Raw genomic sequence first — 57671 nt, 5'->3', positions numbered from 1 at the left:
GTGATGCGCTTTATTTCTTTATTTACAGACATTGATAAATGTTTTATCGGCAGTGCAAAGGTATGATATTTTGATTTCGGATGTGGGATGTTCGATTTCGGATTTTTTTATTTGGGAGAATTAAGATCAGTACGCTTAAAAGTGCATTAACGTAGGGTTAATAATATCATAAATTCGAAATCATACATCCGAAATCCGAAATAAAAAAATAAATCCGAAATCGAACATTCGAAATCCGAAATAAAACAGTACTTTTGCGCCGTGAATCCGGAAGTTCCTTACTTCATTTTTTCAATCAGTTTTCACGGGGCTTTGAACCAGGCGATCCGATCATTTTACCCTTTCAATTTTTTTAAGCGATGAACTATTTCACCAAACTACCGGCTGTACTGCTGCTTGCTGATGGCACCGTTTTCCACGGAAAATCTGCAGGTAAAATGGGTACTACCACCGGCGAAATCTGCTTTAACACCGGCATGACCGGCTACCAGGAAATTTTTACCGACCCATCATACTTTGGGCAAATAATGGTAACCACCAACGCGCATATTGGTAACTACGGTATCGCCAACGAAGAAGTTGAATCGGGCCGAATCCAGATTGCCGGTTTGGTTTGCAAAAACTACAACATTGCCTACAGCCGTAAACAGGCCGATGAATCGATCCAGGATTATTTCCAGGAGCAAAACATTGTAGGTATCTCTGATATCGATACCCGCCAGCTTGTTCGCCATATCCGCGATAAAGGAGCCATGAATGCAATTATCTCTTCAGAGATCCTTGATCTGGATGAGTTGAAAGCTATGCTGGATAAAGTACCATCAATGGATGGCCTCGAGCTTTCATCACAGGTATCAACTACCGAAACTTATACTTACGGTAACGAAGATGCTCCTTATCGTGTAGCCGTGCTTGACCTTGGTGTTAAGAAAAACATCCTGCGCAACTTCGATTCGCGCGAGGTTTACGCTAAAGTATTCCCAGCTAAAACCACTTATGCCGAAATGGAAAAAGATTTCGCACCTACAGGATACTTTATCTCAAACGGCCCTGGCGATCCTTCGGCTATGCCATACGCGGTTGAAACTGTAAAAGAAATTTTGGCTAATGATAAACCAATGTTCGGGATCTGCCTTGGTCACCAATTGTTAGCTCTGGCTAATGATATCCCGACTAAAAAAATGTTTAACGGTCACCGTGGTTTAAACCACCCGGTAAAAAATATTATTAAAGATCACTGCGAGGTTACTTCACAAAACCATGGTTTTGGTGTGGTACCAGAGGCGGTTCGCGCTTCAGAAAAAGTAGAGATCACTCACGTTAACCTGAATGATCAATCTATCGAAGGGATCCGTGTTAAAGGTAAAAAGGCATTCTCGGTACAATATCACCCTGAATCATCACCTGGTCCGCACGATTCAAGGTACCTGTTTGATGATTTTATCAGTTCGATGAAATAAGATTCGATCACAGATGTGCAGATTATAGATGCGCGGACGAAATATGGAAAGCCTTTCTGAACGGAAAGGCTTTTTTATTTAATAAAAATCCTGTTTAACTTAGTTTGAAATTCTGCCAGCCTATGAAAAAATCAGTGAACCTGTTGCTCTCCGACGATGAAAAATTAATGCTGAGAGAGCAGAAGATCAAAATATCCGAACTTCCGCGGTTTGCCCCTGATGAAATAGCATCAATAGTAAGTGCGTCGGCCGAGCGTGCCAGGGAGATCAATGCGCTTATTGAGTTTCAGGAGATCCCGTCATTGGGTATCAATTTCGCCACCGAGCTGATAGGGCAGGGCTATTATTCGCTGGAGCAACTGGCCGGTAAAGATCCGGTTGATTTATATAATGCCTTCGAAAAACATGTGGGTGCCTGGGCCGATCCCTGTGTGGAAGATTCGTACCGGTTACTATCGCATTATATTAAGCACGGCGATACCGGGAAGAAATGGTGGGATTTTACGGCCGAGCGAAAAGCTTACCGGGCTAAATATGGCTTTCCGGCTGATAGGCCGGCAAAGGCATGGTATGAGTTGCCGCAGTATAAGAAGTAAGTAAATAACCGGCAACTAAGCAGAAGGCAATGGCCTTGTGCGATTCCCTCCCTTGGGAGGGTGTAGGGAGGGGTTTCTGCATCAAGGGCATAAATATGCATAGCGTATAAACCCCTCCCTGCCACCGCGCTTTCCTATCGCACCTCTCCCGAGAGTAATAGCCCATGAATTGACAAACGGCAAAAAATGGCTGGATAGCATGCCGAATAATTACTCACCCGGTCTACGCTACGCTGGACCACCCTCTCTTCGGCAAGCCGCAAAGAGGGTAGGGAAAATAAAAACAAGAAATCCCCTCTTTACGCGCAGCGTAGAGAGGGGTGGCGAGCGTAGCGAAGTCGGGGTGAGTTAATATGCAGGCGATAATCTTGCAAATTGTCTAATGATGGGCTATTACTCTCCCGAGGGAAGGAATCAAAGACATAGACGCCAAGCTATCCTCAAATGATAAATACATAATTTTAAGGAAACTTAATTATGCCAATTATTTTTCTCATATTGCGTAGCTGATATCAACCTGCAAAATATCAGCTGTTTAGCTTAAAAACCAATTATAACAAAATATGACGATCAGGAACTTTTACCTAATTGTGGCCGGCTTGCTATTAGCCGGATTTACTTCATGCAAGAAGAAAGACGTTTTGCCGGGCAATACCGGGAACGTTCCCGGAGATACAACAGTGACTGGCGGAAAAGCTTTACCGGCAGGAGCGAAGGACGGTGTAACGTTTATCAACTCGGGCAAATCCGTAATTTTTAACTTATATGCTCCCGGCAAAAAATCAGTATCCGTTATCGGCGATTTTAATGGCTGGGATGTAAACAATACCAGCGCGGTGATGAATAATACACCCGATGGACAACGCTGGTGGGTACAGATAGATAACATTGATCCGGCAACCGAATATGGTTATCAATACTACATCGATAAATCATTAAAAGTGGCCGATCCATACACCGAAAAGGTACTTGACCCCAACAATGATTCTTACATTTCGGCAGATACTTATCCCGGCCTTAAGGCATATCCCACAGGTAAAACTACTGGCAACGTGAGTGTGTTACAAGCCAACCAGCCAACTTACAGCTGGAAAACTGGCAGCTTTACCCGCCCCGATAAAAAGAACCTGGTAGTGTATGAATTATTGGTACGCGATTTTATCGATGCCCATAACTATCAAACCCTTAAAGACACGCTTAAATACCTCTCGAACCTCGGCGTGAACGCTATCGAGCTGATGCCCATCAACGAATTTGAAGGCAACCTTTCGTGGGGATATAATCCATCGTTTTATTTTGCGCCCGATAAATATTATGGCACTAAAAACGCTTTGAAGGCTTTTATTGATGAATGTCACTCGCGCGGTATGGCGGTGATCCAGGATATTGTTTTGAACCACTCGTTCGGTCAATCGCCTATGGTGCAGATGTATTTTAACTCGGCAACAAGTAAACCTACGGCCGATAATCCCTGGTACAATGTTGATCCTACGCACCCATACAACGTAGGCTACCAGTTTAACCACGAAAGCGCGGCCACCAAATATTTTGTGAAGAACGTGCTTAAATTCTGGATGACGGAGTATAAAATAGATGGTTTCCGTTTCGACTTATCAAAAGGTTTTACGCAAGTTAACTATGGCACATCAGATGCCGCTGTTGGGCCATGGGGACAGTACGATGCCAGCCGCGTGGCCATCTGGAAAGATTATAACAACTACATCAAAAGTATCGATAACAATAATTTCTACGTGATATTGGAGCATTTCGCCGCAAACCAGGAGGAGAAGGAACTGGCCGGCGAAGGTATGATGCTTTGGAACAACCTTAATTATAACGCCAACGAAGCTACCATGGGTTGGTTAACTAATTCCAATTTCCAGGGCCTATTTTATGATCAGCATACCTTTACGCAGCCTTATAACCTGGTTAGCTACTTTGAGAGCCACGACGAAGAGCGCCTGCAATTTAAGAATGAAAATTATGGTAACAGCTATAATGGCTATAATGTAAAAGATAAAAATACCGGTTTGGCCCGCGAAGAAATGGCCGCGGCTTTCCTGTTCTCAGTTCCCGGTCCTAAAATGCTGTGGCAGTTTGGTGAGTTAGGTTATGATGTAAGTATCGATCAAAATGGCCGTACCGGTAACAAACCTATTTATTGGAATTACAATACCGATCCTAACCGCAAGCAGCTATATAAGGTGTATGCCAAAATGATCAAGATGAAGGAGAAAAACGCGGTGTTCGCCAGTACCAACTATAGCTATGACCTTGGTAGCGCTATTAAAACCATCCAACTTAAAGATGCGAGTGCTAACGTTGAGGTGATAGGTAACTTTGATGTTGCACAGCAAACCGGCAGTATCAGCTTCCCATCAACAGGTACCTGGTATGATAACATTAGTGGCACAAGTATCAATGTCACTTCAATCCCATTTTCAATGACCCTGGCACCCGGCGAATTTCATGTTTATAGCAGCGTAGCATTGGCGCAGTAATTATATAATTGCTTAGTTATAAGGCCTCTTAATGTATTTTAGGAGGCTTTTTTACAATTTGTTTTTTAGGTTATTTGCAGTTGTAATAAAATTAAATTGTGTAAATGCCTTATTTTTAAATAATTGTTAATTATTAACCGTACCTTCGCCCTAATTAAATAAAAATATAATGCAAGGAACAGTAAAATTCTTCAATGAAACAAAAGGCTTCGGATTCATTACACCTTCAAATGGTGGTGCTGAAGTTTTTGTACACGTATCAGGTCTGATTGACACAGTTCGTGAAAACGACAGTGTTACTTATGACGTTGAGCAAGGCAAAAAAGGCCTTAACGCGGTAAATGTAAAAGTAGCTTAACACTATTATATAAAAATCGTACAAGCATCTGTTCAGCAATGGGCAGATGCTTTTTTTATGGGCTGATTTTTTTTCGGCGGATATCGGACTGCGTAAGGAAGGCGGCAACAGGTGTAAATGTTATTTATTTACAGTACATTTGTCGCCAATAAAATTAAAATATAATGCAAGGAACAGTAAAATTCTTCAATGAAACCAAAGGCTTCGGCTTTATTGTACCAACAGATGGCGGTGCTGAGGTTTTTGTACACGTATCAGGTTTGGTAGATACTATCCGTGAAAACGATAGCGTTACCTTTGATATTGAGCAGGGCAGAAAAGGCCCTAACGCGGTAAATGTAAAAGTAGCATAACTTATTATATAGAAATCGTATGGAAGCATCTGTTCAGTAAATGGGCAGATGTTTTTTTGTTTTTGGGGATTACACCGATTATGGTTTGATTACACCGATTTTTCTAATCTACCGCGGGTTTAGCGAAAGCGTAACCCGTGGGAATAACGGGTTAAGTCTCCGACTTAACCCCAACGATCCAATACACTATCTGCCACTGACTTAGCGATAACTTAGCCTTTGGCGAACAGCTCATCCAATCTGGTGTTGTTTTTGTGACTTAAGTCGGAGACTTAAGTGATTATACACCACGGGTTACGCTATCGCTAAACCCGCGGCAGATTAGTAAGGCGGAAGGTTAACAAAAAAACGCGAATGATCATCTCATTCGCGTTTCTGGTATGTAAACTCAGGCGGATATATCCTGGACTTAGTTTAAATATGATTGTAACAGATTTGATTTAGAGTTGTGGCGTAAACGCATCAACGCTTTATCTTTTAACTGGCGAACACGCTCGCGGGTAAGGTCGAATTTTTCGCCAATTTCCTCTAACGAGTGTGGGGCATTACCGCCTAAACCGAAAAATAACATTAACACTTCACGGTCGCGCTCGGCAAGGATGCCTAACGAACGTTTGATCTCTTGTGATAATGAATCAGCCATTACTTCGGTATCAGTTGCTGCATCGCTGCTGGCCAATACGTCAAGTAAAGTATTTTCTTCACCTTGAATGAATGGAGCGTCCATCGAAATTTGACGACCGGCATTATTCATCGAATCGGCAATTTTATCAACCGAAATTTCAAGGTTATCAGCAAGCTCTTCAGGAGTTGGCTGACGCTCGTATTCCTGCTCCAATTTTGAAGCAGCTTTGTGAATTTTGCTTAATGAACCTATCTGGTTCAAAGGCAAACGCACGATACGCGATTGCTCAGCAATAGCCGATAGGATAGATTGACGGATCCACCATACGGCATATGAGATAAATTTAAAGCCTTTAGTTTCGTCAAAACGTTTAGCTGCTTTGATCAAACCTAAGTTACCTTCGTTTATTAAGTCGCCAAGGGTTAAGCCTTGGTTTTGGTATTGCTTAGCAACCGATACCACAAAACGCAAGTTTGTTTTTGTCAAACGCTCTAACGCTACCTGGTCGCCCTCACGGATTTTTTGTGCCAGGATCACCTCTTCCTCAGCCGAGATCAAATCTACCTTGCCAATATCATGCAGGTATTTTTCGAGCGAAGCTGATTCACGGTTGGTGATTGATTGGGATATTTTTAGTTGTCTCATTTTTTTTAATACAGATTTTATTCAAGCTACACAGATCGTTCAAAAAGATATTTTGCCTGGTTAAACAACCGGGTACATACAGATTAGATAAACTTTGCTTCCTTCTTTTTTCTTAACCCGGGATAGTAATTAAACGAGGGTTGTTTGTTGATATTATTGCTGTAAGGAACGAGCGGTTTAAAAGTTTTAAATAATGTGCTAACCAATAAATATTTAATCAACATATTATCCCTAATGAACGATACAAAGGTAAACATTTAATTGCTATTATAGTGTCATTTAAACACCATGAACAACGGTTAGGGTGAAGATATTGTGAATTTATATATCTTTACCGATTGACGTTGTCTGTACCACCGCTGGTTTGCTGCTGTTCTTCCGCTTTTTTATCATTGTCATCCTCCTTTTTATCACTATCACTTCCATCGGTTTTTTTATGGTTTTTGTTCCATTTTATTTTGATTTTGCCGTCATCGCCGTCGGTAGCTAAAATATGAAGCACTATGCCCCTCATACGTTTTTTCTGGCGTTCGGTTTCATCAGTTATTTTGGCATCGTTCTTCGGATTACGCAACGGGATGTCCAACGCGATGTTTGTTCCGCGGGATAAGGAATAAACGCCCTCTACATCCATATTCAATACGCTCGAATTGATCTGCATTGGCGCTATGTTGATCTTATCTCCGTTAATGTCAAACCGCGCTTTAAGATCGCCAAAGGTGATATTATCCAGATCCCGGAACGGAAATGCGAATTTACCCACGCTTTTAATCGGTGCGAATTTAATGAGCGCACCTTCAGTAAAATCAACCTGGGCAAAGCCCTTTATTGATTTCGGCACCAGATCGCCGGTGTTTTTTAGTCCGCCTTTTATATCAACCCTTGCCGAAAGGAAACCCTGCAGGTTATTACTCGTAAAATCCTTCAATCCAAAATTATCAAACGACGCGAAAAACGCGCTTGTATTTACATGGTTAACGTTGGTGCTCACCGCAAAATTGTTCACCGGTCCCTGTAAAATTAATCCGCTTAAATTTAATGAGCCGCCTGCGCTTTTCAGGCTTACATTACGCACCTTCATCGCGTTATCGGCCAGCAGAATATCAGCCGTAGCATCGGTAGCTAAAAACTTTTTGTAATATAATTTGGCCACCCGCAGGTGCAGTTCGGCCTGGCCTTTATCAAAAGCAGTATTAAGCTGACTGGTAATCTTTTTACTTGACATTTTTTTCCCCGAGCCGCTACTGCCACCACTGCTTTCTCCGCCACCCCGGCTGTTCAGGAAGCCCAAAAACTCGCCCAAGTGTATCTCCGGACTGGTGATCTGCCATACGATCAGGATCTTCTCCGGATCGGTATAATACAAATTCAAAAAGTTGCTCACTTTACCCTGCATGTTAACCACGCTACTGCCGTTTTGTAAGCGGATATTATTGATGTACAGATCCTTTTCGGTAAATTTTAAGGCGATAGAATTGTTTTTAAATACCAGGTTACGGGGCAGGTAATTCACATCGGCATTTTTGATATCTACATTACCGGTTACATAAGGTTTCGCGAATTTGAAGTTCACAATATCCGCTTTGTAGGCCAATTTTAAATCGACAATGCCCTTGCTAAATTTCAGGCTTTCATCGCCAATAACCGGGTTAAGTTTGGTAACCGGGAACCGCGAACGGAAAATACCGGTAGCTATCGGCGTATTGAGGTTGTTGATCAGCGCTGTATCGATGGTGAAAGGAATATCCTTGTAAGTACCATTAAAGTGGTACAGTTTGATCACCGAGTTCTCGTCAGTCAAACCCTTGCCGTTAATGTAGTTATTGCTAAACACACCGTTAAAACTACAATTTTCAATGATGCCGCCCTGGGTAGTTAGGGTATTATCTTTAACCTTAGCGGTGACATAAATAGATGGATCGCCGCCACCGCCAAAAGCACCTTTCAAGTCACAGGTAACATCAATAGGCTTTTTAATGTCGAACATTTTTAAGCTTTTGGTGATGTTGGCCGCAAGCAGGTTAGCGGCGCTGGTCCACAAAATGTCGTTAACCTTCAGGTTGATAGTAAAAGGTGTTGTGGGGGCTTTAAGGTTAAATTGCGCTGCTACATTAAAGTCGTCGTCGCCAATGCTAAGCTTGTTTGGCGCCACATTGATCACCTGCGAATTATAATCGTAGCTCACATCAAAATGCCCGTTAAGCAAACGGTTTTTCATGAAGCTGCCCTTTTTTGTATTGAAGGAAAAGCTGTTCACCATCGTATTCAGGTCGATATCAGCATTCCATCCTTTGTTGGGATATTCCATCCGGCCGGATACATTGTTAATGGCAAACTTGAAGAGTTTGTAGGCATGCCTGTCATCTACCTTAAAGTTTACTTTACTCAGGGTGAAACGTTTAATTTGGGTTGATGAGCTGGTTTCTTTTTCCTTCGGATCTTTTTCAACCTTGGGTTTGGCTTTAAATATAGATGTATTGCTGTAACCGGTGCTATCGGTAAAAAGGTCGATATCGGCATTGCTGATGTCAATTTTATTGATGACTACTTCGCCTTTCATCAGCGCGGATGCGTTTACCGACACCTCAAATTCTTTAGCGGTAAGTAAAGTATGGTGATGCTCGGCCCATTTGCTATCCTTCATGGTCACATCTTTCAATTCCACCGAAACACCGGGGAAGCCTTTAAACAAAGTTGGATCGATAGAGCCTATGGTAAGTGTGCCGTTCAGGTTTTTGTTCAGTTCGGCCGTGATCATAGCAAGCACCTTCTGTTTATTGTAGTTTACATAAACAGTGAGGGCGATAAATAAAATTATAATGATACCTATCAGCGCTCCGGCAACTTTCAAGGTTATTTTTAACCATCTCGGCATTTTAACTATTTTACAGTTAAAGCGTTGTGTATATGTAATTGTTTGTTTTGTAACATATAATTAACACTCGATAAAGGAATATACGCGATAAAAATGCCACGGTGTACAATATTTAAAGCTGATGATCGACTACATCAATAACATATGGAAACAACTAACAAAGTAAGGGCTATTATAACCGGCACTACTGGCATGGTAGGCGAGGGCGTGCTGCACCAATGCCTTCTAAGCGATAAGGTAGATCAGGTACTGATCATTAACCGTAAACCCAGCGGTTTTACCCATCCCAAACTAAAGGAAATTATTCATGCCGATTTTTTTAACCTCGCACCTATTGAAGACCAACTTGATGGCTACAATGCCTGTTTTTTTTGCGCAGGTGTATCATCGGTAGGGATGAGCGAAGAAGCTTACTATAAAGTAACCTACCTGTTAACTATGCACGTAGCTGAAATATTAAGTCGCATAAATCCGGATATGACCTTTTGCTATATATCCGGAGCCGGTACCGATAGCAGCGAGACCGGCCGCAGCATGTGGGCGCGCGTAAAAGGTAAAACCGAAAACGATTTAATGAAGCTGCCTTTTAAACAGGTGTTCAACTTTCGCCCCGGCTTTATGAAAAGTTTTAAAGGCGCTAAAAACACCTTGTCGTTTTATAAATACATCAGCTGGATGTACCCGATAGGCAGGCTCATTTATCCTAAAGGTTTTATCACATTGGCCGAAGTTGGCAAAGCCATGATCAATACCGTAAACCGAGGTACGGGGCGGTGGACTTTGGATGGAAATGATATTGTTGCCTTATCGAAAGAATAAAGTACTTGTGATATACGGATAGTGCTATCGCCAGTTTCCGATATATCGTTTTTTGAAGTTTTTGTATTTGTTTTCAAGTGTTTGTTTATTAGGTGATTGTGTTTTTGGAATGGCCTTTGGATGGTGCGTTAAATAAGTTAATAACATCATTCTTGAAAACCAAACTCCAAAACAAAATGAAAACTTCATTACTCCGTTCCCGCTTAAACCAGTATTTACTGGCGGCGGTTATTTTATTGGGTAGCCTGTTTGCCTTTACTAACAAGGCCGGTGCCCAGGTTAAAAACATTGTATTGGTTCACGGTGCTTTTGCCGATGGATCGGGTTTTAAAGCCCTGTATAATATCCTTACCAAAAAAGGGTATAACGTTACCGTGGTGCAAAATCCGCTCACTTCGTTAAAAGATGATGTGGATGCTACTAACCGCATTTTGGATAAACAGGATGGCCCAACTGTGCTTGTTGGACACTCGTACGGTGGCACGGTAATTACCGAAGCAGGTGTTAACTCAAAAGTAGTGGCGTTGGTTTACATAGCCGCTTTTGCGCCGGATAAAGGTGAAAATACGTTGAAGTGGGTAATGTCTGCCCCACCAGCTCCCGAAAACGGCATTTTGCCACCAGATGATAAAGGTTTTGTTTACTACGATAAAGCTAAATTTCATGCAGGTTTTGCTGCCGACCTGAGCAAAGACGAAGCCGACTTTATGTTTGCCTCACAAGGCCCAACCGCAGCCCAATGTTTTGGCACCCCTTTAACAGAAGCCGCATGGAACACCAAACCAAGCTATGGTATTGTTGCCACCGAAGATAAAAGTATTGTACCCGATGTTGAACGCGCTATGTACAAACGCGCCAATGCCAAAGTAACCGAAGTTAAGGGCAGCCACGTAATATTCATTTCACATCCCGATGCCGTTGCCAAAGTAATTATTGATGCCGCGAACGGCGTTAAATAAAAGATAGTTTTGGTTATAAGTTTTAAGCGGAATTGGTTGATTGAACCGTTCCGCTTTTTTATTGGATAATGATTAGTTTTACCACTACCCATGGAAGCCATCACCGTACCTCAAGCCGTTAAAGATAAACCGCAAATTAAAGCCGGCGATATCTCTTTTGTGTACTACCGTGAACGGGGCGATATATTCAGAAACCAGGTAGTATTTAACCAATGCGCCATCAGCTTTGTGCTTAACGGGCAAAAGGAAATTTACCGCCATGCCGATTGCACCATTATCCGGCCGGGGCAGGGAATGGTAATACCACAAGGAAACACGCTTATTGCCGAACACGTGGTGAAGGATACTTCGGCAGATGAGTTGTACAGCAGTTTTATTGTTTTTTTTCCGGAGAGATTGGTTGCTGATTTTTTTGTTAAACATGTTATCGATATAAAAAATAGGATAGAAGATGTGCCGCCATACATCTTGTTTGCAAACACGGTTTACCTCAATGAATACCTGAAAGGAGTGAGGGCATTAGTTGATGATGGACATAAACTATCGTACCCCTTAGTATTACATAAACTGGAAGAGTTGTTGCTGATCATTTATGAACTCTATCCAACACAATTAATAGCCTTATTTGCCCCGGATAAAACGGATGCGGATTTATCCTTACAAAAGCTGATTGAAAATAACCTGTTCAACAACCTCACGCTGGATGAGCTGGCTTTTTTAGCCAACCGAAGCCTTTCATCCTTCAAACGTGATTTTGAGCGGACTTACGGCCTATCACCACAAAAATATATCCGCGACCGAAAACTCGAGGCCGCTTGTGCCGAACTTAAAAAAGGCCGTAAAGCCAGCGAACTTTACGATACTTACGGCTACGAAAACCTCTCTAATTTTAACACCGCGTTTAAGAAACGGTTCGGCGTAACCCCTGCGTCTTACGGTCAGCAGGTTGCTGTTTGAGCTGTGTGCACTACTATTTGAACCGTTTGCAATAACAGTATAAATGGCTGCAAAGCCAACTTTGTGGTAATTAAATACTGTTGTTATGAAAATGATTTTCTCCTTATTTATCGACTTGTTTATAGCCGGTACCGCATGGTCACAAACTTTTACTTTGAAAAGCGCCGATCTGGGCGGGCAGTTCAGCAACGAATTTGTTGCCGGTAATTTTGGCTGCAACGGTGCCAATAAATCGCCTCAACTAAGTTGGGTTAACGCACCGGAGGGTACCCAAAGCTTCGCCATCACCATGTACGATGCCGATGCTCCAACTGGAAGCGGTTTTTGGCATTGGGTTGTGGTAGATATTCCGGCCAATGTTCATGAGCTGAAACAAGGTGCCGGTGATGTTAAAAGTAGCATTGCCCCACAAGGCAGCCTGCAAACTATTAATGATGTTGGCGTGCCCGGTTACCAGGGCCCATGCCCCGGCGTTGGTGAAGGCGATCATCGCTACCTGATCACCGTGTATGCTTTGAAAACAGCTCACTTGGGTACAACGCAGGCTTCAACTGCGGCGCTAACCGGTTTTATGCTGGGTAAGCAATTGTTAGCCAAAGCATCGTTAATGGTTTATTATAAAAGATAATGAACTGGCAGGGTGTTGAACCTACCGGATCTCAACACCAAGTTTCAGCACCCTGTTATTTTCGGCAGCAAAACTTGCTCCATTATCGTTACTGATCGAAGCGATATTTTTTGCCTCCATTAACAGATCGCTATAAGCGAAACCATAGCAGCCTTTTGTTGCGGCCGATTTTATAATTACAACATATTGCTTCCCCCCGGTTACCGCTACGTTGGGTTTAACTACAGCATTCCGGGCCGACCATGAAATGGAATCAGCAGGTAAAGTAATTGAAGCCAGCGCTACGCCGGTAGGTTTGCCATTATCTCCGCTCTCAAAAACCTCAACTGAAAGCCCGGCGTCCGGGTAACCTGTTTGAAAGGTGGTAAAGCTGATAGATTTTAAAGTGCCTGTTTTTGAAGCTGTGAAGCTTTGCACACGTTGAATGTTTTTGCCTATATCACAGCCGGTAATAAATTCTTCAGTTGGTTTAACGGGGCTTTTGCTTTTAGTAAAGCTCGCCGTTTGCATGCATTCCATAGGCTTGATCGAACCATCATCATTAAAATTTAACGGTGCCCAGTAAAAATTAGCCAATGCTTCGTTCTTGGCTGCATTATTCCACAGATCGCTGCCGAAGAGATAAATTGTTTCTGAGTTTACCTTTATAGTTGATACAAAGGATGGCTGCCCGCCACAAGAGTTATCACTAATTTTTACCCCTGCCGACCATGGCCCCAATGGTGAAGAAGCCATCCGGTACGAAGCACCGGTGCCTGAGCAATAACCGCAGTTGGGGTCGGAGTAAACCACGTAATATTTGCCTTTGCGTTTAAACAGGCCGGGAGCTTCAGTCTCGCCGGTTGTAACTGATTTTACGTATTGACCGCTGCCTGTAAGGTAATCATCGCTAAGCTTTTCAATTACAATGCTGCCTTTGGTGCGCCAGTCGGTATAGGCTAAGTAGGCGGTGCCGTCGTCATCAACAAAAGTATCATGATCGCCGTTATTGAGGCCGGCAACGGGCATATCGCTGTTTACGGCGAGGGTTGGCTCTTTAACTTCGGCAAATGGCCCTACTGGAGTTTTGCTGGTGAAAACCCGGTAGCCTACCCGGTTATCATAAACGTTGATCCACAGCACATAGCGCTTTGTTTTTTTATTGTAGATAACATGTGGGCGGAAGCATCCGTAAGTTTTGCCATCGCAGCGAGTTTGCCAAACGGGTGTTTTAGCATCGAACATAAAGCCTCTGTCTGTCCAATGTTCCAGATCTGTAGATGAGTAGGTTTTGAACCCGCAAAAGGGGGCCGTTTTGTTTCCCCATTCAAAGCCACAATCGTAGCTGGTACCGTATAGATAGTAAACGCCATTAAATAAAGCGATCTCGCCATCGTGAGCATCTACAGCATTGCCCAGGTTATCGAACTTGGTGATCTGCTTGTTGTTTTTATTAAAGTTTTTAATGCTTTGGGCTGAGGCGAGGCTGGCGGTAAAGAAAACAATAAGCAGGATGAGAAATGCGCGTTTGGTGGTCATGCTGGATGGGGTGGGTATATCAAATCAAATTTATCTAAAATATGAAATGAATATTTGTAGTTTTTGATAATTGATTTGTTGTTTATGATAACGAAAAGGAGCGTCGGCCAGCGTTAGGGATTGCAGTGGAAAACCCACAGCGCGGGAGGAATTGAGCGCAGGATAGGCGAGGACTTGCAACGGAAAGCCCGGGCCGTTGGCTAACGGGAACGCCAATATTCGGAGAGTAGTGATTGGAGGTTAGAGATTAGTTGGTTAACAACAAATAAAAAGGCGTCATTGCGAGTAAGTAAAAGCCGAGGCATCTGAAGGAGGTATGACATTTGCGAGCGGGCCAGTCACTCTGAGCTTGTCGAAGAGTCGCGCGCAGAGGCCCTGCCCACCATGCTTCGACAGGCTCAGCATGACACCCATTTTAAACTTGTCATGGGTAGGTACGAAGCAATCGCACGGAAGCCAAGGGGCTATGCAAATTCGCCCTGTATTGTTCGAGATTGCTTCGTCCCTCGCAATGACGTGTTGGATTAGTTATTTAAATTGTTAAAATAACACTAATTATTAACTTTATTATTCTCTCTTCTCGTTGCCCATTCTAACAACCTCTCAATTATGTAATAACTTTTTTACCCTATCCTTAACCTAACTCAATCGTTAACCTCATTTTTCCTCAATAAAATTTTAAATAAAATTTTTCTTTTTCAAAAATTAAGTGTTATTTCGACAATAATTATAAATCTTTATATGAGCAATAACCAATTAGTGATCGGTGTCGATTACGGTTCTGATTCCGTGCGCTCCGTGATCGTGAACGCTGCCAACGGCGAAGAAATAGCGTCATCAGTATTTAATTATCCCCGCTGGCGCGATGGCAAATATTGCGTGCCTGCCGAAAACCAGTTCCGCCAGCACCCGCAGGATTACATCGACGGGTTAAAAGCTACCATTAAAGATTGCATTGCGCAGGCCGGCGGCGAGGCCATCGCTAAAAATATAAAAGGTATCTCTGTTGATACCACCGGCTCAACCCCCGTTGCGGTTGATGTTACGGGTACACCTCTTGCCCTAACTCCCGGTTTTGAAACCAACCCGAACGCCATGTTTGTGCTTTGGAAAGATCATACCTCGGTTAAAGAGGCCGCACAGATCAATGAGCATGCTACAAAATTTGATACCAATTATTTAAAATATGTGGGCGGTATCTATTCGTCCGAGTGGTTTTGGGCCAAGCTGCTGCACGTGTTGAGAGTGGACGCGCAGGTGCGTGATGCCGCTGCCTCATGGGTGGAGCATTGCGACTGGATCCCGTTCCTGTTAACCGGCGGTAATGATGTTAAGGCTATTAAACGAGGCCGCTGCTCGGCAGGGCACAAAGCCCTTTGGGCCGAGGAGTTTGACGGCCTGCCTCCTGAAGAATTTTTTGTTTCCCTCGATCCTGTTTTGGCGGGCTTCAGGGATAAACTATATCAAGATACTTACACTGCGGACGAAGCAGCCGGCAACCTCAGCGCGGAGTGGGCGGAGATATTGGGACTCTCAACCGATGTGATTGTAGGTACCGGCGCTTTTGACGCGCACATGGGCGCGGTAGGCGGCCAGATTGAGCCTTATCACCTGAGCAAGGTAATGGGCACTTCAACCTGCGATATTTTGGTTGCCCCAACTGCCGAGATGGAAGGCAAATTGGTACGCGGTATTTGCGGACAGGTGAATGGTTCGGTGATTCCGGGAATGGCCGGTTTAGAGGCCGGTCAGTCTGCCTTTGGCGATACTTATGCCTGGTTTAAAAATATCCTGGCTTGGCCATTGAACAACCTGCTGTCGCAATCGCAGGTAATTGATGCCGCCACTGCCGAGGCGCTGAAAGAAGAAATTTCAGAAATGATCATCCCCGAACTGAGCAGGCAGGCCGCTTTATTGCCGATTGATGAAAGTAATGAGCTGGCAATCGACTGGTTTAACGGTCGTCGTACGCCGGATGCCAACCAGGAGTTAAAAGGCGCTATCAGTGGTTTAGGTTTGGGCAGCGATGCGCCAAGGGTTTTCCGCGCCTTGGCCGAAGCTACCTGCTTCGGTGCTAAAAGTATTGTTGATAGGTTCATCAGCGAGGGCATCCCGGTTAAAGGCATTATTGGTATTGGCGGCGTGGCAAAAAAATCGCCGTTTGTAATGCAGATGATGGCCGATGTTTTGGGTATGCCTATCCGCATTCACCAGTTTAAACATACCTGCGCGTTGGGCGCGGCCATGTTCGCGGCGGTGGTTGCGGGCATCTATCCAACCATTGAAGAAGCGATGGCCGCCATGGGCCGTGGTTTCGACCAGGTTTATGAGCCAAACATCGCGCTTAACGAGGTTTATCAGCAACGCTATAATCAGTATAATAAGTTAGGACAGTTTGTAGCTGCCGAAGTTGCCCTGAAAAATAATCTCGAACTGCAAAACGCATAATACAGCAATGAGTAAATATGATCATATCAGGCTGAGTGCCTATAATGCCAATATGCAGCTGCCCAAACTGGGCCTGGTGCTGTTCACCTTCGGCAACGTAAGCGCGGCCGACAGGGAGCTGGGCGTATTCGCCATTAAACCAAGCGGTGTTCCTTATGAAGACCTGTCGCCCGAAAAAATGGTGATAGTTGATTTCGACGGCAATACTATCGAAGGCGACCTCCGCCCGTCAAGCGATACCAAAACCCACGCGGTGCTTTATAAACATTGGAAGGGCATCAACGGTATTGTGCACACGCACTCTACCTACGCCACCGCCTGGGCGCAATCGCAACGTTGCATTCCCATTTTTGGTACTACCCATGCCGATCATTTAACCTGCGATGTGCCCTGCGCCGAGCCGATGAATGATGAAATGATCAAGGGGAACTACGAGTACCAAACCGGTTTCCAGATCATGGAGTGCTTTGAGCAAAAAGGCCTGGATTATAAAGAAGTAGAAATGGTATTGGTAGGTAACCACGCTCCATTTACCTGGGGTAAAACCGCCGAGAAAGCGGTTTACAACAGCGCCGTACTGGAAACAGTAGCCCAAATGGCCTTGCTTACTGAGCAAATAAACAATAACGCACCCCGCTTGAAAGATGCTTTGATCAAAAAACATTTCGAGCGTAAACACGGCCCCGATTCATATTACGGACAATAACTATGAAAAGAATATCGATATTTTTCCTGCTGATCTGCTTATTTTCAATCAATCGCTCATCAGCGCAACAAATAGCGGCAACCCCGCCAATGGGCTGGAACAGTTACAACTGCTTCGGCTCGGCAGTGCATGAGGATGAGGTGAAAGCCAATGCCGATTACATGGCCGAGCATCTGAAACAATACGGCTGGGAGTATGTGGTGGTTGATTTTTTATGGTCGTACGATAACCCGCCGGGCAGTAACATCGGTAACCCATTTCAATTGCGTTTGCAGGATGGATCATACGTGCCATGGCTTACTATGGATAAATGGGGCAGGTTAACGCCTCAGCCAACTAAATTTCCGTCTGCTTTTGGAGGCAATGGTTTTAAACCGCTGGGCGATTATATCCATAGCAAAGGTTTAAAGTTTGGCATCCATGTAATGCGCGGGATCCCGAGACAGGCCGTTTGGTCTAAGTCGCCGGTTAAGGGTACCAATGGTATTACTGCTGATATGGTGGCCGACACCAATTCAAAATGCCCATGGATGAACCACATGTACGGCCTGGATATGAAAAAGCCTGGCGCGCAGGAATACCTGAACTCGCTGTTGGAGCTATATGCCTCGTGGGGTGTTGATTTTATTAAGGTTGATGACCTTTCGCGCCCTTACAGCAATGCCGAGGTGGAAGGTTATCAAAAAGCCATTCAACAATGTGGCAGGCCGGTGGTATTAAGTTTATCGCCCGGCGAAACCCCTGTTGCACAGGCTGCCCATGCTACCAAATATGCCAATATGTGGCGCATGGCCGATGATTTTTGGGATAATTGGAAAGAGATACTGCACATGTTTGATTATGCCAAAAGCTGGGAAGGTGTAGGCGGTCCGGGCCATTGGCCGGATTGTGATATGATCCAGATCGGTAAGCTGAGCAAACGCGGTCCGGTGGGTGAGGAACGTTTCAGTCGTTTTACCGAAGATGAAGAATATACCCATATAACTTTCTGGAGCATCTTCCAATCGCCCCTGATGCTGGGTGGTAATCTGCCCGAAAACCGGGATTTTGAACTGAAGCTTTTTACCAATGATGAAGTAATAGCCGTAAACCAAAAAGGTGCTAACCCTAAGCAACTGTATAAAAAGGACGGCGCGATGATCTGGTATTCGCAGATTCCCGGAAGCAAGGATATCTATGCTGCCTTCTTCAACATCGGCGATGATGACAAAGCCGTAGCCTTAAACTTTAAAGACCTCGGCCTGAAAGGCAAAGTAACCGTACGCGACCTGTGGAAGAAACAAAATGTTGGTCAATACAACGGAAGCTACAAACAAAAAATAAACAAACATGGTGCGGCGCTATTTAAGCTCTCGCCCAAAAACTAAATCAATAACTCGATAATTCATTAACTGACATATATGATTGACTTAAAAACATTTGAAGTATGGTTCATTACCGGGAGCCAGAATTTATACGGAGAAGAAACGCTGAAAAAAGTTGCCGAGCACTCGCAAGAGATTGCCAAAGGTGTTGATGCCGCTGCAAACATCCCTGTGCGTGTAGTTTACAAACCGGTTGTAAAATCGACCGATGAAATTTACAACACCCTGCAACAGGCCAATGTTGCCGAAAACTGTATCGGTGTTATTGCCTGGATGCATACGTTTTCGCCTGCCAAAATGTGGATCCGTGGTTTAAGCATCCTGAAAAAACCGATGCTGCACCTGCATACGCAATACAACCGCGATATTCCATGGAGTTCGATAGATATGGATTTCATGAACCTGAACCAAAGCGCCCACGGCGACAGGGAGTTTGGTTTTATGGTATCGCGCATGCGCATTAACCGCAAGGTGGTTGTTGGCCACTGGCAGGATCCTGAAGCATTAAAAGATATTGAAAACTGGACCCGCGCCGCCGCAGGTTGGTACGACTGGCAAGGCGCGAAATTTGCCCGCTTTGGCGATAACATGCGCTTTGTTGCCGTAACCGATGGCGATAAAGTTGAGGCCGAACTGAAATTTGGCTTCTCGGTAAATACTTACGGTATCGGCGACTTGGTTGCGGTTATCGATAGTATAACTGATGCCGAGGTTAACACCCTGATAGACGAATACGAAACTACCTACAACGTTGCCGACGACCTGAAAAAAGGCGGGACACGCCACGCATCGGTTTATGATGCGGCTAAAATTGAACTTGGTTTACGTAAGTTTTTGCAGGATGGCGGCTTTAAAGGTTTCAGCGATACGTTTGAAGATCTGCACGGCATGATCCAACTGCCGGGCATCGCCTCGCAACGCTTAATGGCCGATGGCTATGGCTTTGCCGGCGAAGGCGACTGGAAAACGGCCGCTTTGGTACGTGCGTTTAAAGTAATGGGCGCAGGTTTGCCAGGCGGCAACGCGTTTATGGAAGATTACACTTATCATTTTGACCCAAACAATGCGCTGGTTTTAGGATCGCACATGTTGGAGGTAGATAGCAGTTTAGCTAATGGTAAAGCATCGTTAGAGGTTCATCCGTTGGGTATTGGCGGCAAAGCTGATCCTGCACGTTTGGTATTTAATGTGGCCGGTGGTGCTGCGCTGAATGCTTCGATTGTGGATATGGGCAACCGTTTCCGTTTAATCGTGAACGAGGTTGAAGCTATTGAGCCGGTTGAAGATTTACCAAACCTACCGGTTGCAAGGGTATTATGGAAACCACTGCCTGACATGAAAACCGGTTGTGCAGCCTGGATCTATGCCGGTGGCGCGCACCATACAGCCTACAGCCAAAACTTATCGGCCGAGCTGATCAATGATTTTGCTGATATGGCAGGTATTGAGTTTTTGCGCATTGGCAAGGATACCAGGCTTGATCAGTTCAGGAATGAGATCAGGTGGAACGATGCGGCTTACAAGCTGTAAATATAAAAATAGCACAGCCGAGCAGCTGCGCGAGAAAATATAAAAGTCGTTATTGCGAGGTACGAAGCAATCCCAAACTATACAGATGGGCTTTGCAGGTCGGGGATTGCTTCGTGCCTCGCAATGACGTTTAAAAGAAGATTGTACCAAACTTAACCAAATGCTTTACTAAGCCCTCTCTCCCGGAGAGGGTTGGGTGAGGCGCAATTAAACCTAATAATGAACAAATTTGCAACTATCGATTACGTGATCTTCGTAATCTATTTTATTGTAGTTACGGGCTACGGGTACTGGGTGTACAGCCGTAAAAAGGTCAAAGGCGTATCTGATAGTCATGATTTTTTCCTGGCCGAGGGTTCGCTTACGTGGTGGGCTATCGGTGCCTCGCTCATTGCCTCCAATATTTCGGCCGAGCAGTTTATTGGCACCAGCGGGCAGGGTTTTGAGGTCGGCCTCGCGGTTGCGGCTTATGAATGGGTTGCCGCTATCGCGCTCATTATTGTGGCTGTGTGGTTTATCCCAATCTTTTTGAAGAATAAGATCTTCACCATGCCGCAGTTTCTGCATAATCGTTATAACGAAACGGTGAGCTTTATTATGGCCATTTTCTGGCTGCTGCTATACGTGTTGGTGAACCTTACCTCGATACTTTACCTGGGTGCTTTGGCTATCAACAACCTGGCCGGTGGGGGATACCTGCACGAGATCATTATCGCTTTAGCCGTTTTCGCCCTGTTCATTACCCTTGGTGGTATGAAGGTGATTGGTTTTACCGATGTGATCCAGGTTTTGGTATTGGTGATTGGAGGTTTGGCTACTACTTACATTGCCCTTACTTTGGTGAGCGAGCATTTTGGTTTGGGTAAAGATGCTTTGGCTGGCCTAAACAAAATGGTAAGTGATGCTCCTGATCACTTTAAAATGATGATGACCAAACCCAAACCGGGCGCGCCGCAGGAAGAGATCAATAAATACCTGGCCCTGCCGGGCATTGCGATGTACTTTGCAGGCCAGTGGATTGTGAACCTTAATTATTGGGGCTGTAACCAGTACATTACCCAACGTGCCTTAGGTGCCGATTTAAAAACCGCCCGTACAGGTATCCTGTTTGCAGGTTTAATGAAATTGGCCATGCCTGTAATTGTGGTGCTGCCGGGTATTGCGGCTTACGTTTTGTACAAAAACGGAGCTTTGCAGCAGGAGATGGCTACCGGTGGTCACTTTAAAATTGATAACGCGTATTCGGCTATATTGGGCTTTTTACCTACCGGATTGAAAGGGCTTTCGGTGGCGGCGCTTACGGCTGCTATTGTGGCTTCGCTGGCGGGTAAGGCTAACAGTATCAGCACCATTTTTACGCTGGATATTTACAAAAAACACATTAACAAAGAAGCCAGCGAAAAAAGCATGGTGGTTTTTGGCAGGCTGACCATTGTGGCTGCGTTGGTGTTCTCGATCATCCTTACCTGGAAAGATCTGTTAGGCATTGGCGGCGAAGGCGGTTTTACTTTTATCCAGAAATATACCGGCTTTATCAGTCCGGGGATCTTCGCTATTTTCCTGTTGGGTTTTTTCTGGAAGCGGACTACCAGCGCGGCGGCTATCGCGGGCATCCTCACCAGCTTTGGCATGTCGGTACTGTTTAATAACTACGCGCCTAAGCTGTTTGGTAACGAAACTTTCCTGTACACGGCCTTCCCGAACGGTAAAGGTGGGTACGAAATTCCGTTCCTGATCTGTATGGGCTTATCGTTCTTGTTCACCATGATCGTAACCATCGGCATCAGTTTAGCCGGACCGAAAGTTAACCCTAAAGCACTCGAAATACCACGGAGCATGTTCAAGATCGAAAAATCGACACTGGCGCTTATTGTGGTTACATTGATACTCCTTACCATGCTTTATGCTAAGTTTTGGTAAGCTGTTATACATTTGATTTTTGAATAAAAAAGTCCCGCGCGAGGCGGGCTTTTTTTAATTGAATATTTTAAGTGTTTTTTTAACAATTATAAATTAATTTTTCTACATTGGTCTCGCTGATAGCTAACCGATCAGTTAAACCAGATTATAAAATTTAATTAGTGGCACACCTGCAAATGGTTGGGCCGGTAACCTTAAAATTATGAAGAGTAACAGTAATTTATTAATGCTATTAAGCTGTTCGGCAGCGTTATTCGCGGCCTGCAACGGTAACCCAAAAACAACTGATTCGACCGTGAAAGATTCATCGGCGGTAGCTACGCAACAAATACCCGATTCGGCCAATTTTAATGCCGATATACAGGGGCAAAAAGTAAAATTATTTACCCTTAAAAATGATAGCGGCGCTACAGCGGCTATCACCAATTATGGTGGCAGGATAGTGAGCCTGCTGGTGCCCGATAAAGATGGCAAACCTGTCGATGTCGTTTTAGGGTACGATTCTGTTAAAACTTATCAGAAACCTAAAGAGCCATATTTTGGTGCTATCATTGGCCGTTACGGCAACCGCATAGCTAAGGGCAAATTTACCCTGAATGGTAAGGCTTATCAACTGGATATAAACGATGGTGTAAATACGCTGCACGGCGGTTTCAATGGCTTTTACGGCAAGGTGTTTTCGGCCAAACAATTAAGTGCTTCCCAACTGGAACTGACTTATGTATCTAAAGATGGCGAAGGCGGCTATCCCGGCAATTTAACAGCAACTGTTGTTTATACTTTAGGTAACGATAACGCGCTGAAAATAGAGTACAAAGCCACTACCGATAAAACCACCATTGTTAACTTAACCAACCACGCCTACTTCAACCTGAACGGCGCAGGTAGCGAAACTATTACCGATAACGTACTGCAAATAAATGCCGACGCGTTTTTGCCTGTGGATACCACACTTATCCCAACCGGTAAACTGCAACCAGTTAAAGGAACACCGTTTGATTTCACTACTTCAAAAACCATTGGTAAAGATATTGATGTAGCCGATGAGCAGCTGAAAAACGGTAAAGGTTACGATCATAATTTCGTGCTAAACAAACATGACCTGACCACCCCGGTTGCTACTGTTAAAAGTATCGTTACCGGCATTACCATGGAGGTATTTACCGAAGAGCCTGGTTTGCAGTTTTATTCTGGCAACTTTTTAACCGGCGAAACTAAAGACGGAAAGGGCGGAAAAGCTTATCCACACCGCTCGGCATTTTGTTTGGAAACACAGCACTTTCCGGATGCGCCAAACCAATCGGCTTTTGCCTCAACCGTGTTAAAGCCGGGCCAAACTTACCATACCGTTACCATTTACAAATTTTCCAAATAGATAAAAGATGCTAAGGAAAGCTTTTTTAATGCTCTGCGCCGCGGGTGCATTGAGTGCCAACAGCGCGAGGGCGCAATACACCATTGCTGCCGATAAGGTAAAGGCGAAAATCTCGCCCAATATGTACGGGATATTTTTTGAGGATATTAACCTTGCTGCCGATGGTGGTGTGTATGCCGAGCTGGTAAAAAACCGCTCGTTCGAGTTTAATATGCCTTTGATGGGTTGGGATGAGCAAAAGAAAGATGGCGGTGATGGCCGCGTAGAGGTAATTAACCGCGCGGAAGAAAAACCTGAGAATGCCCATTTTATAAAAGTTTATATTGATTCGGCCGGCGGATCGTTCGGTTTATCGAACGAGGGTTTCCGTGGTATGGGTATTAAAGAGGGTGAAGAGTATAGCTTTTCTGTAATGGCCAAACAGGAAGGGGAACAAAATATAAAGCTTAACATCGAACTACGTGACGATAAAAATGCCATCATCGGCAAAGCCGAGCTTACACCTACTGATAAAGAATGGAACCGTTACAGCGTAAAATTTAAAGCTTCGGCTACCGTGCAAAAAGCACAGCTGTATGTTTGGATGAGCGGCAAAGGCATTATCGATCTGGATATGGTTTCGATGTTCCCGGAACATACGTGGAAAAACCGTCCGGGCGGCTTACGTGCTGATTTGGTGCAAAAACTGGCTGATATGAAACCGGGTTTCCTGCGCTTCCCCGGTGGTTGTATTGTTGAAGGCAGAGAGTTAAACACCCGCTATCAATGGAAAAAAACAATCGGCGCGGTTGATCAGCGTACCAATATAATTAATCGCTGGAATACAGAGTTCAGTCACCGCCCAACACCCGATTATTACCAAACTTTCGGTTTGGGCTTTATGGAGTATTTCATGACGGCCGAAGATATCGGCGCGTCACCACTGCCTATCCTGAACTGCGGTATGGCCTGCGAGTTTAACACCGGCGAGCTGGTGCCGATGGATAAACTGGATCCATACATTCAGGACGCCCTCGATCTGATCGAGTTTGCCAATGGCGATGTAAATACCAAATGGGGTAAGCTGCGTACCGATCTCGGTCACCCGGCACCGTTTCATTTAAAAATGTTAGGTGTGGGTAATGAGCAATGGGGGCCACAATATATTGAACGTTGGAAAGCATTTACCAAAGCCATCAAAGGCAAATATCCCGATGTGAAAATAGTATCGGCTGTTGGCCCTTTCCCCGGTGGTAAAGAGTTTGATCTGTTGAACAAAACTTTCCGTGCCTTAGGTGCCGATATTTTGGATGAGCACTACTACGCCTCGCCTAAATGGTTCCTGGAACATGCCAAACGCTATGATAATTATGACCGCAAAGGCCCTAAGATCTTCGCGGGCGAATACGCCGCGCAAAGCGTACAAACCGGCAGCCCTAAAAACAAAAACACCTGGGAGTGTGCTTTGGCCGAAGCCGCTTTCATGACCGGTCTTGAGCGTAATGCTGATGTGGTGCGCATGGCATCATATGCTCCGCTGTTTGCCCATGTTGAAGGCTGGCAATGGACGCCCGATCTGATCTGGTTCGATAACCTCAACTCGTACGGATCGCCCAATTATTATGTACAGCAATTATTTTCCTTAAATAAAGGAACTGATGTAGTGCCGTTATTGTTTAATAACGAAGCCGTAGCCGGGCAGGATGGTTGCTTTGCCACTGCCAGCGTTGATAAAAATACTAACGAACTGGTGATCAAATTTGTGAACAGTACGGCATCTGCAAAAAGCACCAGTTTTAAAATTAATGGCTCGAAAGGTTATCAGAAACAAGCCAGCGTAGTTACTTTAAGAAGCGATGATAAAGATGCGGTTAACTCGTTGGAGACACCTACAGCTATCAGCCCGAAAAACAGCACTATCAACGTTTCGGGCAATATTTTAAAGCTTGATGTTGAGCCTTACACCTTTAAAATAGTAAGGCTTAAAAATAAATAACAATTGAAAAAGCTTCTCCTGATCATATCTTTCCTGTTCCTACGCGTTTTCAGTAACGCGCAGGAGCTGAGGACTGACATTTCGGTGCATGATCCGGTGATGACCCGGCAGGATAGTATTTACTATATCTTCTGCACGGGAAACGGGATTGCCATGTGGTCGTCAAAGGATAGGATCCATTGGAAAGTGGAAAAGCCGGTATTCGCTACCGCCCCGCAATGGGCGGTTGATGCTATCCCCGGTTTTAAAGGCCATATCTGGGCACCGGATATCTCATTTTATAACGGATTGTATTACCTGTTTTATTCGGTATCGGCCTTTGGCAAAAACACCTCGGCAATTGGGGTTGCAACTAATACAACACTGCACACCGATGATCCGGCTTATCATTGGGTTGACCATGGCAAGGTGATCCAATCTATCCCCGGTAAAACCAACTGGAACGCTATCGATCCTAATTTAATCACAGATAAGGATGGTACGCCGTACCTGGTTTTTGGTTCGTTTTGGGATGGGTTGAAGTTGGTAAAGTTGACTAAAGATAGGTTGAGCGTTGCCGAAGATCTGGATAAGATCCCAACCATAGCCACCCGCCGTAAAACGCTTGCAGAGAACTTACCTGCCGTAGATGGCAACCCGATTGATGCCGGCGGTAACGCTATTGAAGCGCCTTTTATATTTAAGCATGGCAAATATTTTTATCTGTTTGCATCGATAGATTATTGCTGCAAAGGGCCGAAGAGTACTTACAAGATGGTCATCGGCAGATCAAAGAAATTGCAAGGGCCTTATGTTGACAAGGATGGTATCGCTATGAATAAAGGTGGTGGTAGTATCCTGTTGGCAGGTGATGAACATTGGTACGGCGTAGGGCACAATGGTGTAAGTACTTTTGATGATGTGGATTATATTATTTTCCATGGATATGATGCGGCTGATAGAGGGATTTCGAAGTTGAGGGTAGAGAAGTTGGATTGGGTTGATGATTGGCCGGTGGTGGGGAAATGATTCGAGTGTTGCCTATGAGAAGGAGAAAATAAAAGAGGGCAGGATTGTGCGATTCCCTCCCTTGGGAGGGTGTAGGGAGGGGTTTGTGCGCCATACACATTCGTTAGCATGGCGCACAAACCCCTCCCTGCCACTACACTTACCCGCCGCACCCCTCCCAAGGGAGGGAATTAAAAAAGAAACGCAGGTTTAAGCGTCCACGCTTGAACCATAGGCGAAGTAAGCGTCCACGCTTACTATCCTGTAAAGTTTAATATCGTGAGCGTGGACGCTCACATCCCAAATTATTCAAGCGCGGACGCTTGAACATGCGATACGATGATGAAAATATCTAAATATATAATAGCAGCAAGCCTGATGCTTGGGAGTTTTTCGAGCTACGCCACCACCATCGATACAACCTTCCATTCCGATGGCAACCCCATTATCCGCCACAAATTCACTGCCGACCCCGCGGCCATGGTTTACAAAAACAAAGTGTACCTGTACACCGGTCACGATGAAGCCGCCCCTGGACATAACGGTTACACCATGCACGATTGGACCTGCTTCACCACAACCGATATGGTGAACTGGACGGAACACCTATCACCATTAAATGTAAAAGAATTTAAATGGGCCAAAGCTGATGCATGGGCATCGCAGGTAATTGAGCGTAATGGTAAATTTTACTGGTATGTAGCGGCTGAACATGGCACTATTCCCGGCAAGGCGATAGGCGTAGCCGTATCTGATAGCCCGCTTGGGCCATTCAAGGATGCCCGCGGCAGCGCTTTGGTTACCAATGATATGACCAAAGCTGTAAGCCATTCATGGGATGATATCGACCCATCGGTAATTATTGATAAAGATGGACAAGCCTACCTGTTTTGGGGCAATGGCATCTGCTACTACGCCAAACTAAAAAGCAACATGACCGAACTTGACGGCGAGATCAAAACCATTAAACTCCCTCACTACACAGAGGCTCCCTGGATCCATTACCGCAACGGCTGGTATTACTTATCATACGCATACGAGTTCCCCGAAAAAATAGCTTATGCCATGAGCAAAAGCATTAATGGACCCTGGGTGTACAAAGGCATCATTAATGAACTTGCCGGCAACTCAAACACCAATCACCAGGCTATTATTGATTTTAAAGGCAAATCATATTTTATTTATCATAACGGCGCTTTGGTGCCGGATGCAGGCAGTTTTCACCGCTCGGTTTGTATCGATTATTTGTATTACAATAAAGATGGCAGCATCAAACGGGTGATCATGACCAGCGAAGGCGTGAAGCCGGCTAAGTAAAAGTTTTACTTAGTTTAAAAAAGCAGGAAAGGTGGGGTGCCTTCTCCTGCTTTTTTAATTAGTTGTGGTGTGCCTGCAACAAATCGTATCAACTTTTCTTCAAAACCGATCAAACATAACCAAACGTTAAAATCGCTTTAAATTATCCTATACTTTTAGTGCGAAATAATTAATTTAAAAGCCAATATGGTCGGTTAAGGTGGTTTGATGGAAACTGCTTGCCCGGCTTTATCACCTACAATTATGAACATTAAAAAGTTTATTGTACTTGCCGCTGCCGCGTTGCCGTATTTTGTACAGGCGCAGGAATGGCACCCCAAAAAAGCGGTTTTAATGACCCGCTTTGCCAAAGATGTTGATCCTAAAAATGTATTGCCAGAGTATCCGCGCCCGCAACTGGCCCGCGAAAAATGGATGAACCTGAATGGTCTTTGGCAATATCAGCCAGGCATCGCGGGCGAAGCTGTTCCGCAAGGTAAATTGTCGCAAACTATCCTGGTGCCTTTCCCTGTTGAATCTGCACTATCGGGGGTGATGGAGCAACATGATCGCATCTGGTATCGTCGTAAATTCACTGTGCCTGCATCTTGGAAAGGCGAGCATATCCTGTTGCACTTCGGCGCTGTTGATTACGAGGCTGAAGTTTTTGTAAACGGTAAAAGCCAGGGAGTGCACAAGGGCGGTTATGATCCATTTAGCTACGATATCACTTCGGCAATAAAAGGTGCCGGTGAGCAGGATATTACCGTAAGGGTTTATGATCCTACTGATGATGCCGGTTTGCCTCGTGGTAAGCAGTCATTGCATCCTCAAGGTATTATGTACACCTCAACTACGGGTATCTGGCAAACTGTTTGGTTGGAGCCTGTGCCTGCTGTAAGCATCAATGATATTCGTATTACTCCGGATATTGATAAATCAGTTATTAAATTAAACATTGCCTCGGCAGTAGCCCAAGGCTATACCGTTAATGTGAAAGTTAAAGATGGCAGCAATGTTGTGAGCACAACTTCAGGTCAGCCGAATGCCGATTTTGAAGTATCGGTGCCAAATGCCAAATTATGGTCGCCGGACTCACCGTTTTTGTATGATCTGGATATCACTTTAGAAGAAGGCGGTAAAAAGGTAGATGCTGTGAGCAGCTATGCCGGGATGCGCAAGATCTCCATGGGCGATCAGGACGGTTACAAAAAACTTTTCCTGAATAATAAGTTTTTATTCCAGATCGGTCCGTTGGATCAGGGTTTTTGGCCAGATGGTATTTATACCGCGCCAACTGACGCAGCCATCAAAAACGATTTGCAAATGATCAAGAATTTTGGTTACAACATGGTGCGTAAACACATTAAGGTTGAACCTTACCGCTGGTATTATTGGGCAGATAAATTAGGTTTATTGATCTGGCAGGATATGCCGTCGGCCAATTCATATACCGAACATACGCCACCGGTCGATACCGCTGCTTACGCTTCGGAACTTACCCGCATGATCAAAACCCACTGGAACTCACCTTCTATTGTAACCTGGGTAGTGTTTAATGAATCGCAGGGACAGCACAATACTCCGGGATTGGTTAATCTGGTGCGTAACCTGGATAACTCGCGTTTAATTAACCAGGCCAGTGGTGGCAGCCATTTTGGTGTGGGCGATTTCCTGGATATCCACAGCTATCCGCCACCTGCAGCACCATCAAGCAAAACGCAAATTTTGGCTTGTGGCGAGTATGGTGGTATAGGTTATATCATCCCTGATCACACCTGGAAAACCGGTCCTACTTATATTATGATGGACAACCAAAAGGCTTACACCAACCTGTACGATGAGTTTGCTAACGACCTGGTAATCTACAAAACGAACGAAGGCTTAAGCGCTGCAGTTTACACTGAAACCACCGACGTAGAAGTTGAACTAAACGGCTTAATGACCTACGACCGTGAAATTGTAAAAGCCCCGGTTGAAACCATCAAAGCCTCGAATGATAAGATCATCCATGGCGAAGCCTATATCCGCGAGGTATTGCCATCATCAAAAAACAGTGCCCGTACCTGGAAATACACTTTTGATAAGCCTGCCGATAGCTGGTTTGGCGAGAAGTTTAACGATGCCGCATGGAAACAGGGCGAGGCTGGTTTCGGTACAAAAGAAACACCAGGCGCTGTTGTTAAAACCGTTTGGGATGGTAAGGATATCTGGATAAGGCAGGAGTTCACGCTGAATGTATCTAACATAAATAAAGATGAACTGGTACTTTCATTACATCATGATGATGCCTGCGAGGTTTACATCAACGGTGTTAAAGCCGCCATAAAAGAAGGCTACACCTCAGGCTATGCCATTGTGCAAATGACTCCTGAAAGTAAAGCGGCACTGAGGTTGAATGGCAAAAATGTGATCGCTATCCATTGTAATCAAATACAAGGAGGGCAGTATATTGATGCCGGGATTTCGGTGTTGAGCAAGAATAAGCAATAACATTAGTTTTTATATTTATGGGAAACGCCGGGCAGCATGCCTGGCGTTTCTTTTTTATCCATAATCTGCCGCGGGTTTAGCGATAGCGTAACCCGTGGTGTAAAATCACTTAAGTCTCCGACTTAAGTCACAAAAAGTAAAACCATATTGGATTAGCTATTCGCCGTAGGTTAGGCTACCGCTAAGTTGGTGGCAGGTGTCATGTTGGTTTGTTGGGGTTAAGTCAGAGAATAACCTATTATTCCCACGGGTTACGCTATCGATAAACCCGCGGTAGCTGGGGAAATTGGGGGTTAACAGGGGTTAACAGAAATTAGGGTTAACATTTGATTATTTTATTGATATTCAGGCGTTTAAATTGATAATTAGTGAAAATAGTGTTAACCCCCTAAATATGTGTCTCAAATGGAGTGATTGGCGGCGAAGTAGCATAATAAAAACGGCCCTGGCATATCGCCGAGGCCGTTTTTATTAAATAATCTCTTATGCCAAACGTGTTTTGGAAGCCCCAAACACGGGCCTGCTTGCACAACAGCTCAGTATAATGGGATACTGAAGCAAATTCAGTATTACCTGATTAATTCTTAATTATATTTTTCTCCTTTTTCCATTATAACTCGTAATCGTAACATCGCCTGCATCCCCATCCAATTCTAAAACCCTTGATGATTGTGACAGGTACGTTGACCCATAATAAAACTCCACATGTTTCTTACCTCCATTTTTCAATGTGACATCGGCATAAAAATCGTCAGGCTTTAGTTTGATGTACCGTTTGCCAGGAATCACAGCCGTATTACGGAATACCTTAACACTATCCTGGTTCTGAGTAGCCACCAACAGACTGCCTTTGGCTGATTGTACGCTTGCCAAACCTTTACCATCACCAGAAATATATATCCCGCTGTTAGCTACAGTTAAGCCTGCAAAACCACCTTTACCATTACCTTTCATATATAAACCCATAAAAGCATCATGACGGCCGGTAAATGGTTCCATACCAAAATCGTTACCAACCATTATGAGGTCGAGGTTGCCATCGTGATCAACATCTTTAACTACCATACCGTAAACCGGGGCCATTTGGGCCTCTTGTGGCAGCGCGCTGATGCTGAAAGTTCCGTTGCCTTTTCCTGTGATGAGGCTGGTGTTCATATCGGTAGCTTTTAGCACCACGGCACCTTCTTTGTCTTTTTCGGGCCACAGATCATTCATGGTAGCGTGGCCGAAACCGCGGTAGCTTGGGTATTTTTTGCGGATGGAGATGAGCTGACTGATCAGGTCATCGCGGGTATGCATCGGGAAGGGCTTTTGTGAGCCATCCTCATCCTTCATAAAGCAAAATATCATAGCATCGAATGATCCGTTTCCGTCAAGGTCTTTACCCATAATGGTCATCGGTTGTTCGAAAGAGGCTTTATAGTTTGAGTTTTGGCCTAAGTTGCCTGCTACATAATCAATATTGCCATCGTTGTTAAAATCGCCGGATACGATACTGTTCCACCAGCCCACATGATCATCAATGCCCGATTTAATTTTGCTGAAACCACGGCCATTATTTTTATAGAAAGTTATCGGCATCCATTCGCCAACTACCACCAGATCGGCTTTGCCATCTTTATCAAAATCTGACCATAGCGCGTCGGTTATCATACCTCCGTGTTCTAAATCCGGGCAAAGCTGTGCAGTTACATCGGTAAATTTACCACCATCATTCCGCAGCAGGTGACTAACGGGCGATGATGGGTACGAGCCGGAAACAGACCGCGAACCAACAAACAGATCAAGGTCGCCATCGCCATCAAAATCGGCAGCGCGTACGCATGAACCATTGTCATATTCAACCGGTACTGCGGTGAGATCACGTGTAAAATGGCCTTTTTTATCGTTGATGTAAAGCCTGTCCTGCGCGGTGGTGTGCCCTTTCGGAAACTCGTAGCTGCCACTGGCTATATATAGGTCAGGGAAGCCGTCGCCGTTGGCATCAAACAATAGCGCGCCCATATCTTCCTCTTCTTTAAACTCTTCGTGAATAAAACGGTTATTATCCATAGTGAAATGGCCACTGGCATCCTGCATAAAAAATACGCCTTTGTTGCCTGCCGATCCTCCAACAAAAAGGTCATCGTAGCTATTGCCATCCACATCGCCAACGGCAATACATGGGCCGTACTGGCTTAGCTTATGGGGCAGGGTAGGTTGAATGTTATAGTCGATAGCATCTTTTTCCTGGTGCACATATTTAATGCCCGTAGCATTATTTGCGGGTTGAAAAACTGGCGTAATTTTACCCGGCGCATCGGGCGGGTAATATCCCGCCGCGTTTTTGTATTGCAGATTAAGTGTTTGGTTTGCTTTTACATTAGTAAGCAGCTGTGTTTTGCCATCGGGCCATCTCACCCTTAATGAATCAATAGTTGAAGATGAACATATACCAAAATGCCCTCGTGCATCATCAGTACTCATATAACCGCGGCAAGGCTGTTGATCATAAAATTGCTGGTTGCCTTTGTAATAAATCCTGACTGTTGCACCAAACCCGCCAAGGTTTTTGGTATCGCCCTGTAAGGCAACATTCAGGTAATTATGATCTTTGGCTATCTGAGTTTTGGTGTTGGCTGTGTTTTCATAAACAAAAGCGTCATCATCAATATTATTGATCACCAGGTCAAGGTCGCCGTCGTTATCCAGATCGGCATAAACGCCTCCGGTAGAGAAGGTAGGTTTTACAATGCCCCAATCTTTCGATTGATCTTTGAACAGATAACCTCCCGAGTTTTTGAACGCGTAGCTTGATGTTTTTACTACCGGGAATGAATCGGCTGCGGCTAAGGTGGTATTTTCTTTAACGGTACGCCCTTGGTCGTTGCTGTACAGGGCATGATCCAGATCCGTCACATCGCGAGGGTAACCGTTGGTGATCATCATATCGCGGTAGCCATCGTTATCAAAATCGGCAACTAAGGGTGTCCAGCTCCAGTCGGTTTGGTAAACGCCCGCCTGGTAGGCTATCTCGCTGTATTGTGGGTGACCGGCGGGAGTTTGCCCCTGGTTTAACTGCAATACGTTGCGGATATACTGATGCTCGTAATTGAATTTTTTATTGTTGATGTAGGTAATATAATTATCGCCCACCAGCATGGTTTTTTTGCGTACGTTCTCTTCGGGTAGCATCTCTAAGGATACCAGGTCGGCCTTGCCATCATTGTTGATATCCACCATATCCGATCCCATTACCGACCAGCCCGTGTGTTTAAAATACTCGCCCGCGCGGTTAGTGAACGTGCCGTTTTTGTTGTTTACCCAAAGCACATCGTTTGATATAAAATCGTTACCCACATATACGTCCGGCCAGCCATCGTTATTTACATCGCAAATAGATACCGAGTTGCCGAACCCTTCTATCAAAATACCAGCATCTTTGGTTACGTTGGTGAAAGTATTGTTGCCATTGTTGCGATACAGGCGATCATTATTAGTTGCGCTGCCATCTGTTAATTTAGGGCGATAGGCTACCGGCGTTTCCTTGCCTAAAAAGTTGGTGAGGAGGTACATATCCAGGTCGCCATCGTGATCGTAATCAAAAAATACGGCCTGGGTGCTGTAACCGGTATCCTGTAAGCCATAAGCGGCTGCCGATTCTTTGAAAGTTGGTACACCATCTTTGTTAGTGCCCTGGTTTATGTAAAGCAGGTTTTTGCGGTGTTCGGGGCTGCTTTTAAAAGATGAGCAAACATAAATATCCTGCCAGCCATCATTATTGATATCTACAACCGATACACCCGCATACCAATCGCCGTTACCCGCTACGCCAGCGGCGTCAGTAATGTCTTTAAAAGTTAATGAGCCCTTATTGAGGTAAAGTTTATTGGCCACCATGTTGCCTGCAAAATAAACATCGGGCAGGCCATCGTGGTTAAAATCGCCAATGCCTACACCCGCGCCGTTGTACAGGTAGGGGTGGTTAAGGATGTTGATGCTGTCGCTTTCGGTAATGGTGTTTTTAAAATCGATACCGGTTTGCGAGGCATCAAGCAATTTAAAAAGTGTTGGCCCCGATTGTTTTTTTGAACAACCGAAACAAAAAAATATCAGTAAGAAGATAGGTAGTTTAAGCTTTAGGGGTAAACTTTTAATCATGCAGCAATGGTTAATAATTAGTTGATGGTTTATGCTTTGGTTAAGCCTTAACTTATTGGTTACAACGCAATAAGCTACTGTAAAGAAAATGGATTTCGCGCTTTTAGCTTCTGCAAATTGTATCAAAAGTTGGTTAAATAGTATCGGCTTATACTTACATCGGCATTAACTGTTAGCTTTGATGTACAGCCATTTATGGCAACCAATTTAAACTGATTAACCCCGTTCTGCTCATCAACATGAAGCGTTTTTACTTTGCAACTTTTGTTGTACTTATTATAGCCTGTTCATCATGCGGCAATAAACCCTGGAAAAAGGCGGCCGAAAACCCGGATTTCATCCATCGCTCCATAAAAGATGTTACCGATGTAGTAAGGCATGATATTTACTCGCCGCCGGTTGCCAGCCGTATTTATGCTTATATCAGTGTAGCTGCTTACGAAGCCGCGCGCAATGGCGATTCAAAATATCTATCGCTCGAAGGCCAGCTTAAGGGACTTGATTCTGTACCCAAACCAATTACCGGTAAGCAATACTGCTACACTTTAGCCGCATCGCACGCGGTATTGACTGTTGGCAAGATCCTGATCATGAGCGAAGGCCGTATCGAGAGCTTTCATGATAAGTTGATGCAGGAGTTTAAAGATACCGACATGCCTGATAGTGTTTATCAAAATTCGATAGATTACGGAAAACTCATAGCCGACAGGATCATTAAATGGGCTGGTAAGGATAACTACAAACATACCCGCTCGCTATCCAAATACGATGTGCAAACCGATGATGCCAGCTGGAAACCAACCCCGCCGGCTTACATGAAAGGCATCGAGCCGCATTGGAATGAGATCCGCCCGTTCCTGCTCGATTCGGCGCAGCAGTTTAAGCCTTTGCACCCTTTTACATTTTCAAATATTCCGGGTAGCGAATTTTATAAACTGGCCATGGAGGTACATGATAGCGGCAAGCATTTAACCGATGATCAAACTACCATCGCTACCTTTTGGGATGACAACCCTTTTAAAGTAAATATTAACGGGCACACGATGTTTGCCACCAAGAAGATCTCACCGGGAGGACACTGGATCAATATCACCGCACTGGCCTGCCGTAAAGCCAAAGTCGACTACATCCGTAGCGCCGAGGCTTACGCCAGTTTAGCGGTGGTTATTGCCGATAGTTTCATTAATTGCTGGGATGAAAAATATCGCAGCAAAGTGATCCGCCCCGAAACCTACATCAACCAGTACATTGAACAAAGCTGGACGCCGTTGCTGCAAACGCCACCTTTTCCTGAGTACACCAGCGGGCATAGCGTGGTATCAACAGCTTCGGCTGTGGTGTTGAGCAAATTGTTTGGTGAGGAGTTTGCGTTTGCTGATTCGACGGAATTGGAGTTTTCGATCCCGGTGCGCAAGTTCGATTCATTTAAAGCGGCCGCTAAGGAAGCTGCCATCAGCAGGTTTTATGGGGGGATTCATTACATGCCGTCGATTACCAATGGTGTTGATGAAGGAGAGAGGATTGGGCAATTCGCGTTGACCAAGCTGCATACGAGGAAATAGATTCCTTTGTAATTTAATCTGTAATCTGCCGCGGGTTTAGCGATAGCGTAACCCGTGGTGTAAAATTACTTAAGTCTCTGACTTAAGTAATAAAAAGCAACACCAGGTTGGATGAGCTATTCGCCATAGGTTAGGTTAAGCTATCGCCAAGTCCGTGGCAGATGGTACGTTGGTTTGTTGGGGTTAAGTCGGAGACTTAACCCGTTATTCCCACGGGTTACGCTATCGCTAAACCCGCGGTAGAAGACCTTCGGGGATATTGTAAGTAAAGCAGTCGTTTAATCAATATCAAACCTGCCTAACCTTACTCCGCTTAGCTTGCTGATACTCAGTAGGAGTAGTACCAAACTGCTTTAAAAAGTTGCGCCCCAGGTGCGATTGCGAGCTGTAGCCCACCATATTAGCAACCTCATAAATCTTATAATCGCCTTCCTCTAACAATTGCGCGGCAGCTTTTAAACGGGTGATATTGATCAGTTCGTTGATAGTTAAGTTTGAGATAGCTTTCACTTTACGATACAGCGTAGGCTTGCTCATATTCATGAGGTTGGCTATTTGCTCCACATCCAGCTCGGCGTTTTGGATGTTTTTATAGATCACGCCGTTCAGCTTATCTAAAAAGCTTTCATCGGGTTTTGAATAAGCCATCGATTTGATGTGCGCCAGCGGCGAACTCGCGAAATGATCTTTTATTTTATTGCGATTGATAAGTAGGTTGGCTATCTGCACCTGCAGGTGCTCTGGCGAGAACGGTTTTTCGATATATGCATCGGCACCAACTTCAAGGCCTTCAATTTTACTTTGCAGGGTATTTTTTGCAGTAAGCAGGATGATAGGAACGTGGCTGTGATCAAAATTGGTTTTGATGGTTTTGCACAGTTCAAAGCCATCAATACCGGGCATCATTACATCGCTTATGATCAACTGGATGTTTTCGATATCTATCATATCAAGCGCTTCCTGTCCGTTATGGGCTTTAAGTACCGAGTATTTGTCGCTCAGATCGTCCGAAATAAAATCTAATATCTCAGGGTTGTCATCCACTAAAAGTATAACTGGTTTCATAAAGTCAATATTCTCCTCTCTGTTACTTAGGTCTGGCTGTTCGTACTCATCGGGTGTGGTGTGAAGGTCGAACTCTTTCTCCTGGTGAACTGGCAAAGTAAGGTTAAATATATTAAAATCATTCATTGATTTATTCAACACCAACAAACCTTTGTGCAATTCGGCTAAGGAACGCGATAGGGATAAGCCTATCCCCGTGCCAATTTGCTTCTCCGATTCCTTCATCCTAAAAAACGGCTCAAAGATCTTTTCCCTCATTTCATAAGGGATGAGATGCCCGTTGTTCCGTATCTCAATAGTAAAAGTTACATCGCTGTCGCTTTGCGGTTCCAGCTCAATTTCTACTTCAGTATTACCGTATTTTATTGCGTTGCTAATAAGGTTGCTTAAAATTTTGGTGAACGCCTCAATATCCACAAAGGCGCAAACACTTTTGGCCGGGTGGATAAAAGTGTAATGCAGGTTCTTTTGCTCGGCCATTGGCTTAAACCTTACAAAAGTATCGGCTACCAGGTCGGTAATATCGGTTTTAACAAAGCTGAGACTAAAACCATTGGTTTCGGTTTTGCGGAAATCGAGCAGTTGGTTGGTCAGATCAAGCAGGCGATTGGTGTTTTTCTCCATGATCTTGAGGTTGTTCTGGATTTCCGGAACATGCTCGGCCTTTTTGATCACCTTTTCCATCGGGCCTTTTATCAGCGTAAGCGGCGTGCGGATCTCGTGAGCAACATTGGTGAAAAACTCGATCTTGGCGTTGTAGATCTGTTTCTCCTTATCGTTTTCCAATATTTCGATAATACGCCTGTTTTTTTCGCGGGTACGGCGGTGATAGCTTCTTAGCAAGTAATAACCGCTGTATAAAAACAGTAAGCAATAAGCGATGTAGGCCCATACGCTTTGCCAAAACGGAGGCGCTATGTTTATTTCTAAAGTAGTTTCGTAAGGTGTCCAGTTCCCGTTGTTGTCGGCAGCTTTTACCACAAAAGTGTAATGGCCGGGCTGTAACTGGGTAAAGTAAACCTTGCGGTTTCGTTTCAGATCGGTCCAGCCTTTATCGAGGCCTTTCATTGTGTATTTATACCGGGTCATTTCGGGCGAAGGGAAGCTTAGCGCGGCAAAATCAATACTGAAGGATGACTGGTTATAATCGAGGTTGATTTTTTTTGTGTTGATGATTGATCGGCTCAGCAACGAGTCGGCACCTTTAACCGAAATTTCCTTGTTATGCACCTGGAAACCGGTAATATAAACCGGTGCCGCGAAATGATTTTGTTTAAACTCGGCCGGGTTAAAGCTGATCATTCCTTTTACGCAGCCAAAATACATGGTGCCGTCGTCGTCCTTAAATGATGAATTATAGTTAAACTGATCGCTCAGCAGGCCGTTGGCTTTGGTGTAGGTTTTTATCAAACCGCTGTTCAGGTTAAGACTAACCAAACCGCGGGTGGTACTTACCCACAGGTTTTTGGTATTATCCTCCATCACCCTGAAAATATAATTACTGGGGAGGCCGGTGTTCAGGTCGTAAAATTTATAGGTATCCTTATCCGGATCGTATCGCCATAAACCCAAACCTTCAGTAGCAAACCAAAGCATATGGTCACTATCTTCAAAAATACCATTAACGGTGGTGGTATTCAACGCGTTTTTAACCGGGTAACGATAAGCTAATTTAAAGCTGGTATTGGTTACCGGGTCATAGCAATAAATGCCATCGCGCACGGTACCTACCCAAATCTTCCCATTATGATCTTCAATTATCGAATAAACAAAATCATAAGGCGGCAGCTTATCTATCAGCGTAAAATCATGACTGGCCAGGTTGTAACGATAAACGCCGCGGGTAGTACCTATTATAATAAGGCCTTTGCGGGTTTGGCAAAAGTTGATGATGAAGTTACTTTTCAGGTCGTTGGGGCCTTCGCCGGCCAGGTAAACCCGCTCAACTTTGCCGGTTTTAATATTCATTACATCCAGGCCACGCTCAAAAGTACCGATGAATAGTTCGTTGCCCAAGGCCATTAATCCGTGGATATTGGTGTTGGAGATAGTTCCCTTACCGGCCGGATAATAATGTGTCCAGGTTTTTTTATCGGGCGATAGTTTGTTGAGGCCGTTATCTTCGGTGCCCAGCCATAGGTTACCGTACATATCCTTACAAATTTCGCGCACCACGTTGCCCTTTAATGAGTTTTGCTCAGGAGTTGGATAAAACTTGTTAAAGGTTGAGTATTGTTTAGGATAGTAATTAACCCCACCAAAATAGGTGCCTGCCCATACACCGCCTTCCGCATCTTTCCATAAACAATAAACCGCGTTATCGGATATTGAGTAGGGGTCGTTATAGTGCTTTTTAAGATTAGTAAACGTTCCTTTCTCCAGATCATAAATAAACACGCCAGATTCTGTAGCCACCCAATACTCGTTTTCGCTGTATTTTATAAAATCGCGAACGTAAATGGCTGTGCCATCGGGGTTGTACGAAAGGAGGTCTTTGCAGGAGTGATCATTTACATCAAACAGCTTAAAACCCTGCGAATTTGTGCCGATAAGTACCTTGCCATTGCCGCATGAGAAGATCTTTTCAATGAATTTAGTAGTTACCCGTTCTGTATTCTGAAAAACATTATAACTATTAAAAGTGCGGGTAGCCTGGTTTAGGCATGCCATAGTACCCTGTGTTGTTGATACCCATACCCTGTTATCAACTATAGTTATGGATGTGGCATCAAAATGCTGGTAGGGGCCGTAATCGGTTTTTTTACCGGTTTTAGGATCGTATTTTATTAATGCCGGACCGGCAACAAACCAACAGTTGTTTTGCTCATCATTAACTATGCTGCGTACCCCGTTAATGTTGGCCTTATTAATATGCTTAAATGTTTCAGATAATTCGTTGTATTCGTCAAGGCCTTCATCAGTACCGATCCATAATGTACCCTGTTTATCAATATTGAGGGTATGGATCATGTTGTTAGCTATGCTGTTGGTATCCTGTGGGTTATGCCTGAAGGTTTTAAATGTATAACCATCAAACACGTTAAGCCCGTCCTTGGTGCCAAACCATAAAAAACCGCGCCTGTCCTGTATGGCGCAGTACACAGTATTGTGCGACAGGCCGTGCTCAACCTGGTAATGCCTGAAATAGTACGATTGCGCATCGCAAACGCCGCAAAATACCGTCAGCAGTAAAAAAAGTGTATATAATGGTTTCAAAATAATCAGCTTAAAGCAAATATAACCAATCTGTTGTAGGGTTTTTAACCTCTCAAAAAATGATACTTTTCGACTAAGTATTGATATTATTTGGTTAATCGCCGGGCCTAAAATCCTTTTTCTTTGAAGCATTGATTTTAGATATGTCAATTCTACATTTTTAAAATCAATACTTAACCAATTAATAGATCATTTATGAGAAAATTTTTACTACTCAGGCATGGGGGGCACCCTCATGTACAGTGGCCGCCCAGTAAGTGGGGCCCAAAAGTAATGTTAATCGCTTTCTTCATCATGACCGGTTTCCTGTTTTCATTTAGTGCATCGGCACAAAATAAAATTAAGGTAACAGGTACCGTGACCGATACTACCGGGCATGTACTTACCGGCGTTGCTGTAAGGGTGCAGGGCACACAAGGCGGTACAACAACCGATGCGCAAGGTAACTTTTCACTCAATGTAGCCGACGCGAACGCAACATTGGTGTTTACTTATATCGGTTATGTAGCGCAGGAAGCTCCGCTAAATGGCCGTACAAGCATCAAAATCCGGCTTCGCGAAACAAATTCAGCCTTACAGGAAGTTGTGGTTACCGGTTACGGCACGCAAACAAAAGGCTCTATTACAGGCTCTATTTCCAGTGTTACCAGTAAGGATATTGATCGTGTGCACGCCGGTTCAACGGTGAGTACAACCCTTGCAGGTAAACTTCCGGGTGTAACCTTCAGGCAATCAGAAGGCCGCCCAGGTGCCAGTGCCAGCATCCAGATTCGTAACATGGGTACACCTTTGTATGTAATTGATGGTATCCAACAGGATGAAGGACAATTCAATAACCTTGCCCCTAATGATATCGCAAATCTTAGTGTGTTAAAAGATGCTTCGGCCGCTGTTTACGGTGTGCGTGCAGCTAACGGTGTTATCGTGGTAACAACTAAAAAAGGAGCGGGAGATTCTCGTATCAACGTAGATGCTTACACAGGTTTCCAGAATTTTTATCGTTTCCCGAATGTATTGACCAACTCGTATGATTATATGCGTTATTTGGCCGATGCACAGGTAAACAGTAATGGTTCTACAACTATTACTCAGGCCGAGCTTGATAAATATAAAGCAGGTACAGAAAAAGGCTACCAAAGCTTTAACTGGCGCGATTATGTTTTGAAAGCCAATAACAATGCTCCTCAAAACTCGGCTAACATTAACTTTACCGGCGGTACTGATAAACTGAATTATTATGTTTCGGCAACCAACCTGCACCAAAATTCTCAGTTAGGTAAAGAGTACCTTTTCAACCGCTCAAACATTCAATCTAATATATCATTAAAAGTAGCCAGCGGCTTAAAAGTAAGTATGGATATTAACGGGCGTATAGAAACCCGCGAAAACCCAGGTGTACCGGGTGGTGACGATTATTTTCTTGCCCGTTTTGCCGTTTTAAGAAATACTCCGCTCGAACGCCCATATGCAAATGATAACCCTGCTTACCTGAATGATATCGGCCACACCGAATCAAACTATGCTTTCCTTAACAAAAAGCTATCGGGTGTGTATCATAGTGATTGGCGCGTATTGCAAACCAACTTTGCTGCCGAGTACCAGGTTCCGGGGATAAAGGGTTTGAATATTAAAGGTTTATATTCATATTATATTGCCGATTATTTGCTTAATAACCAGGAGTATACTTACAATGCGTATACTTATCGCCCTGCAACTGATACTTATGATGTTACAGGTGGTAGTACTAACCCTTGGCGTGAGCGCGAGCAAAAAAAGGAATTTGCTAAAACTTACCAATGGCAGGTTAACTATGCCAATACATTTGGCAAGCACACCATAAGCGCTTTATTTATGTCTGAACGTATCGAGTTGCAGCACTTGCGCAACTGGATCCACGCTTCGCCTGTATCAAATAACCTGCCGCTTATCTATTTCCCTACTGCCGATCAGTATCAGGATAGTGATAATAAAGAAGCGCGTTTAGGTTACATTGGTAGAATCAATTATAACTACGATAATAAATACTACTTCGAATTTTCGGGAAGGCGTGATGCGTCATACCTGTTTGCTCCTGATAAACGCGTAGGTTATTTCCCTGGCGGCTCTATCGGCTGGCGCATTACACAGGAAGGTTTCATGAAGAAATTACTTGGTGATAATAGTATCCTAAACGATGTGAAGATCCGTGCATCATACGGTGTATTGGGTGATGACCGCGACCCTAATAATGCAGCTAATCCTATTGTAACGCCATATGCTTACTTGCCGGGTTACAATTACAACTCGGGTACGGCTATTATTGATGGTAACGCCATAGTAACCTCAACAGATAAAGGTTTGGTTACAACCAATATCTCATGGTCAAAAAGTAAAATAACCGATGTGGGTTTAGATTTCAGCATGTTTAACAACAGGTTGAACGGTGTAGTTGATTATTTCTATCGTAAACGTACAGGTCTTGCAGGTGCCAGTACTACATTGGTACTTCCTAAAGAAGTTGGTTATAACTTACCTCCTGAAAACTCAAGCAGCGATTCGCAATCGGGTGGTGAGTTTGCATTAAACTGGGCCGATAAAATCGGTAAAGTAAGCTATAATATTGGTGGTAACATTTCCTATTCCCGTCAAAAAACTGTTTTCAGAAACGAATATTTTGGCAACTCATTAGAGCAGTATTTCGGCTCGGGTATTAACCGCTATGCTAATATCGACTGGGGCTACACAGTTGTAGGTCAATTCACATCTCAAGACCAGATCAATAATTATAAGATCAATAACGATGGCAAGGGTAACCGCACCATGCTTCCTGGCGATTTAATGTACAAAGACTGGAACGGTGATGGTAAGATAGATGGTTATGATACCCGCCCAATTGGTTACGGTTACGGTAAACAACCAAACATCAACTTTGGCTTTACCATGGGTGCCGCTTATAAAGGATTTGACTTCCACGCAGATTTCTCGGGCGGTGCGGGTTACACCTGGTTTCAGAACTATGAAACAAGATGGGCATTCCAAAACAACGGTAACTTAAATACCATATTTGAAGACAGGTACCACCGTACAGATCCATTTGACGTGAACAGCGCATGGGTACCGGGTAAATATCCTGCCAACAGGGTTAACCCAGGCACAACCAATAGCGATTATGATCGTAACTCAACCTTCTGGTTACACAGTGTCAGATACCTGAGGGTACGTACGCTGGAGCTTGGTTATTCATTGCCTACTCAATTGTTAAGTAAAGTAAAGATAAAGAGAGCGAGATTTTATGTTAACGCGTATAACATGTTTTCATTTGATAACCTGAAACAATACGGCGTTGACCCAGAAACAACGGATGATAACGGGTTACAATTTCCACAGAGCAAGGTGCTCAACTTTGGTGTTAATTTAACCTTCTAATTGATCCCTCAAGTTTAAACCAAATGAAAAAAACAACCATAATATCAACATTTGCACTCCTGTTAGTTACAGGGGCTTGCAGAAAAGACAGCGACTTTTTAGACGTGCCACCTAAGCAGGTGATCACTTCTGATGTTGCATTTTCAGACCCCAACCTTGTACTTTCAATCCTTGCCGATTTATATAACCGAGTTTATGATTTTTCGGGCCTTGATAACGGCTGGGCATCATTTGCCGATTTTAGCGAATCATTCCCTTCAGAAAACGGAAGCTATGGTATAGTTCAGCGTACAGGCTGGGATTTCGGTTCATGGAACACCTGGGATTATACCTACATTCGCGAACTTAACCTGTTTATTGAACGTGCTACCGCGGCAACAAAATTAACAGATGCCGATAAAAACAGGTTTATTGCCGAAGGTCGCTTTATACGCGCACAGTATTATTTTGAATTGGTAAAAAGAATGGGCGGTGTACCGCTGATCACCAAATCAATGGATTACGATTTTTCGGGTAATGTTGAAAAATTGCAGGTGCCACGTTCAAAAGAATCAGAAATTTATGATTTTGTAATAAGCGAAGCCGAAGCGATAAAAGGTTTACTACCGGTTAACGTTAGCGAAAAATCAAGGGCAACCCCGGCTGCCGTATTGGCAATGGAATCAAGGGCTGCGTTATATGCCGCTTCAATTGCTAAGTATGGCGCTACTACACCACAGGTATCGTTACCTGGCGGTGAGGTTGGTATCCCGGCAAGCAGCGCTACCGGTTACTATACCAAAGCGCTTGCTGCTGCTAAAGAGATCATTTCGGGTAGCGCGGGTAATTACACACTTTACAAACAATTGCCAGACCTTAGTGATAACTTCGCTAACCTGTTCCTTGATAAATCGAGTTCAGAATCAATCTGGGTTGAAGATTTCAAGGCCAATGGCGGTAAAACTCACGGTTTCACAACAAATGATCAGCCTTTCTCAATTTCTGACGAAGGTTTGGACGCAGGCAGGTTAAACCCATCGTTAAACCTTGTTGAGGCTTTTGAAAAAACAGATAACACCTATGCTGCTATGGCAACTAAAGATGGCGCTGGAAACCCTGTTTATTATACCAACCAGTTAGATATATTTGCTGATAGGGATGCCAGGCTTGCCGGTACAGTATTATTGCCAAATGGTTTGTTTAAAGGTAAACGTACCGAAGTTTATGCCGGCTATCAGTTAGGCGATGGTACTGTAATATCAAGCAGCGATGCTACTATTACGCAGGAAGTGCCAGGATTAGGTAAAGTACAGGTTGTAGGTAAAGACGGACCGGTTAACGGTGCTGAGTTCCGTACTCAAACCGGTTTCTATATCCGTAAATATCTCGATCCAACAGTTGGTTCTGGTCGTCGTGGCCGTGGTAGTGATGTTAACTTTATCCGTTACCGTTATGCTGAGGTGTTATTGAATGCTGCCGAAGCTGATGCCGAATTAGGTAATTATGCTGAAGCATCAGGTTACCTTAATCAGGTGCGTTCAAGGGCTGGCCTTAATACTCCTTTGGTACTTACAGCGGCTAACTATTTTGACCGGATAGTTCACGAACGCCGCGTTGAACTTGCGTTTGAAGGTCATATTTTGTTCGACTTGAAACGCTGGAGACTTGCCAATGTAGTTTGGGATGGTGCTTCAATGTCGGTAACCGATTTGGTTAGCAACATAGGCAGTGCAAGAAAACGTAGCACCCAACCATTTGGTTTATGGCCTTACAAATACTACAACCCGGGCAATGCAAACAACGGCAAGTGGATATTTAAGGAGGTGAAACCTTCGCCGGTAACAGGTGCAAACAGGTTCCAGTTGGGTAACTACTATTCACGTATTAATGATGATGTAATAGCTGCTAACCCTAAGTTAGTTAAACAACCAAATCAATAAGAGTTAAAGAGAAGTGATCATGAAAATCAAGTTTCATTATATTTTAATAGGGCTTTTTCTTGCCGCCTCGGGTTGCAAGAAAGATAACTACGATGCGCCCCAATCGAAATTAAGCGGAAGGTTGGTTTATAAAGGCGAGGCAATAAACGTTGAATACAACGCGGTGCCTTATGAGCTTTATCAACCAGGTTTTGCAACCAAATCGGCCATTACGGGTACGTTTGATCAGGACGGTAATTATGGACAGCTGCTTTTTGATGGTAATTACAAATTTACCATGCAAGCCAACCAGGGTCCGTTTATGTGGAAGGAACTATCTGCCGGTAAACGCGATAGTTTAAATATTACCCTTAAAGGTAATCAGACACTGGATATTGAGGTTACACCTTACTACCTGATCCACAATGCAACCTATACTGCTACAGGCAGGAAGGTAACTGCTGTTTTTAACCTTGAAAAGGTAATAACCGATGCCAATGCTAAAAATATTGAGCGGGTATCTCTTTATGTAAATAAAACGCAGTTTGCTTCAAACGACTTCAGACTTGGTGACGGCGACCCGCCAACAATTGCGGGTTCTGCAATTACCAGCATGAATAATTTAACTTTAAGCTTTGATGTTCCAAGCTTAACCCCCACTCAAAACTATGTTTTTGCACGTGTTGGGTTAAAAATAGCCGGAGTTGATGACCTCATCTTCACGCCGGTAACTAAAGTAAATATTCAATAATTTTTTAGGCCCCTGGCTTTGCGGTTGGGGGCCTTTTTTTATTTTCCTGCATAATTAACTAACATAATATCCTTACACCTATTTAAACTGATGAAGAAAGTATCGCTTTGCCTGTCCCTCTTAATGTCAGCCTTTTTATCTGCCAACGCGCAGCAAGGCGATTGGCACATGATCAAAGACAGGATCACCACGCCATGGGCCGAAAAAGTTGACTCTAAAGCACCTCTTCCCGAATATCCACGTCCGCAAATGGTACGCGGCAACTGGCAAAACCTTAATGGTTTATGGAACTACGCCATTGTGCCTAAAGCAACTACTGGTCCGGCTAAGTATGAAGGGAAAATTTTGGTGCCTTTCGCGGTCGAGTCGGCATTATCGGGTGTTGGTAAAACGGTGGGTAAGGATAGTATGCTGTGGTATAAAACCACCATCAGCCTAAATAAAACATTAAAAGGTAAAGAAGTACTGATACACTTTGGCGCGGTAGACTGGCGTACCGAAGTATTTGTAAATGGTAAAAGTGCCGGTATTCATGAAGGCGGCTTTGATCCGTTCACATTCAACATCACCCCTTATTTAAAAGGTGGGTCGAAACAAGATATTACCGTAAGTGTGTGGGACCCAACAGATGATGGGCCGCAGCCACGTGGTAAACAAGTTAAAAAGCCCGAAGGTATCTGGTACACCCCGGTTACCGGTATCTGGCAAACTGTTTGGCTGGAAGGCGTTGCCAAAACCCATATCGACGCTACCAAACAAACCCCTGATATTGACAATCACACACTGTCGGTTTCGGCCGAAGTTAGCAATAGCCAGCCCGGCGATAAGCTGAAGATCAGCGCCTGGAACGGCAAAACCCTTGTATCTGAAAAAACAATCGACGCGGGCGAAACCGCTGTGTTGGATATTAAAGACCAGCACTTATGGTCAACTACTGATCCGTTTTTGTATGATTTGAAAGTTGCCGTTATCCGCGGTGGTAAATCTGTTGATGAGATTGGCAGCTACTTTGCCATGCGTAAAATTTCGCTTGGTGCCGATGCCAATGGCATCCAACGCATGTTGCTGAACAACAAATTTGTATTTCAATACGGCCCGCTTGATCAGGGTTGGTGGCCTGATGGCTTGTACACCCCGCCAACTTACGAGGCCATGAGCTATGATATTGATAAGCTGAAAGCGATGGGCTTTAACATGATCCGCAAGCACATTAAAGTTGAGCCGGCCCGTTATTACACTTATTGCGATAAAGTAGGCATGCTGTTATGGCAGGATATGCCAAGCGGCGATTTGGGTAACCATTGGGAAAACCGTCCGGGTGTACTTGACCGTGCTACCGATCAGCAACGTACGCCAGAATCTGAGGGTTACTACCGCAAAGAATGGAACGCCATCATCAACTCATTATACAACTATCCTTGTATCGTAGTTTGGACTCCGTTCAACGAAGCCTGGGGCCAGTTTAAAACTGTTGAGATAACCGAGTGGACAAAGAAAAAAGATCCATCACGCTTAGTGAACAGCGCCAGTGGTGGTAATTTTTATGATACCGGCGATATTGTCGATCTGCATAACTATCCGCACCCTGCAATGCCTCGCCCCGAAATTTTCGGTAAAACCAAAGCTGTTGTTTTAGGAGAGTTTGGTGGCCTGGGCTGGCCTGTGGAAGGCCACAACTGGCAAAGCAATAAAAACTGGGGTTATCAAACCTTTAAAAACGGCGAAGACCTGTTTAAACGTTACTCAACCTTTACCGATAGATTGGAGGAACTGATTAAAGTTGGTTTATCGGCGGCTGTGTACACCCAGACTACCGATGTGGAAGGAGAGGTAAACGGCTTCATGACTTACGACAGAAAGATGATCAAAATGCCTGTAGAATTGTTACAAAAAGCTAATAGCAAACTGTACAACGAGGCCCTGGTTAAATAATATATTTACTACATGACTATTAAAAACAGTATAAAATTGATGCGCAGGGAGGTTTGCCTTTCTGTGGCGATGATTTGTGCGGGCGTTGCCACGGCAAGCGCCCAGGGGTTGAAAGCAACAACGGTTACCACGGTTGATAACAAGGCTTCAAATACCTTATACGTAAGCAACCGTGCGCCACTGCAAAAACAATATTTTACAAAACTACCTACCGGCAGCATCAAGGCCGGTGGCTGGATGAAAAAGATGCTGGAACTGCAGCGCGACGGCTTAACCGGTAACCTGGGCGAGATAAGCGTGTGGCTTTCAAAAACCAACAATGCCTGGTTAAATAAAGAAGGCAAAGGGGAATACGGTTGGGAAGAGTTACCTTACTGGTTAAAAGGCTATGCCGATATTGCCTATACCTTAGGTGATAAAAAAATGATCGCTGAAACCAAATTCTGGATAGATGCGGTACTGAATAACCAGCGTGATAATGGTGATTTCGGTCCGGCGGTAGAGCATAATGGCAACCGCGATTTGTGGACTAACATGCCGATGCTGTGGTGCCTGCAATCGTACTATGAGTACAGCAAAGACCCGCGGGTAATTCCTTTTATGACCAAATATTTCAAATATGAGTTAGCCACGCCGGATAATAAGTTTTTGGAAGATTACTGGGAAAACAGCCGCGGCGGCGATAACATGCTGAGCGTTTACTGGCTTTACAACCGCACCGGTGATAAGTTTTTACTTGACCTTGCTACCAAATTAGATAAAAACACTGCCGACTGGCGCCAGGCTAATAACCTGCCCAACTGGCATAACGTTAACGTAGCCCAGTGTTTCCGCGAGCCTGCAACTTACTACCTGCAAAGCCACGATAAAAAAGATCTGGACGCTACTTACAACGATTTTAAGCTGATCCGCAATTTATACGGCCAGGTGCCGGGCGGCATGTTTGGTGCCGATGAAAATGCCCGTAAAGGTTACGATGACCCACGTCAGGCGGTGGAAACCTGTGGCTTAGTTGAGCAAATGACATCCGACCAGATGTTATTAGGTGCAACCGGCGATCGCTTCTGGGCCGAAAACTGCGAAGATGTAGCTTTCAATACTTTCCCGGCGGCCTTTATGCCCGATTACCGCGCGCTACGTTACCTTACTGCGCCTAACATGATAGTGAGCGATGGTAAAAACCACCATCCGGGTATTGCTAACGAAGGTCCGTTTTTAATGATGAACCCTTTTGGCAGCCGTTGCTGCCAGCATAACCACTCGGCAGGCTGGGTGTATTATGTAGAGAATAGTTGGATGGCTACGCCTGATAACGGCATAGCGGCCCTGCTTTATACCGAAGGCAAGGTGAGTGCCAAAGTAGGCAAAGGCACCGAGGTGAGCATTACCGAAACCAGCCATTATCCGTTTCAGGATCAGATCAGCTTTACGGTAAACACTGCTAAAGCTGTTGATTTTCCGCTTTACCTGCGCATACCGGCCTGGTGTAAAGGCGCTTCTGTTAAGGTGAATGGTGTTGCCGTTAGTGTAAATACATCAACAGGCGATTACATCCGCGTAGCGAAAAACTGGAAAAACGGCGATAAAGTAACCCTGCAATTACCAATGCAATTAAAAGTGCAGGAGTGGGCTAAAAATAAAAACAGCGTGAGTGTTAGCTATGGTCCGCTTACTTATTCGCTTAAAATTAAGGAGGAATATACTAAAGGCGATAACCTGAAAGACGCGCAAGGCGATTCGCATTGGCAGCCAACTGCCGATCCGTCGAAATGGCCATCGTTCAATATCTATGCTGCATCACCATGGAACTATGGTTTGCTGATAGACGGGCAACATCCTGAAAAATCATTAGCCGTTGTTCACCGTGCATGGCCGAAGGATAATAATCCCTTCACTAACGCCACAGCGCCTATCGAGCTAAAAGCGAAAGGCAAGCAGATCCCGAATTGGAAGGTTGACGAAACCGGCTTATGCGGTGTATTACCACAAAGCCCTGTAAAAACCGAAGAGCCTGCTAAAGAACTGACATTGGTACCAATGGGCGGCGCGAGGTTAAGGATCTCGGCCTTTCCGGTTGCTGAATAATGATTTAAATGTCGATGATAAAAAAGATAATATTCGGTTTGTTGATGATGGCTGGCTTAAACGCCGCGGCGCAGGATGTCCCGGTTAAAAACCAGCCGCCATCACCTTTATTCCGCGATCCGATTTATGATGGCGCTGCCGATCCTGTATTGGTTTATAATAAGGCCGAAAAAGAGTGGACCATGTTATACACCCAACGCCGGGCCAATGTACAATCGCCGGGTGTGGCCTTTTGCTACGGTACAGCCATTGGCGTTGCCACTTCAAAAGATCATGGGCATACCTGGGCTTACCGCGGCGCGCTAAACCTGGAGCACGAACATGGTTTGAACACCTTTTGGGCACCGGATATTATTTATGATAATGGCCTTTACCACATGTTTGTGGTTTACATCCGCGGCGTGTACAGCCAATGGGGCGGCGATGCGCACCTGGTACACTACACCAGCAAAAACCTGTGGGACTGGAAATACCTCGGTCCGATGAATTTGCCGGATCATAACATCATCGACCCAACCTTAATGAAATTGCCCGATGGCAAATGGCATGTTTGGTATAAAGACCAAAAGCTGGGTAGCATCACTATGACTGCCGAAAGTACCGACCTGGTTAACTGGAAGGTTGATGATAAACCCGCCATCGGCGGTCGCGAACACGAAGGGCCAAAGATCTTCAGGTTTAAAGATTATTACTGGATGATAACCGACGAATGGCAGGGGCAGCGTGTTTACCGTTCAAAAGATGCTAAAACATGGGAACACCAGGGGCTGATATTGGATAAACCCGGTCATAGGCCGGAGGACACACCAACTGGCGCGCATGCTGATGTGGTAGTAAGTGAAGGCCATGCCTATATCATTTACTTTACGCATCCGGGTAGGAAAAAGCATTTTGAAGATGGCGGCTTAGATGCCGATGGTGCATATAGCTATACCACCAAACGCACATCTATCCACGCCGCCGAACTGGAGTTTAATGGCGAAACGCTTACATGCGATCGTGATAAGCCATTCAGTTTTTGGCTGGCCGATGAGGGGAGCAAATAAAATCAACACAAAAGAGATAAACTATAATTGGTTATGCGGCAGGTATTCATTTGGTTAATGGGTGTGTTTGCCCCGGTGATGGTTCCGGGGCGACACGATGCCGTTAAGGATACCGTGCCGGCCAAAACCATAGTTTGGGATCAAGCCACCTTAAAACAGGTAAGCGAAAAAAGCGGCAATTATGCCCGCATGGTTCAGTTAAAAGATAAAAGCCTGCTCTGTGTTTACGAAAGCAGGGAAGGCTCGGTAAGTACCAAAAGTAACGATGGCGGTAAAACATGGAGCAAACCCATTGTAATTGCCGCATCGGGCAATGGTGTTAATATGGCTGTACCGGATGTGCTGGAACTTAAGGATGGTTCGATATTGGCATCCTATAATCCTCGTCCGCATAAGGTTAACGGTGCATGGGATGAAACCAAACACTTCGGCATCTGCACAAAAAAAAGCTACGACGGCGGCAAAACCTGGAAGGATGAAAGGCTGATCTACGAAGCCGCCAGCAGTTTTGACGATGGTTGCTGGGAACCTTCGCAAATTCAATTACCATCGGGCGAGATCCAATTGTTCTTCTCTAACGAGGGCATCTACACCAAATCGAACGAACAAAATATTTCCATATTCAGATCAAAGGATAACGGCCTTACGTGGACTAAGCAGCCGCAAATTGTATCCTTTAGGCCGGGGCATCGTGATGGAATGCCCATAGCCGTCATCCTGAAGGGTAAAAACGAGATCGCGTTTTCGATAGAGGACAACGCCGGTGCAACTTTTAAGCCTTCCATCATCCGTAACAGCATTACCAAAAACTGGCAAAAAACAGTGGGAGCTGATGATGATGAACGCAGCTATGCCCTTACCCCGAAATTGCCGGATACCGTTTATGCAGGCGCACCATTTTTAAGGCAACTGCACAGTGGCGAAACCATACTATCGTACCAAAGTACATTAAACCGTAATCATAACTGGGAACAAGCCCGGATGCAGGTTGCAGTGGGCAATAGTGATGCATGCGATTTTGTAACGGTGCCCGATCCGTTTTCCGTACCGTTGGATAAGCAGGGGCTTTGGAATTCGATATGTGTGTTGAATGATGATACGATCATTGCGCTTACATCAACCAATGCTTATGGTGGTAATACGGCTATTTGGATGATTAAGGGGCGGTTAGTAAACAATAAATAATAAATATTCACAGCCGCTCGGCTCCAGCCGAGTGGCAACTACTAAGCGGCCTCTGGCCGCCGACCATGGAGTAGCAGGCCAGAGGCCTTGGGGTAATTGCCACTCGGCTGGAGCCGAGCGGCTGTGTGGGATAAAAACAAAAAATTGAATTAAACTATTAAACACAAATACATGCAAACAAAACTAAAAGTATTGGCCCTGGCTTTAGCGATGCCGTTGGGGATGAGGGTAATGGCGCAGCAAAAAGCCCCGGCAGCAGCGCAGGTGTGGTCGCAGCAAAAGGCAAAAACCTGGTATGCCCAACAGCAATGGCTGGTAGGTGCCGATTTTATACCAAGTACCGCCATTAACCAGTTAGAAATGTGGCAGGCCGATACCTTCGATCCTAAAACCATCGATAAAGAGTTAGGTTATGCTCAAGGCATTGGTATGAACGTAATGCGTGTGTTTTTGCACCACTTAGCCTGGGAGCAAGACCCTGAAGGCTTTAAAAAACGTATAGACCAATACCTTGCTGTCTCAAGCAAACACGGCGTAAAAACCATGTTTGTATTTTTTGATGATTGCTGGAACAAAGTACCTAAAATTGGTAAACAACCCGAGCCAAAACCGGGTATTCACAATTCGGGCTGGATGCAGGATCCTGGGCAACCGGCCTCTGATAACGCGGCTAACTCGCCGGTGCTTGAAAAATATGTGAAGGATGTATTGAAACGTTTTGCTAATGACAAACGCGTTTTACTTTGGGATTTATATAACGAACCTGGCAACTCGGATAAAGGCAGCCGATCATTACCGTTGCTGAAAAGCGTGTTTAAATGGGCAAGGCAGGTAAACCCAAGTCAGCCGATAAGCGCCGGTGTTTGGCGTTGGGATTTGGAAGAGTTAAACAAATTCCAGATAGCTAACTCTGATATTGTTACCTATCATGATTACACTCCCGAAAATGAGCACCTGAAAACTGTGCAGTTCCTGAAAATGAACGGTCGCCCGCTAATCTGTACCGAGTACATGGCCCGTCCGCGTAACAGCTTGTTCGGCACTGTGCTGCCAATGCTTAAAAAAGAAAATGTAGGCGCTATAAACTGGGGCTTTGTAAGTGGCAAAACCAACACCATTTACGCATGGGATACCCCAATGCCTGATGGTAACGAGCCGAAAGTGTGGTTCCATGATATTTTCCGTAAGGATGGTACGGCTTATATCCCTGAGGAAACTAATTTGATCAAAAAGCTTACCGGGAGGTAGGGTTTTAGATGTGCGGATGTGCAGATTTTAGATGTGCAGATGCATGATAATTTGCTAAGCAAGACTTACGAAGTTTTTAAAACTTCGTAAGTCTGAACTGCCAAATCCGCATTTACCCACCACGTCATTGCGAGGTACGAAGCAATCGCACGTAAGCAAATCCGTTCTGTATAGTTCGCGATTGCTTCGTACCTCGCAATGACGATGGTTATTCTTCTTAACCAATTACACCTATGAAAAAGTTATTCTCCTACCTGATGCCGGTTCTCCTCGGCACGGTAAGCGCTTGCAGTAGCCACTCGCAACAAGCCGAACCTGTTAAAACAACGCCAATCTACACCGGTCTCATCCATGTTGTATTGGATAGGGATTTTCCTGACCCTACGGTGATCCGCTACAATGGCAAATATTACGCCTACGCAACGCAGGCTTCGGGCGCGGATGGAAAGATGATGAATATCCAGGTAGCATGGTCAACCGATCATGAGCATTGGGTACATGCAGGCGATGCATTGCCGCAAAAGCCATCCTGGGCATCAAACACGCAAAACTTTTGGGCACCTGATGTATTTTTCGATGCCAAACTGAACAAATTTGTAATGTTCTTCTCTGCCGACCCTAATGAGCTTACCGGTAAATGGATGGGCATAGCCTATGCCGATAATCCGCTCGGCCCGTTTACAGATAAAGGCACCCCATTTATGAAAGGCCCGAGCTTTCAATGTATAGACCCAAAGGCTTTCGTTGATCCTAAAACAGGGAAGCATTTCTTGTACTGGGGATCGGATTTTCAACCTTTAAGAGTGAGGGAAATGAAAGAGGACTGGTCGGATTTCAAGGAAGGTTCGCAAGCCGTGGTAGCAGTTGAGGCCGGAAAAGATCATAGTTATAGCAATCTTATTGAAGGCTCGTGGCTGGATTATGATAATGGCACTTATTATCTGTATTATTCGGGCGATAACTGCTGCGGCGATAACGCCAATTACGCGGTAATGATAGCTAAAGCCACAAGTCCGGAAGGGCCGTTCACTCGTTTGGGTGAAGCTGATAAAACGTTGAATAGCGCCATCCTGGTTAAAGATGCTACTTATACCGCCCCTGGTCATAACTCCATCTTTACCGATGAAAAAGGGAAAAGGTTTATAGCTTACCACGCTATCGAAATTGCTCATAAGCAAAAGGGTAGGGTAATGTGTATCAGCCCTATCAAATATCAAAACGGCTGGCCGGTTGTAACTAAATAAAAGGAGGAGATTATGAGTGTGAAATATCTGTTTTTAAGCTTAGCAGCAACGTTATGTTTTTTTAAAGCTACGGCACAGGTTCCGGGTAAACCGGCGACGGGTGTTGTAGTGAAACAGGAAAAAGCTGATCTGGTATCGGTTGTATGGCCTGTAGGCAATAGTAATTCGGGCAGGCTTGTGCTTAATTTGAAAAATGGTGAGTCGTTATTCAGCAGCGTATCGCTGGGTAATAAAGGGAAATATAATAGGGTAATTGAAAACGTCGATCCGCAGTTTGTACTTACCGAAGGCAAACGCGATCTGATCTCGCAAAACGGTTGGAATATTTTCTTTGATAAAGTACCACTTAAGCCTCACCGATCCTATAAAGTTGGTTTTAATAAAAAAGGCATAGCCGTTAGCAGCGCTGGGACTCGCACTGTTATTAAAATAGGCGATGTAGAAGCTCCCAATTTTAAAGGCGACCTGGAAATAACCCTCTATAACGGCCAACCGCTATTTAACGTAGCGGCTGTAATATCAACACAGGTAGATTCGACCGCTATTTTGTACGATGCCGGTTTGGTGGCGAAAGCTCAGTCTGTAAAAAGCATCAGCTATAGCGATGTTTACGAAAAGCTTAAAACCGATGACCATCCTGCCGATACCGCTAAAAATTTGGCTGTTAAATACCGTACTATCATAGGTGCTAACGGCAATAATGGCATCGCGGTTTTCCCTGCGCCTCACCAGTATTTTTATCCTTTAGATGAGGCCTTCAACCTTAGATTTGTTTGGTATGGCAATAATTACCGAAACCTGTTGCCCGGCTATGGCCTCGGCATCAGGCAGGAATTACAGGGTGATAAGCGCTTTGTGCCCTGGTTTAATGCGCCTCCTGGAACTAAACAGCGCCTCAACTTCTTCTGTCTTTTGGGCACTAATGGAGCAGAAGCCTTGTTGGATAATGTAAAACAATTCACCCATAACGATAGCTATAAACCTTTACCCGGTTATAAGACATTGGCCAGTCATTTCCACAATGAGTTTATTATGAGTGTGGTGTTGGCGGGTAAACCTGTACCTGATAGTCCATCGTTTGTAAAAGTGTTTAAAAGGCAAGGCGTTGATATCGTTCACCTGGCCGAGTTTCATTACACTGCCCATCCCAAAGGACCAGACGAGCAACGGCTTAAAGAGTTAAAAGCCTTGTTTGATCAGTGCAGCCGGCTATCCGACAATAAGTTTTTACTGTTACCCGGCGAGGAACCCAACGAGTTTTTCGGCGGGCACTGGCTGGCATTTTTTCCGAAACCGGTTTACTGGATCATGTCGCGCAAGGAGGGTACGCCATTTACAAGTACCGATGCCGAACATGGAAAGATCTATCACATTGGTGATAAAACAGATATGCTGAACCTGCTTAAAGCCGAGAACGGCCTTGCCTGGACGGCGCATGCCCGTACAAAGGGCTCAACCGGTTTCCCGGATACTTATAAAAAAGAAGACTTCTTCCTGTCGGATAGGTTTTTAGGTGCGGCATGGAAAGCTTTGCCTGCCGATCTGTCTCAGCCGCGCTTAGGTAAGCGGACATTCGATCTGATGGATGATATGAACAATTGGGGGCTGAAGAAAAAAGTACTTTCGGAAGCAGACCTGTTTACTATCGAACCGGAAAATGAAATGTACGCCCATCTAAATATCAATTATCTGAAGCTGGATAGGATTCCTCAATTTAAAGATGGATGGCAACCGGTTTTAAATAAATTGGAGCAAGGCCAGTTCTTCTCTACAACCGGGGAGGTATTGATTGAAGATTTTACAGTGAATGGCCACTCATCAGGAGAAACGATAACGTTGCCTGCCGATGGTAAATGCATCATCGATTTTAAAACCAGCTGGACATTCCCGCTCAATTTTGCCGAGATCATATCCGGGGATGGCAAAACGGTTTATCGCGAGCACATCGATTTGACTTCAACACAGGCGTTCGGCACAAAAAACTTTAGCAAAGTATTGAATATGAAAGACCGCAAATGGGTGAGGTTGGAAGTTTGGGATGCTGCTGTGGATGGGGCTTATACGCAGACGGTTTGGTTTAAATAAAATGATAAGATGAAAGCCGCTGCCATTCGCGTAAGCCGAATGGCAGCGGTAGTTTTTTATTCGCTACCGCGGGTTTAGCGGTAGCGTAACCCGTGGGAATAACAGGTTGAATTTTAAACTTAACTTGTTATTCTTATATTTAGCCACTCTTTCTTACAGCCTTATCTCATGAGTAAAATCTTCTTTGGAATACTTATAATCTTTTTGTTTGGTTCATGTGATAATGTAAATAAATCATCCGAGGAAAACTCGACTACGCAGGATACATCTGCTTCTGACAGCAAACGTCTGGATAATACAACAAAATCAAGGTTTAACGGTGATAGTTTAAAATATTTATTCTCAAAAGCCCCGTTCAATTATACTTTTAAAGACGAGAGAACAATTGATGGGACATCTAATTCTCATGTTGAAGGTTATG

37 protein-coding genes (2 of these 37 cut by a window edge) are annotated in these 57671 nt (G+C 44.5%); 31 read left to right on the top strand and 6 right to left on the bottom strand.

Annotated elements, in window-relative coordinates; genetic code table 11:
• Positions 1–32, bottom strand: partial view of a 3-methyl-2-oxobutanoate hydroxymethyltransferase gene (gene panB / locus AAFN85_RS09970; protein WP_347527041.1) — the 5' end (the start) only. Its footprint begins 784 nt before the window's first position; only the first 32 of its 816 coding nucleotides appear in the window; its start codon is at positions 30–32; its stop codon lies off the left edge, out of view.
• A gap of 327 nt (positions 33–359) precedes the next feature.
• On the opposite strand from panB, the gene carA reads away from it, so the two are divergent.
• The 5 genes from carA (at position 360) to AAFN85_RS09945 (ending at position 5268) form a co-directional block, all read left to right on the top strand.
• Positions 360–1460 carry a glutamine-hydrolyzing carbamoyl-phosphate synthase small subunit gene (gene carA / locus AAFN85_RS09965; protein ID WP_347527040.1) on the top strand — a complete coding sequence of 367 codons (1101 nt, stop codon included), beginning with the start codon at positions 360–362 and terminating at the stop codon, positions 1458–1460.
• A gap of 122 nt (positions 1461–1582) precedes the next feature.
• Entirely contained in the window at positions 1583–2056 is a 474-nt protein-coding gene (locus tag AAFN85_RS09960) for a helix-hairpin-helix domain-containing protein (protein WP_347527039.1), read from the top strand.
• 563 nt (positions 2057–2619) lie between these two features.
• Entirely contained in the window at positions 2620–4557 is a 1938-nt protein-coding gene (locus AAFN85_RS09955; RefSeq protein WP_347527038.1) for an alpha-amylase family glycosyl hydrolase, read from the top strand.
• A gap of 166 nt (positions 4558–4723) precedes the next feature.
• Positions 4724–4915 carry a cold shock domain-containing protein gene (locus tag AAFN85_RS09950; protein WP_347527120.1) on the top strand — a complete coding sequence of 64 codons (192 nt, stop codon included), beginning with the start codon at positions 4724–4726 and terminating at the stop codon, positions 4913–4915.
• Positions 4916–5076: 161 nt separating this feature from the next.
• A complete protein-coding gene (locus tag AAFN85_RS09945; protein ID WP_347527118.1) occupies positions 5077–5268 on the top strand; it encodes a cold-shock protein in 192 nt (63 codons plus the stop codon).
• A 409-nt stretch (positions 5269–5677) separates the two neighbouring features.
• On the opposite strand, the gene AAFN85_RS09940 is transcribed toward AAFN85_RS09945, so the two are convergent.
• Both AAFN85_RS09940 and AAFN85_RS09935 read right to left on the bottom strand, forming a co-directional pair.
• Positions 5678–6538 (bottom strand): RNA polymerase sigma factor RpoD/SigA, encoded by an 861-nt coding sequence (locus AAFN85_RS09940; RefSeq protein WP_347527037.1) that lies wholly within the window; start codon positions 6536–6538, stop codon positions 5678–5680.
• 331 nt (positions 6539–6869) lie between these two features.
• A complete protein-coding gene (locus AAFN85_RS09935; RefSeq protein WP_347527036.1) occupies positions 6870–9413 on the bottom strand; it encodes an AsmA-like C-terminal region-containing protein in 2544 nt (847 codons plus the stop codon).
• A gap of 144 nt (positions 9414–9557) precedes the next feature.
• Between AAFN85_RS09935 and AAFN85_RS09930 the strand changes: the two genes are divergently transcribed.
• The 4 genes from AAFN85_RS09930 to AAFN85_RS09915 all read left to right on the top strand — a co-directional run bounded on the left by AAFN85_RS09930 (position 9558) and on the right by AAFN85_RS09915 (position 12776).
• Complete coding sequence (locus tag AAFN85_RS09930; RefSeq protein WP_347527035.1) at positions 9558–10232, top strand: NAD-dependent epimerase/dehydratase family protein; 675 nt, start codon at positions 9558–9560, stop codon at positions 10230–10232.
• 176 nt (positions 10233–10408) lie between these two features.
• Entirely contained in the window at positions 10409–11191 is a 783-nt protein-coding gene (locus AAFN85_RS09925) for an alpha/beta hydrolase (RefSeq protein ID WP_347527034.1), read from the top strand.
• Positions 11192–11281: 90 nt separating this feature from the next.
• Positions 11282–12148 (top strand): AraC family transcriptional regulator, encoded by an 867-nt coding sequence (locus AAFN85_RS09920; RefSeq protein ID WP_347527033.1) that lies wholly within the window; start codon positions 11282–11284, stop codon positions 12146–12148.
• Between the two features lie 85 nt (positions 12149–12233).
• A complete protein-coding gene (locus AAFN85_RS09915) occupies positions 12234–12776 on the top strand; it encodes a YbhB/YbcL family Raf kinase inhibitor-like protein (RefSeq protein ID WP_347527032.1) in 543 nt (180 codons plus the stop codon).
• Between the two features lie 21 nt (positions 12777–12797).
• Here the strand turns inward: AAFN85_RS09915 and AAFN85_RS09910 are convergent, their stop codons facing one another.
• Positions 12798–14294 (bottom strand): family 43 glycosylhydrolase, encoded by a 1497-nt coding sequence (locus AAFN85_RS09910; protein ID WP_347527030.1) that lies wholly within the window; start codon positions 14292–14294, stop codon positions 12798–12800.
• Positions 14295–15035: 741 nt separating this feature from the next.
• Between AAFN85_RS09910 and AAFN85_RS09905 the strand changes: the two genes are divergently transcribed.
• The 10 genes from AAFN85_RS09905 (at position 15036) to AAFN85_RS09860 (ending at position 30388) form a co-directional block, all read left to right on the top strand.
• The gene (locus AAFN85_RS09905) at positions 15036–16742 is read left to right on the top strand and encodes a ribulokinase (RefSeq protein ID WP_347527029.1); all 1707 of its coding nucleotides are present in this window, start codon (positions 15036–15038) and stop codon (positions 16740–16742) included.
• A gap of 7 nt (positions 16743–16749) precedes the next feature.
• Positions 16750–17448 carry an L-ribulose-5-phosphate 4-epimerase gene (locus AAFN85_RS09900; RefSeq protein ID WP_347527027.1) on the top strand — a complete coding sequence of 233 codons (699 nt, stop codon included), beginning with the start codon at positions 16750–16752 and terminating at the stop codon, positions 17446–17448.
• Positions 17449–17450: 2 nt separating this feature from the next.
• Positions 17451–18815: a glycoside hydrolase family 27 protein gene (locus tag AAFN85_RS09895; RefSeq protein ID WP_347527026.1), complete on the top strand. Its 1365-nt coding sequence runs from the start codon at positions 17451–17453 to the stop codon at positions 18813–18815.
• 33 nt (positions 18816–18848) lie between these two features.
• Positions 18849–20342, top strand: a complete 1494-nt coding sequence (gene araA / locus AAFN85_RS09890) for an L-arabinose isomerase (RefSeq protein ID WP_347527024.1) — start codon at positions 18849–18851, stop codon at positions 20340–20342.
• Between the two features lie 219 nt (positions 20343–20561).
• Positions 20562–22262: a sodium/solute symporter gene (locus AAFN85_RS09885; protein WP_347527023.1), complete on the top strand. Its 1701-nt coding sequence runs from the start codon at positions 20562–20564 to the stop codon at positions 22260–22262.
• A 202-nt stretch (positions 22263–22464) separates the two neighbouring features.
• Positions 22465–23637 carry an aldose epimerase family protein gene (locus tag AAFN85_RS09880; protein ID WP_347527022.1) on the top strand — a complete coding sequence of 391 codons (1173 nt, stop codon included), beginning with the start codon at positions 22465–22467 and terminating at the stop codon, positions 23635–23637.
• A 7-nt stretch (positions 23638–23644) separates the two neighbouring features.
• The gene (locus tag AAFN85_RS09875; RefSeq protein WP_347527021.1) at positions 23645–25612 is read left to right on the top strand and encodes an alpha-L-arabinofuranosidase C-terminal domain-containing protein; all 1968 of its coding nucleotides are present in this window, start codon (positions 23645–23647) and stop codon (positions 25610–25612) included.
• Positions 25613–25615: 3 nt separating this feature from the next.
• Positions 25616–26620, top strand: a complete 1005-nt coding sequence (locus AAFN85_RS09870; RefSeq protein ID WP_347527020.1) for a family 43 glycosylhydrolase — start codon at positions 25616–25618, stop codon at positions 26618–26620.
• Positions 26621–26938: 318 nt separating this feature from the next.
• Positions 26939–27916, top strand: coding sequence for a glycoside hydrolase family 43 protein (locus AAFN85_RS09865; RefSeq protein WP_347527018.1), 978 nt, complete (start codon positions 26939–26941; stop codon positions 27914–27916).
• A 243-nt stretch (positions 27917–28159) separates the two neighbouring features.
• Positions 28160–30388, top strand: coding sequence for a sugar-binding domain-containing protein (locus tag AAFN85_RS09860; protein ID WP_347527017.1), 2229 nt, complete (start codon positions 28160–28162; stop codon positions 30386–30388).
• A 588-nt stretch (positions 30389–30976) separates the two neighbouring features.
• On the opposite strand, the gene AAFN85_RS09855 is transcribed toward AAFN85_RS09860, so the two are convergent.
• The gene (locus tag AAFN85_RS09855) at positions 30977–34528 is read right to left on the bottom strand and encodes a VCBS repeat-containing protein (RefSeq protein WP_347527015.1); all 3552 of its coding nucleotides are present in this window, start codon (positions 34526–34528) and stop codon (positions 30977–30979) included.
• A 239-nt stretch (positions 34529–34767) separates the two neighbouring features.
• On the opposite strand from AAFN85_RS09855, the gene AAFN85_RS09850 reads away from it, so the two are divergent.
• Complete coding sequence (locus tag AAFN85_RS09850; protein WP_347527014.1) at positions 34768–36090, top strand: vanadium-dependent haloperoxidase; 1323 nt, start codon at positions 34768–34770, stop codon at positions 36088–36090.
• Between the two features lie 288 nt (positions 36091–36378).
• Here the strand turns inward: AAFN85_RS09850 and AAFN85_RS09845 are convergent, their stop codons facing one another.
• Positions 36379–40371, bottom strand: coding sequence for a two-component regulator propeller domain-containing protein (locus tag AAFN85_RS09845; RefSeq protein ID WP_347527013.1), 3993 nt, complete (start codon positions 40369–40371; stop codon positions 36379–36381).
• Between the two features lie 273 nt (positions 40372–40644).
• On the opposite strand from AAFN85_RS09845, the gene AAFN85_RS09840 reads away from it, so the two are divergent.
• From AAFN85_RS09840 to AAFN85_RS09790, 11 genes are all read left to right on the top strand, one after another.
• Positions 40645–43776: a TonB-dependent receptor gene (locus AAFN85_RS09840; protein WP_347527012.1), complete on the top strand. Its 3132-nt coding sequence runs from the start codon at positions 40645–40647 to the stop codon at positions 43774–43776.
• A 23-nt stretch (positions 43777–43799) separates the two neighbouring features.
• Entirely contained in the window at positions 43800–45695 is a 1896-nt protein-coding gene (locus AAFN85_RS09835) for a RagB/SusD family nutrient uptake outer membrane protein (protein ID WP_347527010.1), read from the top strand.
• 19 nt (positions 45696–45714) lie between these two features.
• Positions 45715–46425: a DUF3823 domain-containing protein gene (locus tag AAFN85_RS09830; RefSeq protein ID WP_347527009.1), complete on the top strand. Its 711-nt coding sequence runs from the start codon at positions 45715–45717 to the stop codon at positions 46423–46425.
• Positions 46426–46515: 90 nt separating this feature from the next.
• Positions 46516–48357: a sugar-binding domain-containing protein gene (locus tag AAFN85_RS09825; protein WP_347527007.1), complete on the top strand. Its 1842-nt coding sequence runs from the start codon at positions 46516–46518 to the stop codon at positions 48355–48357.
• Positions 48358–48369: 12 nt separating this feature from the next.
• Entirely contained in the window at positions 48370–50442 is a 2073-nt protein-coding gene (locus tag AAFN85_RS09820; protein ID WP_347527006.1) for a beta-L-arabinofuranosidase domain-containing protein, read from the top strand.
• A gap of 14 nt (positions 50443–50456) precedes the next feature.
• A complete protein-coding gene (locus AAFN85_RS09815) occupies positions 50457–51488 on the top strand; it encodes a family 43 glycosylhydrolase (RefSeq protein ID WP_347527005.1) in 1032 nt (343 codons plus the stop codon).
• A gap of 33 nt (positions 51489–51521) precedes the next feature.
• Positions 51522–52673, top strand: a complete 1152-nt coding sequence (locus tag AAFN85_RS09810) for a sialidase family protein (RefSeq protein ID WP_347527004.1) — start codon at positions 51522–51524, stop codon at positions 52671–52673.
• 171 nt (positions 52674–52844) lie between these two features.
• A complete protein-coding gene (locus AAFN85_RS09805) occupies positions 52845–53921 on the top strand; it encodes a cellulase family glycosylhydrolase (protein WP_347527003.1) in 1077 nt (358 codons plus the stop codon).
• A 233-nt stretch (positions 53922–54154) separates the two neighbouring features.
• Complete coding sequence (locus AAFN85_RS09800; protein WP_347527002.1) at positions 54155–55165, top strand: glycoside hydrolase family 43 protein; 1011 nt, start codon at positions 54155–54157, stop codon at positions 55163–55165.
• A gap of 12 nt (positions 55166–55177) precedes the next feature.
• Complete coding sequence (locus AAFN85_RS09795) at positions 55178–57250, top strand: hypothetical protein (protein ID WP_347527001.1); 2073 nt, start codon at positions 55178–55180, stop codon at positions 57248–57250.
• A 168-nt stretch (positions 57251–57418) separates the two neighbouring features.
• Positions 57419–57671, top strand: the 5' end (the start) of a protein-coding gene (locus AAFN85_RS09790) for a hypothetical protein (RefSeq protein ID WP_347526999.1). The gene runs 371 nt beyond the window's last position; 253 of the gene's 624 nt are visible here — the first part of the coding sequence; the start codon lies at positions 57419–57421; its stop codon lies beyond the right edge, outside the window.

The organism is Mucilaginibacter sp. CAU 1740 (assembly GCF_039839285.1).
Lineage (GTDB): Bacteria > Bacteroidota > Bacteroidia > Sphingobacteriales > Sphingobacteriaceae > Mucilaginibacter.
Note: the sequence above shows the minus strand (reverse complement) of the source record. Positions and strands in the feature narration are given on the sequence as shown.

What these genes read in the sequence shown, in the direction of transcription:
- carA (WP_347527040.1), top strand. Translation starts at nt 360, where the DNA reads ATGAACTATTTCACCAAACTACCGGCTGTACTGCTGCTTGCTGATGGC.
- AAFN85_RS09960 (WP_347527039.1), top strand. Translation starts at nt 1,583, where the DNA reads ATGAAAAAATCAGTGAACCTGTTGCTCTCCGACGATGAAAAATTAATG.
- AAFN85_RS09955 (WP_347527038.1), top strand. Translation starts at nt 2,620, where the DNA reads ATGACGATCAGGAACTTTTACCTAATTGTGGCCGGCTTGCTATTAGCC.
- AAFN85_RS09940 (WP_347527037.1), bottom strand. Translation starts at nt 6,538, where the DNA reads ATGAGACAACTAAAAATATCCCAATCAATCACCAACCGTGAATCAGCT.
- AAFN85_RS09935 (WP_347527036.1), bottom strand. Translation starts at nt 9,413, where the DNA reads ATGCCGAGATGGTTAAAAATAACCTTGAAAGTTGCCGGAGCGCTGATA.
- AAFN85_RS09930 (WP_347527035.1), top strand. Translation starts at nt 9,558, where the DNA reads ATGGAAACAACTAACAAAGTAAGGGCTATTATAACCGGCACTACTGGC.
- AAFN85_RS09925 (WP_347527034.1), top strand. Translation starts at nt 10,409, where the DNA reads ATGAAAACTTCATTACTCCGTTCCCGCTTAAACCAGTATTTACTGGCG.
- AAFN85_RS09920 (WP_347527033.1), top strand. Translation starts at nt 11,282, where the DNA reads ATGGAAGCCATCACCGTACCTCAAGCCGTTAAAGATAAACCGCAAATT.
- AAFN85_RS09915 (WP_347527032.1), top strand. Translation starts at nt 12,234, where the DNA reads ATGAAAATGATTTTCTCCTTATTTATCGACTTGTTTATAGCCGGTACC.
- AAFN85_RS09910 (WP_347527030.1), bottom strand. Translation starts at nt 14,294, where the DNA reads ATGACCACCAAACGCGCATTTCTCATCCTGCTTATTGTTTTCTTTACC.
- AAFN85_RS09905 (WP_347527029.1), top strand. Translation starts at nt 15,036, where the DNA reads ATGAGCAATAACCAATTAGTGATCGGTGTCGATTACGGTTCTGATTCC.
- AAFN85_RS09900 (WP_347527027.1), top strand. Translation starts at nt 16,750, where the DNA reads ATGAGTAAATATGATCATATCAGGCTGAGTGCCTATAATGCCAATATG.
- AAFN85_RS09895 (WP_347527026.1), top strand. Translation starts at nt 17,451, where the DNA reads ATGAAAAGAATATCGATATTTTTCCTGCTGATCTGCTTATTTTCAATC.
- araA (WP_347527024.1), top strand. Translation starts at nt 18,849, where the DNA reads ATGATTGACTTAAAAACATTTGAAGTATGGTTCATTACCGGGAGCCAG.
- AAFN85_RS09885 (WP_347527023.1), top strand. Translation starts at nt 20,562, where the DNA reads ATGAACAAATTTGCAACTATCGATTACGTGATCTTCGTAATCTATTTT.
- AAFN85_RS09880 (WP_347527022.1), top strand. Translation starts at nt 22,465, where the DNA reads ATGAAGAGTAACAGTAATTTATTAATGCTATTAAGCTGTTCGGCAGCG.
- AAFN85_RS09875 (WP_347527021.1), top strand. Translation starts at nt 23,645, where the DNA reads ATGCTAAGGAAAGCTTTTTTAATGCTCTGCGCCGCGGGTGCATTGAGT.
- AAFN85_RS09865 (WP_347527018.1), top strand. Translation starts at nt 26,939, where the DNA reads ATGATGAAAATATCTAAATATATAATAGCAGCAAGCCTGATGCTTGGG.
- AAFN85_RS09860 (WP_347527017.1), top strand. Translation starts at nt 28,160, where the DNA reads ATGAACATTAAAAAGTTTATTGTACTTGCCGCTGCCGCGTTGCCGTAT.
- AAFN85_RS09855 (WP_347527015.1), bottom strand. Translation starts at nt 34,528, where the DNA reads ATGATTAAAAGTTTACCCCTAAAGCTTAAACTACCTATCTTCTTACTG.
- AAFN85_RS09850 (WP_347527014.1), top strand. Translation starts at nt 34,768, where the DNA reads ATGAAGCGTTTTTACTTTGCAACTTTTGTTGTACTTATTATAGCCTGT.
- AAFN85_RS09840 (WP_347527012.1), top strand. Translation starts at nt 40,645, where the DNA reads ATGTTAATCGCTTTCTTCATCATGACCGGTTTCCTGTTTTCATTTAGT.
- AAFN85_RS09835 (WP_347527010.1), top strand. Translation starts at nt 43,800, where the DNA reads ATGAAAAAAACAACCATAATATCAACATTTGCACTCCTGTTAGTTACA.
- AAFN85_RS09830 (WP_347527009.1), top strand. Translation starts at nt 45,715, where the DNA reads ATGAAAATCAAGTTTCATTATATTTTAATAGGGCTTTTTCTTGCCGCC.
- AAFN85_RS09825 (WP_347527007.1), top strand. Translation starts at nt 46,516, where the DNA reads ATGAAGAAAGTATCGCTTTGCCTGTCCCTCTTAATGTCAGCCTTTTTA.
- AAFN85_RS09820 (WP_347527006.1), top strand. Translation starts at nt 48,370, where the DNA reads ATGACTATTAAAAACAGTATAAAATTGATGCGCAGGGAGGTTTGCCTT.
- AAFN85_RS09815 (WP_347527005.1), top strand. Translation starts at nt 50,457, where the DNA reads ATGATAAAAAAGATAATATTCGGTTTGTTGATGATGGCTGGCTTAAAC.
- AAFN85_RS09810 (WP_347527004.1), top strand. Translation starts at nt 51,522, where the DNA reads ATGCGGCAGGTATTCATTTGGTTAATGGGTGTGTTTGCCCCGGTGATG.
- AAFN85_RS09805 (WP_347527003.1), top strand. Translation starts at nt 52,845, where the DNA reads ATGCAAACAAAACTAAAAGTATTGGCCCTGGCTTTAGCGATGCCGTTG.
- AAFN85_RS09800 (WP_347527002.1), top strand. Translation starts at nt 54,155, where the DNA reads ATGAAAAAGTTATTCTCCTACCTGATGCCGGTTCTCCTCGGCACGGTA.
- AAFN85_RS09795 (WP_347527001.1), top strand. Translation starts at nt 55,178, where the DNA reads ATGAGTGTGAAATATCTGTTTTTAAGCTTAGCAGCAACGTTATGTTTT.